The sequence below is a fragment of the Acidobacteriota bacterium genome (assembly GCA_033549365.1).
In the GTDB taxonomy this organism is placed as follows: domain Bacteria; phylum Acidobacteriota; class Aminicenantia; order Aminicenantales; family Saccharicenantaceae; genus JAWSUF01.
Genome location: JAWSUF010000006.1, coordinates 173,015 through 230,685 on the forward strand (window position 1 = coordinate 173,015; position 57,671 = coordinate 230,685).

At 59.2% G+C, this 57,671-nt stretch carries 52 protein-coding genes and 1 tRNA gene (2 of these 53 running past the window's edge); 32 read left to right on the forward strand and 21 right to left on the reverse strand.

Going from position 1 to position 57,671, the window contains the following annotated elements:
• Positions 1-267, reverse strand: partial view of a Glu/Leu/Phe/Val dehydrogenase gene (locus tag SCM96_10415; protein ID MDW7761036.1) — the 5' end (the start) only. Its footprint begins 1,020 nt before the window's first position; 267 of the gene's 1,287 nt are visible here — the first part of the coding sequence; its start codon is at positions 265-267; its stop codon lies off the left edge, out of view.
• A gap of 220 nt (positions 268-487) precedes the next feature.
• On the opposite strand from SCM96_10415, the gene SCM96_10420 reads away from it, so the two are divergent.
• Positions 488-2,113 carry a sulfatase-like hydrolase/transferase gene (locus SCM96_10420; GenBank protein ID MDW7761037.1) on the forward strand — a complete coding sequence of 542 codons (1,626 nt, stop codon included), beginning with the start codon at positions 488-490 and terminating at the stop codon, positions 2,111-2,113.
• A gap of 7 nt (positions 2,114-2,120) precedes the next feature.
• Here SCM96_10420 and SCM96_10425 read toward each other — a convergent pair whose 3' ends face one another.
• Genes SCM96_10425 through lpdA form a run of 3 tightly spaced genes read right to left on the reverse strand, consistent with a single transcriptional unit; the run spans position 2,121 to position 5,553 of the window.
• Positions 2,121-2,504 carry an SPASM domain-containing protein gene (locus SCM96_10425; GenBank protein MDW7761038.1) on the reverse strand — a complete coding sequence of 128 codons (384 nt, stop codon included), beginning with the start codon at positions 2,502-2,504 and terminating at the stop codon, positions 2,121-2,123.
• The gene (locus tag SCM96_10430) at positions 2,501-4,126 is read right to left on the reverse strand and encodes a radical SAM protein (GenBank protein ID MDW7761039.1); all 1,626 of its coding nucleotides are present in this window, start codon (positions 4,124-4,126) and stop codon (positions 2,501-2,503) included. The genes SCM96_10425 and SCM96_10430 overlap by 4 nt, the downstream gene beginning before the upstream one ends.
• A gap of 23 nt (positions 4,127-4,149) precedes the next feature.
• A complete protein-coding gene (gene lpdA / locus SCM96_10435; GenBank protein MDW7761040.1) occupies positions 4,150-5,553 on the reverse strand; it encodes a dihydrolipoyl dehydrogenase in 1,404 nt (467 codons plus the stop codon).
• Positions 5,554-6,048: 495 nt separating this feature from the next.
• Between lpdA and SCM96_10440 the strand changes: the two genes are divergently transcribed.
• Positions 6,049-8,823: a carboxypeptidase-like regulatory domain-containing protein gene (locus SCM96_10440; GenBank protein MDW7761041.1), complete on the forward strand. Its 2,775-nt coding sequence runs from the start codon at positions 6,049-6,051 to the stop codon at positions 8,821-8,823.
• Positions 8,813-9,631, forward strand: a complete 819-nt coding sequence (locus SCM96_10445) for a hypothetical protein (GenBank protein ID MDW7761042.1) — start codon at positions 8,813-8,815, stop codon at positions 9,629-9,631. The genes SCM96_10440 and SCM96_10445 overlap by 11 nt, the downstream gene beginning before the upstream one ends.
• A gap of 13 nt (positions 9,632-9,644) precedes the next feature.
• Here the strand turns inward: SCM96_10445 and SCM96_10450 are convergent, their stop codons facing one another.
• Positions 9,645-11,183 (reverse strand): M20/M25/M40 family metallo-hydrolase, encoded by a 1,539-nt coding sequence (locus SCM96_10450; GenBank protein ID MDW7761043.1) that lies wholly within the window; start codon positions 11,181-11,183, stop codon positions 9,645-9,647.
• A gap of 55 nt (positions 11,184-11,238) precedes the next feature.
• A complete protein-coding gene (locus tag SCM96_10455; GenBank protein ID MDW7761044.1) occupies positions 11,239-12,267 on the reverse strand; it encodes a GntG family PLP-dependent aldolase in 1,029 nt (342 codons plus the stop codon).
• A 149-nt stretch (positions 12,268-12,416) separates the two neighbouring features.
• On the opposite strand from SCM96_10455, the gene SCM96_10460 reads away from it, so the two are divergent.
• The 17 genes from SCM96_10460 (at position 12,417) to SCM96_10540 (ending at position 27,641) form a co-directional block, all read left to right on the forward strand.
• Positions 12,417-13,133, forward strand: coding sequence for a PASTA domain-containing protein (locus SCM96_10460; protein ID MDW7761045.1), 717 nt, complete (start codon positions 12,417-12,419; stop codon positions 13,131-13,133).
• On the forward strand, positions 13,133-13,810 hold the full coding sequence (gene rpe / locus SCM96_10465) for a ribulose-phosphate 3-epimerase (GenBank protein ID MDW7761046.1): 678 nt from the start codon (positions 13,133-13,135) through the stop codon (positions 13,808-13,810). The genes SCM96_10460 and rpe overlap by 1 nt, the downstream gene beginning before the upstream one ends.
• Positions 13,807-14,754, forward strand: coding sequence for an NAD-dependent epimerase/dehydratase family protein (locus SCM96_10470; GenBank protein ID MDW7761047.1), 948 nt, complete (start codon positions 13,807-13,809; stop codon positions 14,752-14,754). The genes rpe and SCM96_10470 overlap by 4 nt, the downstream gene beginning before the upstream one ends.
• A gap of 30 nt (positions 14,755-14,784) precedes the next feature.
• Positions 14,785-15,582: an outer membrane protein assembly factor BamD gene (gene bamD / locus SCM96_10475; protein MDW7761048.1), complete on the forward strand. Its 798-nt coding sequence runs from the start codon at positions 14,785-14,787 to the stop codon at positions 15,580-15,582.
• Positions 15,583-15,593: 11 nt separating this feature from the next.
• On the forward strand, positions 15,594-16,376 hold the full coding sequence (locus SCM96_10480; protein ID MDW7761049.1) for a hypothetical protein: 783 nt from the start codon (positions 15,594-15,596) through the stop codon (positions 16,374-16,376).
• Between the two features lie 24 nt (positions 16,377-16,400).
• Positions 16,401-17,783 (forward strand): S8 family peptidase, encoded by a 1,383-nt coding sequence (locus SCM96_10485; protein MDW7761050.1) that lies wholly within the window; start codon positions 16,401-16,403, stop codon positions 17,781-17,783.
• A 6-nt stretch (positions 17,784-17,789) separates the two neighbouring features.
• Positions 17,790-19,487, forward strand: a complete 1,698-nt coding sequence (gene recN / locus SCM96_10490) for a DNA repair protein RecN (protein ID MDW7761051.1) — start codon at positions 17,790-17,792, stop codon at positions 19,485-19,487.
• Entirely contained in the window at positions 19,484-19,948 is a 465-nt protein-coding gene (locus tag SCM96_10495; GenBank protein ID MDW7761052.1) for a C-GCAxxG-C-C family protein, read from the forward strand. The genes recN and SCM96_10495 overlap by 4 nt, the downstream gene beginning before the upstream one ends.
• A 27-nt stretch (positions 19,949-19,975) precedes the next feature.
• Positions 19,976-21,313 (forward strand): tRNA (N6-isopentenyl adenosine(37)-C2)-methylthiotransferase MiaB, encoded by a 1,338-nt coding sequence (gene miaB / locus SCM96_10500; protein ID MDW7761053.1) that lies wholly within the window; start codon positions 19,976-19,978, stop codon positions 21,311-21,313.
• Between the two features lie 278 nt (positions 21,314-21,591).
• Positions 21,592-22,635 carry a transcription termination factor NusA gene (nusA, locus tag SCM96_10505; protein MDW7761054.1) on the forward strand — a complete coding sequence of 348 codons (1,044 nt, stop codon included), beginning with the start codon at positions 21,592-21,594 and terminating at the stop codon, positions 22,633-22,635.
• Positions 22,628-24,448, forward strand: a complete 1,821-nt coding sequence (gene infB / locus SCM96_10510) for a translation initiation factor IF-2 (protein ID MDW7761055.1) — start codon at positions 22,628-22,630, stop codon at positions 24,446-24,448. The genes nusA and infB overlap by 8 nt, the downstream gene beginning before the upstream one ends.
• 15 nt (positions 24,449-24,463) lie before the next feature.
• Positions 24,464-24,745, forward strand: a complete 282-nt coding sequence (locus tag SCM96_10515; protein MDW7761056.1) for a DUF503 domain-containing protein — start codon at positions 24,464-24,466, stop codon at positions 24,743-24,745.
• Positions 24,746-24,760: 15 nt separating this feature from the next.
• Positions 24,761-25,120 carry a 30S ribosome-binding factor RbfA gene (gene rbfA / locus SCM96_10520; GenBank protein ID MDW7761057.1) on the forward strand — a complete coding sequence of 120 codons (360 nt, stop codon included), beginning with the start codon at positions 24,761-24,763 and terminating at the stop codon, positions 25,118-25,120.
• A complete protein-coding gene (locus tag SCM96_10525) occupies positions 25,110-26,102 on the forward strand; it encodes a bifunctional oligoribonuclease/PAP phosphatase NrnA (GenBank protein MDW7761058.1) in 993 nt (330 codons plus the stop codon). Before rbfA ends, SCM96_10525 begins: the two co-directional genes overlap by 11 nt.
• A gap of 21 nt (positions 26,103-26,123) precedes the next feature.
• Positions 26,124-27,041: a tRNA pseudouridine(55) synthase TruB gene (gene truB, locus SCM96_10530; protein MDW7761059.1), complete on the forward strand. Its 918-nt coding sequence runs from the start codon at positions 26,124-26,126 to the stop codon at positions 27,039-27,041.
• Positions 27,042-27,075: 34 nt separating this feature from the next.
• Positions 27,076-27,354, forward strand: a complete 279-nt coding sequence (locus SCM96_10535; GenBank protein MDW7761060.1) for a DUF507 family protein — start codon at positions 27,076-27,078, stop codon at positions 27,352-27,354.
• A complete protein-coding gene (locus SCM96_10540; protein MDW7761061.1) occupies positions 27,351-27,641 on the forward strand; it encodes a DUF507 family protein in 291 nt (96 codons plus the stop codon). The genes SCM96_10535 and SCM96_10540 overlap by 4 nt, the downstream gene beginning before the upstream one ends.
• Here SCM96_10540 and rfbD read toward each other — a convergent pair.
• The 3 genes from rfbD to SCM96_10555 form a co-directional block, all read right to left on the reverse strand.
• Positions 27,631-28,494: a dTDP-4-dehydrorhamnose reductase gene (gene rfbD, locus SCM96_10545; GenBank protein ID MDW7761062.1), complete on the reverse strand. Its 864-nt coding sequence runs from the start codon at positions 28,492-28,494 to the stop codon at positions 27,631-27,633. The genes SCM96_10540 and rfbD overlap by 11 nt on opposite strands.
• A gap of 76 nt (positions 28,495-28,570) precedes the next feature.
• Entirely contained in the window at positions 28,571-30,079 is a 1,509-nt protein-coding gene (locus tag SCM96_10550; GenBank protein MDW7761063.1) for a PKD domain-containing protein, read from the reverse strand.
• A gap of 74 nt (positions 30,080-30,153) precedes the next feature.
• Positions 30,154-30,870, reverse strand: a complete 717-nt coding sequence (locus tag SCM96_10555) for a hypothetical protein (protein MDW7761064.1) — start codon at positions 30,868-30,870, stop codon at positions 30,154-30,156.
• Positions 30,871-30,982: 112 nt separating this feature from the next.
• Between SCM96_10555 and SCM96_10560 the strand changes: the two genes are divergently transcribed.
• The 3 genes from SCM96_10560 to SCM96_10570 all read left to right on the forward strand — a co-directional run bounded on the left by SCM96_10560 (position 30,983) and on the right by SCM96_10570 (position 32,915).
• A complete protein-coding gene (locus SCM96_10560) occupies positions 30,983-31,378 on the forward strand; it encodes an ACT domain-containing protein (GenBank protein MDW7761065.1) in 396 nt (131 codons plus the stop codon).
• 1 nt (position 31,379) lies between these two features.
• Positions 31,380-32,441, forward strand: coding sequence for a glycosyltransferase family 4 protein (locus SCM96_10565; protein MDW7761066.1), 1,062 nt, complete (start codon positions 31,380-31,382; stop codon positions 32,439-32,441).
• Between the two features lie 87 nt (positions 32,442-32,528).
• Complete coding sequence (locus SCM96_10570) at positions 32,529-32,915, forward strand: biopolymer transporter ExbD (protein ID MDW7761067.1); 387 nt, start codon at positions 32,529-32,531, stop codon at positions 32,913-32,915.
• 228 nt (positions 32,916-33,143) lie between these two features.
• Here SCM96_10570 and SCM96_10575 read toward each other — a convergent pair whose 3' ends face one another.
• The 7 genes from SCM96_10575 to SCM96_10605 are packed head-to-tail and all read right to left on the reverse strand — an operon-like array spanning position 33,144 to position 42,165.
• Positions 33,144-34,295, reverse strand: coding sequence for an acyl-CoA dehydrogenase family protein (locus SCM96_10575; protein MDW7761068.1), 1,152 nt, complete (start codon positions 34,293-34,295; stop codon positions 33,144-33,146).
• Between the two features lie 56 nt (positions 34,296-34,351).
• Positions 34,352-36,859: a TIGR03960 family B12-binding radical SAM protein gene (locus tag SCM96_10580; protein MDW7761069.1), complete on the reverse strand. Its 2,508-nt coding sequence runs from the start codon at positions 36,857-36,859 to the stop codon at positions 34,352-34,354.
• Positions 36,860-36,882: 23 nt separating this feature from the next.
• Positions 36,883-37,974 (reverse strand): rod shape-determining protein RodA, encoded by a 1,092-nt coding sequence (rodA, locus tag SCM96_10585; protein MDW7761070.1) that lies wholly within the window; start codon positions 37,972-37,974, stop codon positions 36,883-36,885.
• The gene (gene mrdA, locus SCM96_10590; GenBank protein MDW7761071.1) at positions 37,967-39,778 is read right to left on the reverse strand and encodes a penicillin-binding protein 2; all 1,812 of its coding nucleotides are present in this window, start codon (positions 39,776-39,778) and stop codon (positions 37,967-37,969) included. Before mrdA ends, rodA begins: the two co-directional genes overlap by 8 nt.
• 7 nt (positions 39,779-39,785) lie before the next feature.
• Positions 39,786-40,268: a rod shape-determining protein MreD gene (gene mreD / locus SCM96_10595; GenBank protein MDW7761072.1), complete on the reverse strand. Its 483-nt coding sequence runs from the start codon at positions 40,266-40,268 to the stop codon at positions 39,786-39,788.
• 13 nt (positions 40,269-40,281) lie between these two features.
• Positions 40,282-41,112: a rod shape-determining protein MreC gene (gene mreC, locus SCM96_10600; GenBank protein ID MDW7761073.1), complete on the reverse strand. Its 831-nt coding sequence runs from the start codon at positions 41,110-41,112 to the stop codon at positions 40,282-40,284.
• 21 nt (positions 41,113-41,133) lie between these two features.
• On the reverse strand, positions 41,134-42,165 hold the full coding sequence (locus tag SCM96_10605) for a rod shape-determining protein (protein MDW7761074.1): 1,032 nt from the start codon (positions 42,163-42,165) through the stop codon (positions 41,134-41,136).
• A 100-nt stretch (positions 42,166-42,265) separates the two neighbouring features.
• Between SCM96_10605 and SCM96_10610 the strand changes: the two genes are divergently transcribed.
• On the forward strand, positions 42,266-45,058 hold the full coding sequence (locus SCM96_10610; protein ID MDW7761075.1) for an SUMF1/EgtB/PvdO family nonheme iron enzyme: 2,793 nt from the start codon (positions 42,266-42,268) through the stop codon (positions 45,056-45,058).
• Here SCM96_10610 and SCM96_10615 read toward each other — a convergent pair.
• The 4 genes from SCM96_10615 to SCM96_10630 form a co-directional block, all read right to left on the reverse strand.
• Positions 45,055-46,560 (reverse strand): hypothetical protein, encoded by a 1,506-nt coding sequence (locus tag SCM96_10615; GenBank protein ID MDW7761076.1) that lies wholly within the window; start codon positions 46,558-46,560, stop codon positions 45,055-45,057. The two genes, SCM96_10610 and SCM96_10615, sit on opposite strands and share 4 nt — an antisense overlap.
• The gene (locus SCM96_10620; GenBank protein ID MDW7761077.1) at positions 46,544-47,533 is read right to left on the reverse strand and encodes a substrate-binding domain-containing protein; all 990 of its coding nucleotides are present in this window, start codon (positions 47,531-47,533) and stop codon (positions 46,544-46,546) included. The genes SCM96_10615 and SCM96_10620 overlap by 17 nt, the downstream gene beginning before the upstream one ends.
• A 72-nt stretch (positions 47,534-47,605) precedes the next feature.
• Positions 47,606-48,580, reverse strand: a complete 975-nt coding sequence (locus SCM96_10625; GenBank protein MDW7761078.1) for an ABC transporter permease — start codon at positions 48,578-48,580, stop codon at positions 47,606-47,608.
• 2 nt (positions 48,581-48,582) lie between these two features.
• Positions 48,583-50,085: a sugar ABC transporter ATP-binding protein gene (locus tag SCM96_10630; protein MDW7761079.1), complete on the reverse strand. Its 1,503-nt coding sequence runs from the start codon at positions 50,083-50,085 to the stop codon at positions 48,583-48,585.
• A 71-nt stretch (positions 50,086-50,156) separates the two neighbouring features.
• Between SCM96_10630 and SCM96_10635 the strand changes: the two genes are divergently transcribed.
• From SCM96_10635 to SCM96_10655, 5 genes are all read left to right on the forward strand, one after another.
• Positions 50,157-51,470, forward strand: coding sequence for a C4-dicarboxylate ABC transporter (locus SCM96_10635; protein ID MDW7761080.1), 1,314 nt, complete (start codon positions 50,157-50,159; stop codon positions 51,468-51,470).
• Between the two features lie 28 nt (positions 51,471-51,498).
• The gene (locus tag SCM96_10640) at positions 51,499-51,654 is read left to right on the forward strand and encodes a hypothetical protein (GenBank protein MDW7761081.1); all 156 of its coding nucleotides are present in this window, start codon (positions 51,499-51,501) and stop codon (positions 51,652-51,654) included.
• A gap of 13 nt (positions 51,655-51,667) precedes the next feature.
• The gene (locus SCM96_10645) at positions 51,668-52,831 is read left to right on the forward strand and encodes a succinylglutamate desuccinylase (GenBank protein MDW7761082.1); all 1,164 of its coding nucleotides are present in this window, start codon (positions 51,668-51,670) and stop codon (positions 52,829-52,831) included.
• Positions 52,832-52,908: 77 nt separating this feature from the next.
• The gene (locus SCM96_10650) at positions 52,909-54,651 is read left to right on the forward strand and encodes a C69 family dipeptidase (GenBank protein ID MDW7761083.1); all 1,743 of its coding nucleotides are present in this window, start codon (positions 52,909-52,911) and stop codon (positions 54,649-54,651) included.
• Between the two features lie 49 nt (positions 54,652-54,700).
• Positions 54,701-55,384, forward strand: a complete 684-nt coding sequence (locus SCM96_10655; protein MDW7761084.1) for a DUF6305 family protein — start codon at positions 54,701-54,703, stop codon at positions 55,382-55,384.
• A 112-nt stretch (positions 55,385-55,496) separates the two neighbouring features.
• Here the strand turns inward: SCM96_10655 and SCM96_10660 are convergent.
• Positions 55,497-55,582 (reverse strand) — tRNA-Leu (locus tag SCM96_10660).
• Positions 55,583-55,683: 101 nt separating this feature from the next.
• On the opposite strand from SCM96_10660, the gene SCM96_10665 reads away from it, so the two are divergent.
• The 3 genes in view from SCM96_10665 to SCM96_10675 are tightly spaced (each overlapping or abutting the next) and all read left to right on the forward strand, a layout consistent with a single transcriptional unit that may run on beyond the window.
• Entirely contained in the window at positions 55,684-56,685 is a 1,002-nt protein-coding gene (locus tag SCM96_10665; protein ID MDW7761085.1) for a PfkB family carbohydrate kinase, read from the forward strand.
• On the forward strand, positions 56,682-57,188 hold the full coding sequence (locus SCM96_10670) for an adenylyltransferase/cytidyltransferase family protein (protein ID MDW7761086.1): 507 nt from the start codon (positions 56,682-56,684) through the stop codon (positions 57,186-57,188). The genes SCM96_10665 and SCM96_10670 overlap by 4 nt, the downstream gene beginning before the upstream one ends.
• Positions 57,175-57,671, forward strand: partial view of a glycosyltransferase family 9 protein gene (locus tag SCM96_10675; protein MDW7761087.1) — the start only. 541 nt of this gene lie beyond the right edge of the window; 497 of the gene's 1,038 nt are visible here — the first part of the coding sequence; the start codon lies at positions 57,175-57,177; the stop codon falls past the right edge of the window. The genes SCM96_10670 and SCM96_10675 overlap by 14 nt, the downstream gene beginning before the upstream one ends.

The window sequence follows — 57,671 nt, forward strand, 5'->3', positions numbered from 1 at the left end:
GGAGAGGGCCCGGACGGTGTCGATGGTCTCCTGGGGATGGAAGCGGATGCCGCCCTTGCACGGCCCGCGGGCGTCGTTGTGCTGGCAGCGATAGCCGCGGAAGACGCGCGTACTGCCGTCGTCCATGCGCACCGGGATGCTGAAATGGTATTCGCGCAGCGGCCAGCTCAACAGGTCGCGGGCGGCTTGATCGAGTTCGAGAAGGTCGGCCACGGCGAAGAATTGCTTCTGCGCCATCTCGAACGGATTGAAGGACTTATCGGCCATGAGAACACTCCCTTTCGCCGGCCGGACCGGATAGCCCGACGGTTTTCGATTCGTCTCTTTCCGATCGTTCCGGCTTCTTATGATATGTTGGAAAGAGAATGATAATGGATGTGGGATTCCGGAGTCAAGTTCGTCCGCGGTTCGGATTTTTTGACACGCCGGACAAGTTCGTTCATAATGATTTTCCCGATATTTTTTCCCGAGGTAAACCGTGACGAACATGAAAGACCCGGAGCCGTTTTTCAGCCGGATGCGTCCGGCGATCTTTCTCGGCGCTTTGTGCTGCCTTTTTCTGTGGGGCTGCAAGATCGGAAAAAAGCCCGAGAACTTCCTGCTCATCACTCTGGACACGCAACGGGCCGATACGATCGGCGCCTACAATCCGGGATCCGCGCACACCCCGGCCCTCGACGGTCTGGCCGCCGAAGGGATGCTTTTCGAGGACTGCTGGAGTCTCATCCCCATCACACTTCCCTCCCATGCGTCCCTCTTTTTCTCCGAGCCTCCCCACAAGGTCAAAAACTACAACAACGGCCAGGTGATCCGAAAACACCGCTCCAGGCCTTCGGTCGTCAATCTATTCCGTAAAAACGGTCTGTTGACGGCCGGTTTCGTTTCTTTGGGCGTCATGGGCCGCCAGTTCGGTCTCGACGAGGGTTTCGATGTCTATGAGGATCAGTTTCCCCAAGGGCGCTGGTACCTGACGGCCGGAGAAGTGAACGAGCGCGTCATCCCCTGGCTTCGCGAAAACGGCCGGCGCAATTTCTTCCTGTGGGTGCACTATTCCGATCCCCACGATCCCTACGCTCCTCCCGATACCCCTGACGATCTGAGGGTTTTCCTGAACGGCGAACCTGTCGGGTCCTACTGTCTCAGCAAATACATCACCTATGATCTCGATCTCCCTTTGCGGAAAGGCCGGAATGAAATCATTTTCGAAGTTGACAATCCCTGGGAACCGAATCCCGACAGGTTTTCCGCCCGGCTGGACAGGATGCTCTTCGATCCCGATCCCGAGAGCGGAGAGATCGCTCTGGATTACTTCCGCGGCTGGTTCATCCGCCGCGATGAGGGGGTCTTTTTCTTCAAGGACCGCTCCGTCCTGTTCGTCGACTCCGCGGACAAACCCCGCGACATGACGCTCACGATCCGGGGCAAGCTCCTGTTACCCATCGAAGGCGTCCGCGATCTTTACCGAAGGGAAGTCGAATACATGGACAGCGAAATCGGCCGCCTTTTCGATACCCTGGAGGATCTCGGGCTTAAGGAAAAAACCGCCGTTCTTGTTGTCGGCGATCACGGCGAAGGACTCGGTGAACGCCACAACACTTTCGGAGATCCTCATATCGGGCATATCCATTATCTCAATCCAATTTACCAGAAAGTCCCCCTCATTCTGCGCGTGCCCGGATCATCGAAACGCGGCGTCCACATCGCGGAGACGGTCACCCTGCTGGATGTGGCCCCGACCATGGCCGCCATGATGGGATATAAAGGGCTGCCTCATTTCATGGGCCGGAATCTTCTCGATCTGAAGCCCGGCCGGCCGACCGATGTCTTTCTCGAAACCTACAAACCGGAAGCCGTTGCGGACAGGTTTTCGCTTTATCGATTTCCCTGGCAACTCATTTATGCACCCGAACCGAATACTTATGAGCTCTACAATATTCTGGAGGATCCCGACCAGCGTCTGAACCGTTTCGGCGACGCCGATGTGCCCGACGACATCCGCGCTCTGACGGATGTTCTCAATGCGGCGGTCCGGGATATCCTCAGACACAAAGAAGACATTCCCGTCGATTCCAAGGAAGAAGAGATGTTGAGGGCACTCGGCTATATCCGCTGAGCGCAGATCAGCGCCCGCGTTCGCGGCGGACGGCCAGATAGAGGCGTTTCGGCAGACCGAAAAGCATGCGATTGATCATCCGGATGACAGCCGGACGGTTGGGAAGAAAGGGCGAAGGCTCCCCTTCCCTGCGTTTTTTTTCCAGAATTCTCTGCACGATCGGACACCCCAGGCTCTCCAGGCAATAGGGGCTGAGTTCTCCACGGGCCAGGTAAGCCCGGATCTCCTGCAATCGGCTCGAATTCCAGGATTCCGCATAGTCCGACATCGGAGCCAGGATGGGATTTCCGTAACAACAGGGCAAAATGCCCCGACGCAGAATGTAATAACTCTCCCAGGGTTCACGGCAGAGAGGGAATTTCGAAGCGCCGAGATCGTCCGGTCGATTCATTTTTCGATCTTTCCAAAATTGAACTGATTGGCCACGGGAACGCCGTACTTCCGCGAGAAGGCCTCGCAATCCCGGAAGACGTCTTCGAGATCTTCTCGGCCGAGAAGCTCGTCGGCGTAGTTGAAATGATAGCCTCCCCTGTCGGCCTGAATGTCGGGATTGACAAGATACAGCAGCGGCCGCAGGACGAGAGCGTCGGCATCGATGCGGCGGCACAAACGGAAGTACGCCTCGAGATCGCCCCGGTTGACGCGCATGGGCATGAAGACCATATAAATCTTCGGCAGATTCCCGGCCTTTTTTCTGGCTTCATTCAAACGAATGAGATGGGGCAGAACCCGGTCCCATCGGTCATTGCGGATCTTGGCGTAGGTCTCGGCGGTGGCCGCATCGAGCGAGACGTAGAGAAACACCGGTTTGCCCGCCAGGGCGGCGATGGTTCTTTCGGTGAAGGCCTGTCCATTCGTCGACAACTCGACGATTTTCCGGTTCCTCCCGCAGAATTCCAGGATATCGCCGATTCCGGGATGAAGCAGGGGCTCGCCGAAGGAACAGTTGACAAGCGTCCGGGCCGCCCGGAAAAACGGGCCGTAACCCTCCAGAGCCGCCTTGTCGACCACGGCGTCGATATCGGCACCCTCGAGAACCTTCATTTTGTCCCAAAGGCAATAGACGCAGGGCGGATGGATGTTGCATTTGGCATAGAGATCGATGCCCAGGGTGAGCGGAAAGGATCGCAACTCGGTTCGGCCTTCGATCATTTCCCGGTAATTGAGGAGGGCGTTGCCGTGGAAAAAACGGAACGTTTCATGCCAGGCGGCATCGTCGTGCAGGACGATCGGTCCGATCCGGGCTCCGATTTCCCGGCCGGTTTCCCCGTGATGCCCGGGAGGCAAAACCTTGGAGAGAGTCAAGACGAGCTCTCGGGGATGGTCTCCCGGGCCGGTTCCGGCGTCGCCGGACACAGCCGTCTCGTCCGGCCATGTCGCGATATAAGGCGGTTCCCCCGGATCCAACGAAAAAGAATAATAGTTCCATTTGTTGAGGAGCGCCGCCCGGCCCAGAAGACGCCCTCCGAGCCGAAGTTCCAGGTTTTGGCTGAGATCGAGGTATTCCGAAAACACCGACAGCGAAAGAAGAGACGGCACACCCGGTTTATGGGGAGGAAGGATCACCCGGGCTTCGTGAGTCATCCATCGGAACGGCAGAAATTCATCGACTTCAAGGTCGTGCCAGCCTTCGCCGTAAAAGACCTCGTCCAGCTCGTCGGGAACGAGAAGACAAGGGTCGCTGATCATGACCCCCAGCCGCCGGGTATCGCCGTCGATGAGACGGTCTCCGTCAAGTTCGAAAACGATGGAGCTGTCCGGCCTGATATCGACGGGGATGACATAGCGCCTGAAAGCACCCTCGATATTTCGTGCTCCGGCTTTTCGGTCGTCGACACGGATTTCAAGTTCAGGCCGGGGCGGCTCGGCAAAGGGGTGCCCGGCTTCCATGAGCAGAAAAGCCCGGCCGGCAGGAAGATCCGCATCCATCCGGCATTCCGCCCGGCGGGTCATCCAGCGGAACGGACGCACCCCGTCATGCTCTTCGCCGTGCCAGCCGGCGCCGCATGTCAAGGGGTGATTCCGCACAACCGAACTCATGTGTTGAGGATGTGGAGGGCCTCGCCCTTAGCTTTGAGAGCGGCCTCGCCGAGGCATTCGGATATCGTCGGATGGATATAGATGAGGTCGGCCAGATCGTGGATTTTCAAGCCCCGGGCGACCGCCAGGGTTAAAACCGGAATCATTTCTCCGGCCGCAGAGGCAATGACATGGCCGCCCAGAACGCGGTCCTCGCCGTCGGCCACGATTTTGATCATCCCGTCGGTCCCATCCATGGTCATGGCCCTTCCGGAAGCCTGCAGAGGAAAGATCCCGGTTTGCGTTTTGACGCCCTTTTCGTCCGACTCTTCCGAAGTCATCCCGACCGAGGCGAATTCGGGTTCGGTGAAAACAGCCATGGGGAGCGCGGTATAATCCGTCCGGCGGGCCGCCCCGAAGGCGTTGTCCACGGCGACCAGCGCATCGTGATAGGCTTTGTGGGCCAGGAGCTTGCCGCCGATGAGATCCCCGATGGCGTAGACGCCCGGGACGCCCGTTTCGAGGCCGGACCCGACCCGGACGGCACCGGCGCGATCCGTCTCGATTCCGAGGGCGGCATCGGCCAAGCCGTCCGAGTTCGGCTTCCGGCCGGCGGCCAGAAGAATTTTTTCCGCTTCCATCTCGAAGGCCGCACCGGTTTCCATGTTGACGCCCTTGACAACCGCCTTGCCGCCGGCGACATCGGCCTGTTCGATCTTCATTTGGGTCATGATTTTCAAACCCTGTTTTTTCAGAATGCGTTCGAGACGGCGGGCCGATTCCCTGTCGGCACCCGGCATGATGTCGGGCAGGATTTCGAGAACCGTGACTTCGGCGCCGGCCCTCCGATAGATTGATCCCATCTCGAGTCCGATGGCGCCCGCGCCGACGACGATGAGGGATTTCGGGATGTCCTCGAACTCCAACGCTTCGCGGCTTGTGACGGCGGTTTTCCCGTCGGCGGAGAGAAACGGCAGATCGGCCGCCCGTCCGCCGGCGGCCAGAATGATCTTTTCGGCTTGATAAGTCTTTTCTCCGTCCGGGCTTTGGACGAGGATCGTCCGGTCCCCTTTTATAACGGCTCGGGCCCGGACGATCTCGACCTTGCCTTTTTTCAGAAGAAACTCAAGACCGGCGACGAGACGGTCGACGACCGTCCGGCGGCCTTTCATGACCTCCGGCCAGTTGAGGCCGATGTCCGCGGTCGGACCCGAAAGGCGCGGATTGTTCCGCACGTCCTTGAGGATTTTCGTCTGGTGAAGAAGAAATTTTGTCGGAATGCACCCCCAATTGATGCAGGTGCCTCCAACGCGATCCTCCTCGAACAGCACGACGGATCGGCCGAGCTGGGCGCCCCTCAAGGCGGCGAGATATCCTCCAGGCCCGCCGCCGATAATGGCCAGGTCTCTTGTTTCGGTCATAATACGCTCCTTGACGGACCCGATTATAACCTGAATGAACCACGAGTCAAACCCGCGCTCAGTCTCGGCACCTCGACTGTGCGTGAAAACGCCCGCATTTCTTTTTTCTCCCAAATTGGGCGTTTTCACTCTTCGGGCGTGCCGATCTCACCATTCCGGCTGCATTGCTCCTTAATCTGGCCCGCAAGGAGGCTGCCGCGGGGCGCAGGGGGGATCCCGGAGCAAGCCGTCGGAGGGTCGAGCGGGCACGGATCCGAGGCTGCAAGCCGAGGAGAGCGAGACCCGGAGCCGGAGTGGACGGAACTCGCCGGGGACCGGACACGTCTTGTGAAGGGATTCCCCCGAGCCCGAAAAGCGGAAGCCGACGCAGCGTACGGCAATCTCGACCCGCGCACAGTCTCGGCTCCTCGATTGTGCGTGGGAACAAGGCCGTTGACAGGAGTGGATCAAAAAGGTTAAGAAGGTTAAGACTTTTTGCGGAGAATGGTTCTACCTATGAGGAAAATACATCTTATGATCGTCCCGGCTTTGATCGCCGCCACCTTGGCGGCTTTCCCGTGCGTCGCGGCCGCTCAGGAAACCGGGCTTCTCCGGGGACGCGTTCTGGATGCCGCGGACCGGCCGGCGGCCGGCTTGACGGTCATTCTTGCCTCCCGAACTCACATCTTGCGTTTTCAGACGGAGAGCGATCCCTCCGGCCGTTTCACCTGGGCCGGACTTCCCTCGGGAGCCTATCACATCTCCGTCCAAACACCCGGCGGAACTTTGACGGCGGCCCAACCGCTGGATATCGAAGCTCCCGAAGCCGTTTTCGCCGTTTTACGCCTGTCTCCGGATGCGGACAACCCGACCGCAGCCGCTCTCGAACCCGCTTTTCCCGGATTCTCCGATTTTTCGTCCGCCACGTTCACTCATGCTTCACAAATTCACAACCTCCCGACGGGCAACACCGTTTGGAATATCATCGAAAATCAGGATTTTTCGGCCACGACGAACAGAATCGATGTCGGCGGACTGTGGAATACGACACCGGCCGTGTTCAGTCCGCGCGGCGCCGTCTCCTGGACCCAGGTCGCCTACCGGTTGAACGGGATGGATGTCACCGACCCCTATTTCGGCGGGATGCCGCTCTTTCATCCCGATGTGTGGAGTCTGTCCTCCATGCGACTCGAAAACGGCGCTTTTCCGGCCGGATCGTTCTCGCCCGGCGGTTCACTGGACATCGCCACCTTCGAAGGCTCGGACGATTTCCGGGGCGGAGTCACATCCTTCTATCTGGACCGCAGCTATACAACGACCAACATCACTCCGGCTCTTCAGGAGGAAGGTCTCTTCGCCACCCATGCCTTTCGCGGCCTTTTTGAGGGCAATCTCCGCCTGTCCGGTCCCCTGGTTCCCGGAAAAGTTCACTTCGCCTCGTCTTTTTCGGCCCGCCGCATCGCCCGGAATACCGCCGAATTCGAAGGCGACGAAGAGGACCGCGTGCTGTCCGGGCTGACGTCGATCTCCTGGCTCCGGGATCGAAGCCGTTGGAAGTTTCTCTGGACCGGCCAGACCGTCGACCGCTCGGCTTTCGGCGCCGGCCGGCGGATTCCCTCGACCTCGACTCTGGACAGAAAAGATTATCACAATATTTTTCAAATCCTGGGGACTCTGCAGCTCGAAGACAACCATGTGCTCAAGGCGGGTCTGAGTTATGCCCGAACCGATATTCACGCCGGATTTCAGGAGGGCGCAGAGGGACCTCACGGACTCGAGATATTCCGAACTCCCCTGTTCGGACCGGCGGCCCGTTCTTACCGGGACGGGCGCGACAACCTCTCTTTTCTCCTTAAGGGGGAATGGGCTTCGGCCGGCGGCGACAACAGTTTGAACAGATTGATTTACGGCGTCCGTTTCCGTGCCGCAGCCTCTTCGTCCCGGAAGGACATCCGCGAAAACCATCATCTCCGGTTTTTTGAGGGCCGCCCCCTCGAAGTCGCTTTCTTCGACGGTCCCTTCAATCACCGGGAGTCCTCGTTGGAAACCGGGGTTTTCGCCTCAAACACTTGGACGCTCGACCGGTTTCTGTCCCTGCATGCCGCCTTCCACCTGGATTGGACACAGGGCCGGATCCCCGGATCCTCGGGGGATGCCCCGAGCATCGACTGGATTCATCTCTCCTCCCGACTGGGCGCCAGTCTGCCCTTATCCGCAAACGGCCGGTCTCAGCTCAGGATCCACCTCGGACGATATTTTTATTCCCTTCCGCTTTCCTTTCTCACCTGGGGAAATCCCGGGGCGCCCGGAAGCCGGATTTATGCCTGGAACGACTCCGACGGCGACGGTCGCTTCAGTGCCGGAGAGTCCGGAACTCTTCTCAGGCGCGAAGGCCCGCTCTTCGCCGCCATCGACCCGGAACTCAAGCGTCCCCGCGTCGACGAACTGTCCATCGGCTTCATGCGCAGGAGTCTCACCGGCTGGCATATCAGCGTTACGGGTTTTCTCCGGGAAACAAGAAATCTCCCGGCCGCTTTGAACATCGGCGTCCCCTTTTCCGCCTATGACCCGCACACCCTCTATGACATCGGCGACGACAGGATTCCGGGATCTCATGACGATCTGATTTTCACGGTTTATGAGAGGCGGCCGGAATACCTGGGACGCGATTTCTTCCTGCTGACCGCGAACCTTCCGGACAAACGGGGTTCGAGCTACCAGGGTCTGGACGTCGCCTTTTATAAAAGAACCAGCGACAAATTGTTCATTTATATGACTTTTACGGCCACCCAAGCAGCCGGAGAATCCAACCCGGGGAACACCGAGTGGGAAAACGACGACGGGATCGCCGGCACCCTCTACTCCGATCCCAACTCCCTGATCAACGCCAGGGGACGACTGCGGTTCGACCGCGCCTATACGGCCCGGATCGGTTTTCAGCTTGACCTCCCCTGGAACATCCGCCTGGGCTCGGTGACCAAATATTATGACGGTCAGCCCTTCGCCCGCTGGATCGTGGTTTCCGGCATGAATCAGGGTCCGTACATCATTCAGGCTCATCCGCGCGGAAAAGCCCGCTATGAGTTCAACATGAACGTCGACCTTCGTCTGGAGAAAATCTTCGATCTCGGCGGCTCCCGACTCCGCATCATCCTCGACGGGTTCAACCTGACCAATTTCAACCTGGCCACGGAGGAAAGCCCGTGGACGGGTGACGCCTTCCCTCTCCGTTACGCAACGGAAATCCAGCCGCCGCGGGTCGTCCGCCTGGGGTTGTCCTATGAATTTTAAAAAAAGAACGGCCGTTTTCGTGTTCGCGGCGGTCGCCGCCGCAACCCTGACACCCGGCCTCTCGGCCTATCAGATGTTCATCTTCCGGCCGGCCGGCCTGGACTTGCCGTCCGCTCGTCCCGGCGGCATCGCCGTGCACGGCGAGTTTTTCGGCTGGCGTCTCGAACCCTCCACGTTTCCCAGCTACAACGACCACAGAGGACCCGTCGACCGCTGGAATTTCGGTTTTCAAAACCGCGTCCGCCTGACCCCGACCACGGTCGTCTTCGCCCAACTCCTGACCCACGACGACGGCGAGCGAAGGACCAAGTTCGATTGGCACTTCCATCTGCGCCAGCAGATCATCGACAACGTCGTCGTCATCATCGGCCACGACAGCGACCATGACTCCGACAACCTGAGCCGCCTCAACGGAAAATCCTTTTTCACGAACAGGAATTATGTCGGCGTCGGATTTCCCGTCGAAGGCGAGACATATTATTTTGAACCCTTTACCTGGTTCTTCCATCACACGAACCAGAGAGCCCACCTGGACCTGTCCGGTGAAATCCTCAAGCAGGAATTCGGCCTCCGCTTCGGGGCCGTCATCCGGAGCGCTCTGAGCGTGCACATTCAGGTTTTTACGCAGACCGACACGCTTTTCAATATCGGGCAGGCCTGGATCGGCGATACCATCGTCCGCTTCGCGCTTGCGCCCTGGCTTGAATTATCGGCCGGTTTCGGCTTCTGGAAAGACATCGTCGATTCCCCCGCAGGAACCCGGCAGAGCTTCCACAAGCTTCACTGGGGAATCGCCGTACCTTTTTAGGCCGGGCATTCCATCATTTTCCCGGCCGAAAATCGAGCTCGGGCCGGGCGGCCATATCCATGACGGCCATGAACAGGAGTCGGGCGATGTCCTCCATGATTTCAGGCGTGACCAAGTCGATCGTGTCCTTGGTGTTGTGATAGGTGGGATATGGAGTGGGTTTGCCGTAGGCGCCGAATGTCAGTGAGGGAACGCCTTTCCAGAAAAACCAGGCCGAATCCTGGCGGGGCCGGCCGGGATAGGCCGCCGGCCGCGTCGACAGGGTTCGATGGATATATTTCGCATTGGCTTTTTCGATAAAGGCCCAGAAATCGGGATACGTCGTTCCTCCCGAGGCGGAAATCTTGTCTCCGACGCCGGGGCCTTCCATATTGATGAACACCAGAGTCTTTTCCAGAGGATAGATGGGATTTTCCGTATAGAATTTGGACCCGGCCACACCTTGTTCCTCGCTTCCGAAAAAGTTGAACAGGATGGTCCGCTTGGGCTTGATTTCACATTTCATCATGGCTTCGGCGATGCCCAGACCGACGGCCACCGCCGTAGCGTTGTCATTGGCGCCGGGCATGAGCTCCCACATCCGCCCGAGATGGTCGAGATGTCCGCCGATCAGAATGACCTCGTCCTTGAGTGCGGGATCGCTGCCCGGAATGACGCCGACGACGTTGACGCCGACACCGTCGGGGTGGTGCTCCGTCACGTTTTTCAAGGTCATGATTTTTCCCGTGGCGAAGGAACGCGGCTTGAGCTCCCTGCGGATGTCCGCAAGAATCTCCTTATGGGTCCGGCCCGTTCCGGCGAAAATGTCCGCAACGACCACCGCCCCGACATGATGGTAGATGAAATCCTTGTTGTAGGCGTTGTTGGGATTGCCGATGGGGCCGTAGTTGTAAATCATCCCCCGGGCCCCATGGGACACGGCGTTTTCCAATTTATACTGGTGGAAGGAATAGGGGCGCCACTTCAGGAACAGGTCCATGGTTTTGCCCGTCGGCGGCACCGGGACCTCGGGTTCCATGAGAACGATTTTCCCGCGGACATCGACTCCGGCATAATCGTCGTATCCCAACTCAGGCGCCGTGATTCCGTAACCGACGTAGATGACCTCGGCCGTAATCTCCCCCGAACCGGACGTTCCCCCGGGAATGAATTCCTCGTCAAAAGAATAGGATTTCCGGATCACATCACCGTTCGCCGGAAGATGCAGGACACATTCCCCGCCCGGAAAAACGAGCGTGTAGGGATTGGGGAAGGATTGTAGATATGTGCCGTTGTCGCCGGCGGGTTGAACGCCCCAGGATTCGAGAAGAGAGACGACCCATTCGACACTGGCCGTGTATTCGGGAGTTCCGGTCAGGCGGCCGCCGAATTTCTCCGATGTCAACTCTTTGACATAATCATAAAGGACGTTGCTGGAGATAAGATGCATGGCCTCGACGAGTTTCTGCTCGTCGGTCCGCTGGGGTGCGGCCGGCTGTTGGGCGGAAACGGGGAAGACAAGCGTTCCGATCAGAAGACAGAGGAAAAACGTTTTCTTGAAGTGCGTCATCATGACCTCCTGTGACGGAATAAGCCTATTATTGCGAAACCCGGGCGGAAGGCAAGCCCTAATTCAGGATATCCCGGAACGCTTCGAGCGCCCGGTCGACATCGGCGTCGCCGACATCCTTGTGGGTGACGAAACGGACACCGGCGAAGACGGCCAGCGCCAAAACGCCCCGTTCCTTCAATTTTTCGAGAAACGCCGGCGCGGAAAGCCGGGGATGGCTGAAGCGGAAGAGGACGATATTTGTTTGAACGGACTCGGGATCGAGCTCGATGCCCGGAAGCCCGGCGATCCCATGGGCCAGCCGGGAAGCCCGGGCATGGTCCTCGGCCAACCGGGCCGGCATCTCCTCGAGCGCGATGATGGCCGGGGCGGCCAGGACACCGACCTGTCTCATCCCGCCGCCGAGGGCCTTTCGCAACCTCCGGCCGTATTCGATTGAGCTTCGGTCGGCCACAAGCAGCGATCCGACCGGCGCCGAAAGTCCTTTCGACAGGCAGAAAATCAAGGAATCCACGCGCGCGGCATAGTCTTTGACGGGAACGCCGGATGCCTGAGAGGCGTTGAAAATCCTGGCGCCGTCCATATGGACCTTCAGACCGTGCTCGTCGGCCAGGCCGCGCAAGGCCTCCAGATTTTCCAGGGGAAGAACAGCGCCGCCCCAACTGTTGTGAGTGTTCTCCACACAGATAAGCGATGTCCGCGGGATATGAACGGACGGCTTCCGGATATTGTTTCGCACGTCGCCGGGATCCATGACACCGCGGTTTGAGCGAAGGGGCCGGGGCGTGACCCTGGAGATCAGCGTCATATGGGTCGATTCCATGTTGTAGATATGGGACTTTTCCTCGACGATGACCTCGTCCAGCTCCTGTGTCCACATCTTGACGGCGATGGAATTTCCCATGGTTCCCGAGGGGACGTAGAGAGCGGCGTCTTTGCCCATGATCCGGGCCGCCCGGGCCTCGAGATCCTGAACCGTCGGGTCGTCGCCGAGAACATCGTCGCCGACCACGGCTTCGGCCATGGCCCGGCGCATCGCGTCCGAAGGCCGGGTGACGGTATCGCTGCGGAAATCCGAAAAAGTCATGATAAGTCCTCCTGATAAATCTGAACGACCCTCATTATAGGCGGCGCTCCATCGGGTGACAAGGGGCGATGCCCGGCAACGCCCGGGCTGTTTACAGAGTTCGGAATATATGTTAGTAATGAACAAGGCGCGTGCGCGCGAAGATGCCCATGATCAAAAAGAGACTGATTGACGTATGCCTCGGGGCCCTCGTCTTTTTCAATATTTTTTTTCTGAGCGCCGTGATCTTTTCCCAGGTTATCCTTACGGGAGAAAGTGTTTCTCTCCCCGACCTGAGCGGAAAAACCGTGGACGAGGCCCGGACCGAGCTTGCCAGAAAAGACCTTGTCGTTATTCAGAAAGGCTGGGTCTTCCACGATCTCTATGACCGCGGCCGGATCGTCCAACAGGATCCGGCGCCGGGATCCAAGCTTCAAGTGACAAAAACCGTTCAGGTTCTGGTCAGCGCCGGAAGCGAGCTTGTCTCTGTTCCCGCATTCGAGGGACGGAGCCTTGAGGCCGTCACGCCGGCCATCCGCCAGTCCGGTCTCGTCCGAGGACCCCTGTCGCAAATTCACACGCCCCGCTATCCGGCCGGACGCATCATCGCCCAATCGCCGCCGCCGGGGACGACCATCGATCGCAACAGCGCCGTCGGTTTTCTCATCAGCCAGGGCGAACGTGAACAGCGCTTTCTGATGCCGGATCTCATCGGCCGCAAGGCCGACCGCGTCATCGAGCGTCTCCGAAGGTTGGATTTCAAGGTCGGTGATATCCGGTATTCCTATTATCCGGGCCGGGAAGCCGGCGTGATCATCGGACAATATCCGCCGCACGGATTTCGAATCCAGAAAAGAAATCTGATCACTCTGGAGGTCAGCCGCTGATGGTTCACATTGCTCCTTCCCTTCTTTCCGCAAATTTCGCCCGATTGGGCGAAGCCGTCCGCATGGCCGAAGACGGCGGCGCCGACGTCATCCACTTCGATGTCATGGACGGCCGCTTCGTCCCGAACATCACCTTCGGACCGCTGGTCGTTGAAGCGCTCCGGCCCCTGACCTCGCTTCCGTTTTATGTTCATCTCATGATCGAGAACCCCGGAAAATTCATCCCCGCCTTTCGCCAGGCCGGCGCCGATTGGATTTCGTTTCACATCGAGGCCTCGACCCATCTCCACAAGGATATCTCCCTGATCCGCGAATCCAGCGCCCAACCCGGTCTCTCTCTCAATCCGGCCACCCCTCTGCATCTTCTCGAAGAGATCCTGCCCGAACTCCACCATGTCCTTCTGATGTCGGTGAATCCCGGTTGGGGCGGCCAGACGTTCATTCCATCATCCCGGGCCAAGATCCGGAAGCTCCGGGAGTGGATTCGGCGCGAAGGTCTGTCAACCCTCATCGCCGCGGACGGAGGGATCGACCATCAAAACGCCGAGTCTCTTGTTCAGGACGGACTGGACATCGTCATCGCCGGATCGGCCGTCTACGGCGACCCCGACCCGGTTGCGGCAACGGCCCGCCTGAAACAAATGGCCGAGCGCATCAACGCCGAGGGCCGGTCATGAAAAGCCTGGTCACAGGGGTGGCGGGTTTCATCGGATCCCATGTCGCCTCCCGGCTCCTGGACCTGGGTCACGAGGTCACGGGTGTCGATATTTTCACCGATACCTATCCCCGATGGATCAAGGAAAGAAACCTGGCCCGCCTGTCGGGCCGGCCCGGCTTTCATTTTCTCGAGACCGACTTGGAGACCCCGGCTCTCCCCGAAATCCTTCGCGGGGTCGAGACTGTGTTTCATCTGGCGGCCCAGGCCGGCGTGCGGGCCAGTTGGGGGCGGAGTTTTTCGGAATATATCAAGAACAACATCCAGGCAACGCAAAACCTTCTCGAAACCTGCCTCGGGCTTCCGGATCTCCGGCGTTTCGTCTACGCCTCGTCCTCATCGGTCTACGGGCTCACATCCGATCTGCCCATGAAGGAAACGAGCCCCGTGCGGCCCCTGTCCCCCTACGGCGTAACCAAGCTTTCGGCCGAACAGCTCTGTTTCCTGTATTTTAAAAACTATGGAGTTCCGACCGTATCCCTGCGCTTTTTCACGGTGTACGGCCCCGGCCAAAGACCCGACATGGCGTTTCACAAATTTTTCAAGGCCCTGGGCCGGGAAGAAGCCATTCCGGTTTTCGGCGACGGGCGGCAGACCCGGGACTTCACCTTCATCGACGACATTGTCGCCGCCAACCTGGCCGCCGTCGAGCGCGGACGCCCGGGAGAAACCTACAATATCGGCGGCGGACATCGGGAAACCCTGGCCGATGTCATCGCTCTTCTGGAAGACGTTTGCGGAAAAAACGCCCGTCTGGACAGTCAACCGGTTCAGAAAGGAGACGTCCCCGACACCTGGGCTGACATCGACAAGGCCGGGCGGGACCTGGGATACGCCCCGGCGACCGACCTCCGCCTGGGACTCGAACAAGAATGGAAATGGATTCGGGGGCTCTACGCTTTTTAACATCCCCCGATCCGGAAAAAGGACATGCTCATGCCGAAAACGCAACGATTCAAGGCCGGCGCGGCCATGCTCGCCGTCATGCTGATCGCCTGCGCCGCCGCCGGCTGCAAAAAAACCACGGTCGAAATCACCCCGGAGGTGGCCTCTTCGGACGAAGCCCTTTTCAAGATGGGAGAATCCTTCATCAAGAAAGATCCGGAAAAAGGGCTCATTTATCTCCGCCAGGTCATCGATTCCTTTCCGAAAAGCTTCTACGCCCAGAGAGCCAAGCTCCTGATCGCGGATTCCTACTTCGACAAAGGCGACGAGGGCAGCATGATTCTGGCCGCGGCGGAATACCGGGAATTCATCAATCTCTATCCCTACAGTCCCTCAGCGGCCTATTGTCAATACCGTATCGCCATGACGTTCTACGCCAAGGCGCTGAAACCCGGACGCGACCCAACCCGCACCCGGCAGGCGCTGGCCGAATTCCGCAGGGTCGTCGCCAATTACCCGTTGAGCGAATATGCCGCCCAGGCCGAGGAAAAGATCCGGGATTGCGAGGAGCGGCTGGCCGAACACACCATGACCATCGCCCGGCATTATCACCGGGCCCGCGCCTACCGGGCGGCCACTAGCCGCCTGACCGAGCTTCTCACCGCCTATCCGATGTATTCCAAAATGGACGAGGTCTATTTTCTTCTCGGCGATTCCTTTTTTCTCTGGGGTCAGATGGATCAGGCTCAACCCTTCCTGACAAAACTCCTGACGGACTTTCCGGAAAGTTCCTATGCCTCCCGGGCCGAGTCCCGGCTCAGGGAAATCGAAAACAGGGCCAAGAACTGAGAGACACCACCATGAAAACACGACTCCCTTTTCTGGTTGCAGCCGTCCTGGGCGTAATCCTCGTCCCCGCCTCGGCGGACGGGGCGGACATGACCTGGGGTCCGGCCTCAGGAGAGAGTTTCCGCATCGGTCCGGGCTTGGGGGTGATATCACGGGTGATTTCCTGGGATGACGGCACGGAGTTATCCAACCTGACCGCAACCTCTTTCTCCCTCAATGCCGAATTCGATCTGAAATGGGGCCTCAGTCTCGGCATCCGGGCGGGTTTTTCGTTGTCGGACTATGCCGGAATGTTTTTCAGAAATCTCCCCTTTTCCCTGGAATACGCCTCGGGAGGCGCCGAGGGGGTGTTCGGAGGCGTTTCACTGAAAAAAAATTTATTTTCCGCCGGAGATTTCGAGATTGGCATGCGGGGTGAATTCGTCTATAACATCGGGCTCAAGAAAACCTGGGCTCTCGAAGGACTCGCGGTTGAAGGGCAAGCCGTCGGTGAACCCCGTTGGATGGCGGGATGGGCGGGTCCGACCGTGATGTACAGGGGATTCGAGAAATTCGTCCCTCGCCTCACCGTTGCCGCCGAATGGTTTTCCGGGGAGTTTCTTGTGCAGCAGACCGTGGGCGACTTGAAAAGGAGCGAGACCAAGGAATTTCAAGGCGCCGGTTTGATCCGCGTGCTTCTGGGCGCCGATTATCGGATCGGCCCCAGGTTAACCTTGACCGGAGAAGCCCTGATGATCCCCTGCAAAGATGGGATTTCGACCGGAGCATCCGCCGGACTTCTCATTCACTTCTAGCCCACCGATGCCGAGGAGGATTCGATGATGATGACGACAAAACGCGGCAAAACGGCCGGCCGCATTTCGATCTTCGGCGCCGTCCTGGCCGCCGCCGCGCTGGCTTCGGCCGCCCTCTCCGTTGAAACCGATCGCCGTATCCGCCGCAATCTCTCGGGAGAGGCTCCGGTCATCCAAACAAGCCCTGAAGTCCGGGACCGATCCGGCGACGGAGCCCGTTATGCGGAGAACCGGGTTCTCATCCGTTTCAAGCCCGGCATCACCATCCAGGGCGCGCAGGCGCTTCTGAAAGCCTACGGAACGGCTCCTTTGGAAAGGATCCCCCACGTCGGCGTTCACATTGTCCCGATCCCGGACGGCGTTTCCGTCAAGGAATTCCTTGGCGCACTGAAAAGGAATCCCGATGTTCTCTATGCCGAGCCCGATTTCTCGACCCGGCTGGCCCTCACACCGAACGACGAATTTTTCTGGCGCCAGTACGCCCTGTCCAATACCGGGAATAATCTTCGTGGTGTCCCCGGCGCCCCCACCGGAAAGAGAAGCGCCGACATCAAGGCGACGGCCGCTTGGGAAGAAACCCAGGGCGACCCCGATGTCATCATCGCCGTCCTGGACACCGGCGTGGACATGAATCATCCGGATCTCATCAACAAACTCGTATCCCGCGGACGGGATTTCGTCAATGACGACAATGACGCCTCCGACGACCATTGGCACGGCACCCATGTCGCCGGAATCGCCGGAGCCGAAACCAACAACACCCAGGGCATCGCCGGCGTGGCCTGGAAATGTCCCATTCTTCCCGTGAAGGTTGTGGACAATAAGGGAGTCGGCTATTACAGTTGGCTGATCCAGGGCATCATCTATGCCGTACAGAACGGCGCCCAGGTGATCAACATCAGCCTGGGAGGCGATGACGTATCGGATTCCCTGCGTGACACGCTGAAGTTCGCCTACGAAGAGAACATCGTCATTGTCGCCGCAGCCGGAAACGAAGCCGGGCCCGTTCTCTATCCTGCGGCCTATACGGACTATGCCCTGGCCGTCGCGGCCACGGATTCCGAAGATCAACGGACCGCCTGGTCGAATACCGGCGCCGAAGTGGACGTGGCCGCCCCGGGCGACCTGATTCTCAGTCTTGTCCCGACGTGGTATTTCGGCCCGCAGTTTCCCCCCTACGCCTATGCCTCGGGGACGTCCATGGCCGCTCCGCATGTCGCGGGGATGGCCGCGCTTGTCCGGAGTCTCAAACCCTGGTTGAAAGCCGGAGACGTCATGAACATCATCCGGTACTCGGCCGAAGACGTCAACGCGGATGAACACCCCGGACGCGACGATCACATCGGATACGGACGCATCAACATGGAAAAGGCCATCGTTCCGCTCAAGCTCAAAACAAAATTCTGAGGGACGATGCTCAAGTCTCTCCGCATCCGGAACCTGGCCACCATCGAGGACCTCCAGCTCGACTTCGAAGCCGGCTTCACCGTCATGACCGGGGAAACCGGGGCCGGAAAATCCGTCATCATTGATTCCATCCGCCTGATTCTGGGTGAGAAAGCCTCTTCCGACATGGTTCGGACCGGGAAAGCGGAGGCGGCCGTGGAGGCCGTCTTCGAACCCCTCTCTCCTCCTCCGCCCGGCCTGGAAGATCTCGCCGCCGGAGACGAGGATCTTCTTATCCAGAGAACGATCGCCGAACAGGGATCGGGCAAATGCTACATCAACGGCGTGCTCGTTCCCCTGCGCAAGCTGCGCGAAATCGCCCCCCGTCTTGTGGACATCTACGGCCAAAACGACCATGTGTTTTTGCTCGAGCTGCAGAATCATCTTCTCTATCTGGACGCGTTTCTGGACGCCTCCGAACTCAAGGACAAGACCGCCGCCGCCGCCGCCCGCATCAAGGAACTTCTCCGCCGAAAAAAAGAACTTGAAGAAAAAAAAGCAGGACGCGAGGCGCGCCTGGACATTCTTGATTATCAAATCCGCGAGATCGAAGCCGTGCGCCCGGATCCCGGAGAAGAGGCGGCCCTGCTCCAGGAAAGGGACATTCTCAAAAACGCCGAAAAGATCGCCGTGGCCGTCGATTCGGCCCTGAACCTGGCTTATGAAAACGAGAATGCCCTCCTGTCCGCATTGGAAAAGCTGCTGGCCGATCTCCGCGATCTCAGGCCCTTTCTTCCCGCCCTCAGGGACTTCGAAAAACCCCTGGAGGACTTCGGGATTCAGCTTCGGGAACTCGCGGACACGCTGATTCGATTCCGTGACGGACAACCTTCCCCGGAAAACCTGGAGGCCGTCGAGGAAAGACTGGATCTTCTGGAAAAACTCAAAAGAAAATACGGCGGATCCATCGCCGCCGTCTGCGATTACGCCGACAGGGCCCGGGAGGAATACCGGGACCTGCTCGAAAACCGGGAGACCCTTGAGGATATTGCATCTTCCCTGGCCGGCGCTTTCGAGGATTATATCCGGACGGCCGGGGAACTCAGCCGCCGCAGATCCCAAGCGGCCGAAGAACTCGGCGGAATCATCGAAAGGGAAATCGCTCTTCTGGGCATGAAAAAGGCACGATTCGAACCCCGTCTTTCGTCCCGGGCCCCCGACCTCGCCGATCCCTCAACCTTGAGGGAGAGCGGAACGGACGACGTGGAATTTCTCATTTCTCCGAATCCCGGTGAGGAACTTCGCCCGTTGAGACGGATTGCATCCGGCGGCGAGCTGTCCCGGATCATGCTGGCCCTGAAATCGGCCGGCCGGGAATCCGAAGAGATCAAAACCCTGATTTTCGACGAGATCGATTCCGGAATCGGCGGCCGGACGGCCGAGTTTATCGCCGAAAAGCTTCGGACGCTGGCCTCGCGACACCAGGTTCTCTGCATCACGCATTTGCCGAAAATCGCCTCTTCGGCGGCCCGCCATGTCCGCATCGAAAAAAAGGTGGCCGAAGAGAGAACCTTCACCTCGGCTTTCGCCGTCAACGGCGAGGATCGCGTCATGGAAATTGCGCGACTGGTCGCCGGGAGCCGCATCTCCGAAGCCTCGCTCGAGACCGCACGGGAGATGCTTGGCATCGGAGCGGGGATCCGACCTGAAAAGGAGAGAACATGATGACAAGGATTGATGCCGCCGTTGAGGATTTCCGAAAGGGTTTCAGCTGTTCGCAGGCCGTTTTGGCGGCCTTTGGACCGGATTTCGGTCTGGACCGGGAGACGGCGTTAAAGATCTCCCAGGTTTTCGGCGGCGGCCTGGCCCGTTCGGCGGGAACCTGCGGCGCCGCGGCCGGGGCCCTTCTCGTCATCAGCCTGAAACACGGCCGGACACGCCCGGAGGATACGGCCGCGCGCGAAACGACCTATGCCCTGACCCGGGAATTTTTGCACACATTCCGGAAGCGGCACGATAAGCTGGACTGCCGGGACCTTCTCGGCTGCGACATCAGCACCGCGGACGGGTCACAAAAAGCCTCCGAATTGAAACTTCACGAAACCTTATGTCCGGAATTCATCAGGACAGCGGTCGAAATCCTGGAAGAGCTTCTCGATCAGCCTCCGGCGCAGCCGGAAGCTTAAGCGGAACACGGAGGAACGGAGACGGGCATGGCCGGCGGACTTCAAGGGCGGCGCTTCCACATCCGGACTTTCGGCTGTCAAATGAACGTCAGCGATTCCGAGCATATGGCCGGACATCTTGTCCGTGAGGGAGCGCTGCCGGCCCCCGTGCCGGAATCCTGCGATATTCTGATCGTCAACACCTGCGCCGTCCGGGCCAAGTCCGAGGAGAAACTCCTATCCTTTCTCGGCCGAATGGCCAAAATCAAAGCCGCGCGCGGAATGACCATCATCGTGGCCGGATGCGTGGCCGAGATCCGGAGTTCGGAGATGCGGACCTCCCGGCCCTTCATCGACGGTTTTCTCGGTCCCGGACGCATCCATGAGCTGCCCGATCTCCTGAGGGATGTCGCTTTCTCTCCAGGCATCAGGACGGGAACGCCGGCGGAATGGATCGAACCCCCCGAAAGCCCGGTCCTCCGCGAGAGCCCGTTCTCGGCCTTTGTCACCGTCATGGAGGGCTGCGACAACTTCTGCGCCTATTGCATCGTCCCCTTCAGCCGGGGACGGGAACGTTTTCGACCCATGTCATCCATTCTTCACGAAGTCGAGGCCTTGGGAAGGGAGCGGTTGGCGGAGATTCAGCTTCTCGGGCAAAACGTCAACTCCTATCGCGATCCCGAAACGCGGATCGGGTTTTCCGGACTTCTCCGGGCCGTCGCCGGATCTGCGGACATCCCCTGGATCCGATTTCTCACCTCTCATCCGAAAAACTTCACCCGCGACATTGCGGAAACCATGGCCGCGGAGCCCCGGATCTGCCGCCACATCCATCTTCCTCTCCAGTCGGGCTCGACCCCCGTCCTGAAACGCATGAAACGGGGATACACCCGCGAGGATTTTCTATCTCTCGCGGCCCTTCTTCGCGACCTCATGCCCGGACTGGAATTGAGCACCGACATCATTGTCGGTTTTCCCGAAGAAAGCGATGCCGAGTTCTCCGAAACCCTGGATGTCATCCGCGATCTCCGCTTTGTCAATATCTTTTCCTTCCGATATTCACCGCGACCCGGAACCGCAGCCGCCCGATTGAAGGACGATGTGCCCGCCGAAGTCAAAAAGAACCGGCTTCTCGAGCTCCAGGCCGAACAAAAGCGGATTCAACTCGAAAAAAATGCAGGATTGGTCGGACGGACCGTCCGGGTCCTGGTCGAAGGCCCGAGTCGACGCGGCCCGCACGATGTCTCCGGCCGGACGGAAGCTCATCAGGTCGTCAATTTCCCCGCCGGAAAAACCACGGCCGGACGGTTCGTCAACATCGCCGTCACGTCGGCCGGACCCTACAGCCTCCGCGGCAAGATCGTCGGCCCACCCGCCGGGTCTTAACACCAAACGCACAACCCCGGCTGAAGGGGTTGTGCGCGGGTCGAGATTGCTGTTCCAACAAGGCAGCGGCTCACGAAGGCGTAGTCAGTCTACGTCGAGTGAGCTGCAACGCAGTTGGAATAGTGAGATCGGCACGCCCGTAGGGTTAAAAGAGCCGGAAATAAGAGAGAAAGATAATCCCCCGGCTCTTTTAGCGCACAACCTCAGCTGAAGGGCGTTGCACATTGGTGAGGTTTCGGCTATAATCATCAGCTAACGAATCCACGAAATCACCAAAAATGAAAGTCAACGTCTGGAATACGATTCTTCAGCTCAGCAAGGAGCGTGATGTCGAACCCCGCATCATCATCCAGGCCATCGAGGAATCGCTCAAGGTTGCCGCAGCCCAGCATTTCACATCCCAAGAAGACATCCAAGTGCTTTTCCGGCCCGAAAAAGGCGAGCTCCGCGTTTTCGTAGAAAAAACCGTCGTCCCCGGGAAACCCGTCGACGAAAGCCGGGAAATCTCGCTGGAAGCGGCTCGAACCGGCCATCCCGAAGCGCGGACGGGCTCAACCATCGAAATTGACCTTCCCTCCGAAACATTGGGGCGGATCGCCGCCCAGGCCGCAAAGCAGGTCATCTTTCAAAAAGTCCGAAACGCGGAACAGGAAAAGATCTACGGCCAGTACGCCCATCGCATGGGGGAAATCGTCAGTGGAATCGTCCGAAGATCGGAACCTCACGGAACCATCCTTGAAGTCAGTCGAACCGAAGCCCTCCTTCCCCATAGGGACAAACTCCCTCAGGATGCCTTCAAAAGAGGCGAACATATCAAGGCCATCATCATCCAGGTCCTCAAGGGTTCCGCAAAAGGATCCCAGATCGTCGTCTCCCGGACGAACTCCCATTTTCTGGCCCGTCTTCTTGAGCTCGAAATCCCCGAGATCGCCAACCGGACCATAGAAATCATGGATGTCGTGAGGCAGCCCGGAGAAAGAGCCAAGGTCGCCGTCCGCACCCACGAGCGGGATATCGATCCCATCGGCGCCTGCATCGGCGTCAAGGGCAACCGGATCCTGGCCATTTCCAAGGAACTCGGAGGAGAAAAGATCGACATCATTTCTTGGTCTCCCAATCCCGCCTCTTATGCCAAGGCGGCCCTCAGCCCGGCCAAAGTCGACAAACTTGTCATCACCAGCAAGGCCGACAAGGAAATCCGGGCCCTTGTTCAGCCCGGGCAGTTGTCTTTGGCCATAGGCAAAAAGGGAATCAATGTCAAACTCGCTTCCAGACTCGTGGGCTGGAAAATCTCCATCCAAGAAGAACAAACCGATGACTAAGCCAACACCCAAGAAAACCGCTCCCAAGAAACCCGTCAAAGACGCCGCGGCGGCGGCTCCGCCGAAACCCCTGCCCAAGCTTATCCTGAGCGAAGGCATGACGATCAAGGACGCCGCCGACGCCGCAGGAATCAAGCCCAAGCCTCTTCTTGACAGAATGTCCTCGGCCGGACTGGAGATGGGGACAAACGATCTTCTCGATGAATCCTCGATTGCGTCTTTCGCCAAGGCTGCGAAACGCGAAGTCGAATACATCAAATTGGAACAGGCCGTCCGCAATCTCGCCGAAAGCGATGAGAAGGCTCTGATCACCCGTCCTCCCGTGGTGACCATCATGGGCCACGTCGATCACGGCAAAACAACGCTGCTGGACAACATTCGATCATCCCGTCTCGTCGACAAGGAATTCGGCGGCATCACCCAGCACATCGGCGCCTACCGCGTGCGCCATAAAAACCGGAACATCACGTTCATCGACACTCCGGGTCACGAGGCCTTCACCCAATTGCGGGCCCGGGGCGCCGGAGTCACCGATATCGTCGTCCTGGTGGTCGCCGCCGACGACGGCATCATGCCTCAGACAAAAGAAGCCATCAATCATGCCCGGGCGGCGGATGTGCCGATCATTGTCGCCATCAACAAAATCGACAAGCCCGAGGCCAATGTCGACCGCGTCAAGCAGCAGCTGTCCAAAGAGGATCTCCTCGTCGAAGACTGGGGCGGAAAGACCATTTCCGTCGAGATCTCGGCCACGGAAGGGAAAAACATCGAGGATCTTCTGGAAATGATCCTGCTTTTGGGCGACATTCAGGACTTGAAAACCAACCCCAAGGTGCCCGCTCAAGGCGTCGTCCTCGAATCCAAAATGGATCCCAAGAAGGGACCCGTCGGATCGGTTTTGATTCGTCACGGCATTCTGGAGCAGGGACAGGCCTTCCTGTCGGGAACGTCTTTCGGCCGGGCTCGGGCCTTGTTCGATGAGAAGGGCCAGTCCATGAAGGCCGCGGCGGCCGGTGTTCCGGTCGAGGTCATGGGATTCCAGACCGTCCCCCAGGCCGGAGACCTGTTTCAGGTCGTATCCGACCTCCCCACCGCCAAGAAGATCGCCGAACATCGCGTTCTTCAGGATCGCAAACCGGAACCGGTCGTTCAGGAACGGGCGACCCTGGATGAACTCTTCAAGAAAATCGAGGACGGTCAGCCCAAAGAACTCAACCTGATCGTGAAAGCGGACGTTCATGGATCCGTTGAGGTTCTGGCCGATCTTCTGCCCTCTCTGGCCACTGAGAAAGTCCTGATCAAGGTCGTTCATGCGGCGACCGGTCCCATATCCGAAGCCGACGTTCTCCTGGCTTCCGCATCCCGGGCGGTCATCATCGGGTACAATGCCCGCGTGCTGCCGAAGATCGCGGATCTGGCCGCCCGCGAGAATGTCGAAATCCGCCTTTATACGATCATCTACCAGCTCACCGACGATATCAAGAAAGCGGTCATCGGACTTCTCGACCCCGTCATCCGGGAGACCGTCATCGGCCACGCCGAAATCCGGAAGGTCTTTCAGATCCCCAAGATCGGCCTCGTGGCCGGCTGCTACGTGACCGACGGCCGGATCGCCCGAAATGCGGAAATCCGGATTTTGCGCAACCGCGAAATCATTCATCAGGGACGGATTTCCTCTCTCAAGCACGTCAAGGAAAACGTCAACGAGGTCAAAAAAGACTATGAATGCGGGATCGGCCTGGACCGGTTCAAGGACATCCAGCCTCGCGATGTCATCGAGGCCTTCATCCGGGAGAAGGTTCGGCCCGCATAGACCCTCGGAGGCCGCATGATCATCGGCGTCCTGCTTTTGGAGGTCCATTTTCCCGGCGCCCGATCTCTCAAGGACAAGCGCAAGTCGCTCAGCGGATTTCGCGACAGGGTGCGGGGACGGCATAACGCCGCCGTGGCGGAGCTCGACTTTCAGGATAAATGGCAGAGGGCCCGGATCGGCGTCGTCACAATCAATTCCAACCGTTGTGTGGTGGAAAATGTTTTGGCCCGGGTCCTGTCCGAGGCCGACATGTTCCTGGACGGAGAGGTCGTCGGGCATGAGGTTCAGGTCTTCTGACATCGAGGAGGGATCATGGCACGAAACCCGGGAAACCGCAGCCGGAGAATTTCGGAACTGATCCGGGAAGCCCTCAGCCGAATCCTGATTGAAAACGTCCAGAATCCGGAAACCGGACTGCTGACGGTGACCCGCGTCGAGATGAGCGCCGATCTTCTCACGGCCCGGATCCACATCCGTTCCATCGGGCAGACGGTCTCCGGCCCGGACATCGCGGAGATTCTCGATGCTCGGAAAGACCACATCCGCCGCCGTCTTGCCTCCCGCCTGAATTTGAAGTATAATCCGCAACTTGTTTTTGCCTGGGACCCGAGCCCTGAACTCGAGGAAAAGATTGACGCCATTATGGATGCAGAGAAAATCGATGACGACTGATTCCCCTCCCGACCTGATCGCCGCAAAAATCCGCGAATCGCGGCGAATCGCCGTGACCTCCCATCTCCGGCCGGATGGGGATTCGATCTGCACGTCTTTGGCTCTGACTCTCATGGGCGAGGCTCTCGGCAAAACGGTCGATATCGTCAACACGGACAAAACGCCCTTCCCTTTCTGCCACTTGGCCGACGCCGCCCGCATCCGCACGGGGCCCATCGATCCCTCCCTGTATGACGCCATCATTTTCCTGGAATGCGCCGACGTCTCCCGGTCCGGGCATACCGGCCTCGACGACGGATTCAAAATCAATATCGACCACCACTATTCGAATTTTTTTTACGGGGCGATCAATTGGGTCGAACCCAAGGCCCCGGCCGTCGGAGAGATGGTCTTCCGGCTGGCCGGACATCTCGGTGTGACTCTTCCCCCGAAGGCCGCCGAACATCTCTATTGCGCCATTGTATCCGACACGGGATCCTTTCAGTTTTCAAACACGACCACCTGCGCTTTCGAGGCCTGCGCCCGGCTGACCGAACTCGGGGCCAGTCCCATCCGTGTCTCCGAATTTCTTTTCAACAATACCATCCCGGAAAAAGTCATTCTGCTCGGCCGGGTCCTGTCCCGGCTGCGTTTGAATTCCCGGGGCAACATCGCGACGATCAGCATGTTCCGAAGCGACCTGGATAGCCTCAATCTCAGGGAAATCGACGTCGAGGACATCACAACCGTAGCCCGTTCCATCCGGAACCTCGAAATGGTCATGTTCTTCAAGGAAATCGCGCCGGAGACGTTCCGGGTCAGCCTAAGATCCAAAGGGGGAGCCAACGCGGCGCTTGCGGCCGAGCATTTCGGAGGCGGAGGACACGTCCACGCCTCGGGATTCACGGCTCATGGTCCCCACGACGAACTGATCCGAACCATTCCGGCCGCCATCGAAAAACTGCTCGATGAGGCGCGTTCCGGAAGCCGGCCGGCAACCTGAGCCCCGAGGTCACCCGGCGCCATGGACGGGCTGATCGCCATCGACAAACATCGGGGGCCGACATCCCATGATATCGTCGCCGCCGTTCGAAAGCTGCTCCACATCCGAAAAGCGGGCCACTGCGGCACCCTCGACCCCGATGCCTCCGGCGTGCTTCTTGTCGCCCTCGGCCGGGCCACACGCCTGTCTTCATTTCTCACAGGTCACGAGAAGTCTTACACCGGAACGATCCGGCTCGGCTTTTCCACGGATACCTATGACGCTTCGGGGCGGCCGACGTCCGATCCGTGCCGAACCCTTCCGGACCGTCAGGACATCGAGCGGGCCATGCGGAAGGTTGAGGGTGAAATACTGCAGGCCCCTCCGCCCTTTTCGGCGAAAAAAGTCGCCGGCATTCGTCTTTACAAACTCGCCCGAGCCGGACATCGTGTCGATCCGAAGCCCTCGACCGTCACCGTCGCGGTCTTCCGCCTTCTCGATGACTCCCCTCCTTTGATCCGTTTTGAAACCCGGTGTTCGGCGGGAACCTTTGTGAGGTCGCTGGCTCACGATCTCGGCATCCGGCTCGGCTGCGGCGCGCATCTCACCGAGCTCACCCGGACCGTCTCGGGACCCTTCATCCTGTCCGAATGCGTCTCCCTGGACCGGCTTCGGGAAGCAACGGAGAGCGGGAAGGCCGAAAGTCTTCTCATCCCCATCGAAGATCTGCTTCCCGAATTCCCGGCCGTGTCTCTCCATGCGGAAGAGGCCGCCAGAGTCGCCCACGGTGCAGGGATTCCCCTTCCCGGAGACGCCGGGGTCTCCGAATCCGGTCCGGACGTGCCCCTGAAGCTGATCGGTCCGGACGGTCTTCTGATCGCCCTGGCCCGCCGTACGGCGGACGGCGGCTCTCTTCAGCCTTTTCTGGTCCTCCGTCCTCATTCGCGGACAATTTCTTGAATTTTTGGCGGATCTATTGTATGGTATTGGGATTATGAGGCTGAATAAGAACCAGATCGAACACTTGGCGTCGATGATACTCCGCGGCCTGACCCGTGAAGAAAAGATCATCGTGGAGGATAAATCCGTCCTTTTGGAAAACATCACCCAACTCATCTTTGAGGAATTTCATAAAGAAGATCAGCTCGACCAGGAAGTCCGGGAAATCCTGAGCCAACACATGGAAAAAATCCGCAAGGACAATATCGAATATCAGACCATGTTCCGCATGATCAAGACAAAAATCGCCAGGGAAAGGAATATCGTGCTGTGAGCAACCGCCTGTCACGGGAAAAGATCAACTTCCTGTCGCGCCAGATCCTCAACCTTCTGGCCAAAGACGACAAGGTGGAATTCCTTGACGATCCCAATGAAATCCGCCTGGTCATCGTCAAATCGATCGAACAGGAGATGAAGCTCTACGAATCCCTGGACCGCAAAGCCATCGACAAAATCCAGTCCCAGAAAAAATCGATCGAAGAAGGCAGCCGGGAGTGGGAAATCCTCTATCGCAAGTATTACAACGACGAGCTCAACAAGCTCGGCAAACTCAGCGAATAACCCTTTTCAGTTTCAGATACTGATTCAGGGCGTCATTCCAAAGGGACATTTTCGCCAAGCCGGATTTTTCAGCCCGGCCGGCATCCAGAATCGAATAGCCGGGCCGCAGGGCCGGCGCCGCCAGTTCCTGGGTCGTGATGGGGACCAGGTCGGGCTTCCGTCCCAGGGCATCAAATATGGCTCGGGCAAACTCATACCACGTGCATTGCCCGCGGCTGGTCAGATGGTAGAGGCCATAGCCGTCGGTATCGAGAAGAGCGGACGTCCGGTCGGCAAGCTCAAGAGTCGATGTCGGAGCGACGGTCTGATCGTCGACGACCCGGATGGGCTTCCCCGAATCCGCCAGGGCGATCATGGATTCGACGAAATTGCGGCCTTTTTCCCGGCATCCGGCCCGGCCGAACAGGCCGCATGTCCTGATGACGAAATGACGCGGGGCGATGTTTCGGACGAAATATTCCCCCGCCAGCTTGGACACCGCATAGACGCTCTGGGGATTCGGAGGATCGTCTTCGGTATAGGGAGTCTTTTTCCGGCCGTCAAAGACGTAATCGGTGCTGAAGTGAACCAGCACGGCCTCGATGTCCCGGCACACCCGGGCGAGATCCCGGACGGCAAAGGCGTTGACGCGAAATGCCTCCAGAGGCCGGGATTCGCATTCATCAACACGGTGAAAGGCGGACGTGTTGATGACGATTCCGGGAGAGATCTCACGGAGAACCCGGCCCGATTCTTCCGGATGCGTGACATCGAATTCCGGGTAATAAAGCGGGTGAACATCCTCTCCCGAGAGGGTTTCAAGCAGGTCGGAACCCAGCTGTCCGTCCGCACCGATCAGGGCGATTCTCTTCATCAGCCGTGTTTTTCAGGTTGAATGAAAGAGGCCGAAGGCGATGCCTTCGGCCTCTTTGTTGAATGTCGGATGGTTATCAGAATACAAGCCTGAAACCCAGAGCAAATTTGTGATGGGTATCGAAGGCCCGGTCGCCGCCCAGCGGGGAGCGGAATTCAAAGAACAGCGAACCCACGCTGGTGTAGCGATTGAAGAGTTCGACGCCCACGTTGCCGACGGCGTCAAGACCCGACTTGTGATCGTAATACAGGTTCCCGTCCGCATCCAGCCTGGTGGCATCGTAATCCTGGGCCTTGGTGCTGTAGCCCAATCCGGCGCCGAAATACACCGGTCCGGCGTGGACGTTGGCCAGGGCATTGGCCAGGAACATGAATTTCCAGGGCGACCCCACGCTGGGAATCGCGCCTCCGGCTGAAAGAACGACACTGAACTGATCGGGACTCAACCAGGCAAAGAGACCGCCTCTCAGGAATCCGTAAGTCGTATAGGTCCCTTTCGCCAGGAGCGGCCCGGCCTCGACCAGCCAGAAGAGTTTCTTCCGGGTCACACGGAACGACGTCCGGCATGTTTCGGAAGGAGCGGAAGCGGCGCCGTCATTGTCGAAAACGGTGACATCGATCGTGTAATTGCCTTCCCTTGTAAAGACCCGTTCCCAGATGAACGGAGGCTGGGAGGCGACATAACTGTCAACCACGGTCCCCGAGGCATCCAGAAGCTCAAAGGAGGCCCGGACGACGGTTCCATCGGGATCCGTCGATCTCGAGGCGTCAAATAGGATCGGACGGCCGACGTAATCCTCGCAGACCTGACACGTCATGTCCAAAACACAGATCGGCGGGGCGTTGACATAGACCTTGGCTTCACAGGGATTGGTTGAAACCACTCCGGCGGCGTTGGTCGCGCTGCCCTTGAATTCATATTCGCCCGGCTTGTCGAACGTCGTCTGCCATTTGGCGTTCGCCGGCGTCAGTTTCTGGGAAGCGACCTTGTTTCCCTGAGCGTCGAAGATATCCACGGTCATGGATTGGGCATGTTGCGTGGCGCTCATGTCGACGGTGACCGGATCGCCGATATTGACCCGGTTCGGAGAAACGGCCAAAGCGCAAACCGGCGGGGGGACCGCGTCCGTAATCTTTCTCAGGGCAATGTTGCCGCAAGGTTTTGGGATGACAAACTCGTAGGTTTTGTAATCCTTGTCGACCTTGATGGCGAAGACCTCAAGGGGTGCGCGGCCGGCCCACTCGATATTCCGGGCCACTTTGACCTTGCCCTGGGATCGGAAAAGCATCCAGGGCATGACATCGCCCACGGGAACGGCGGTGTCTTCGAATCGGGTTTTTTGGAGCTGTTCCATAAAGGGCACATAGAGTTCACCGTATCCGGCCAGATCGAATCCAACCTTGATGTCCCCGGCATAACGATCGACCAGGGTTTTCATGACTTCGGCCGTGGGGATATCCCCGCGAACTCTGGCGAATGTGTAGACGCCGATTCTCTGAAGTTTTGTCGTCTGGGCCAAAGCCCCGGCGGCCAACAAGAAAAGGAGCGCAATTGTCAGAATGGGAAGGGTGCTTTTTTTAATCATACCATCCTCCTTGCAGGAAATTTTAAAATAATTTCCTTTTAATGACTTATTTAATCCACAATCGCCGCAATTTGTCAAGAGAAATCCATAGCCGCTGCAGATTTTTCGGCCTTTAAAAAGTCCGCGACGATGCGTGCGGCCAGTCCGGAATCCCGGGACTCGCTCTTCAGGGCCTCCGCCATCCGGTCGGCGCCCGCAAAGCCCTTGCGGATCAGGTCAGCCAACAATCGGCGTCCTTGCCGGGGATTGATTTCCGGGTGGATTTGAAGGCCCAGGATTCGTCCATCCCGCGATTGAAACGCCTGAATCCGGCAAAAATCGGTCTCGGCCAGAACTTCAAATCGCGAGTCCATCTCCACCGCCTCATCGAAATGAAGGCTGAAGGAATAAGCCGGCCCCGGATCGCCGAGCGGACCTCCCGGCGCGACGACCCGGATCGGAATCCAGCCGATCTCCGGACGGGCGCATCGGCGGACATGATCGGGCCCGGACAGGACATAGGCCAGGAGCTGATGGCCCCAACAGCTTCCCAGAAAGGCCAATCCCCTGTCCAGGCCTTTCCGAATCCATTCGGCTTCCTCCAGAGCCCAGGGATCCATCTCCAGAATCGAGGCCTCCGACCCCGTCAGAATCACATGCGTAAACCCGTCGGTCCATCGGGGAAATTTGTGATCCCGGGCCGTAAAAGATTCCCAGACACAGTTCAGGAAAGGGCTCCAGTGTTCAACGGGCCGGTAAACGTCAGGATCAATCGAATTGTCGATCAGCGCAACTTTGGCGGTTTTGCTCATGCGATGTATTATATCCGCTCCGCTCTTCCGGATAAAGAGTAGCATCGGACCGCGGCTTTTTGATATAATGCCTTGCTTATTGCCAGGACATATAAGGAAGAAGGAGAGTTCCGTGCATACCGTTAATGTGGAAACCGAACTCCATGTCACGACTCCCGATGAGCCCGGGATTTATGGCCGGGTACTGGGAACTCTGGCCAATGCGGGCATCAACCTCAGGGCATTGAACGTCGCCTCCGTCGGCGATGAGGGGCACTTCCGGCTCATCACTTCCGACAACGCCAAGGCTCAGAAAGCCCTCAAATCCCTGGGATACAAAGTCAAGACCCACAAAGTCGTTACGGTCCTGATCAGCGACCGCATCGGCGCCGGGTCCGAAATCGGAGCCCTTCTGGGCAACGCCGTCATCCATATCAGTTCCTCGTACGGGACCTCGGCGGGCGCCGGCAAAACCCTGCTCGTTTTCCAGACCAACCATAACACCAAGGCCGTCAAGACCTTGAAATGACATGCCCTCCGCCTTGAAACGCGTCCTCGTCGTCACGTCCGACGTCCCCTTTGTCACGGGCGGGCACTTGGTGATCGCCCGCAGCACCGTGAGGGCCCTCCGGGAGTGCGGCCACGAAGCCGACCTTGTTCTGACCCCGCAGAACAGATTCGGCCGTCAATTCAGCGCCTATCTGGCCAATCGTTTCACGGATGTCGGTATGGACGGTCTGGGCCGGACGATCGACCACGTCATTTCATTCCGTTTTCCGAGTTTCGCCGTCCGCCACCCCAGCCATGTCTGCTGGCTGAACCACAGGCTTCGCGAATACTATGACTTGTGGCCCATGCTCCGCGATCAACTGGGTTTCCGAGGCAAAGTGAAGGAGGAAATCCGGCGGCGCATTCTTCGGATCGTCGACACGCACCTCCTCAAAAGGAGTGTCAGGAAAGTCTATGCCCAGTCGGGTACCATTCAGGCCCGTCTTCAGAAATGGGGAAGCATTCCCTCGGAAATCCTCTATCCTCCCCCGCCTCAGCGACGTTACCGGACCGAAAGTTACGGGAATTTCATCCTGGCCGTTTCCCGGCTTCAGAAACTCAAGAGAATCGATCTTCTTGTGGACGCCTTCCGGTTCGTCGACAATACCGGTCTGCGCGCCGTCATTGTCGGAGACGGTCCGGAACGGACCGCGCTTGAGATCCGAGTCCGGGAGGCCGGTTTGGAACACCGCATCGACTTTCCGGGGGAACTTGATGATGAGGGGATTCTCGATCTATACGCGCGATGCCGAGCGGTTTTTTTCTGCCCCTATAACGAGGACTACGGCCTAGTGACCCCCGAAGCCTTCGCTTCACGCAAGGCTGTCGTCACGGCGACGGACAGCGGAGGCCCCGCCGAACTCGTCCGCGACGGGATCAACGGATTCGTCACCGACCCCAACCCGAAGGACATCGCCCGCCGCCTGAACGAGCTGGGCGGAGACACGGCCCTCGCGGAACGCCTGGGCGACCGGGCCGCCGAAACCGTCTCCGATATGACATGGGAAAAGGCCGTCTCCCGCCTCCTTCTTCTCCCCGGCTGATCCTTCAAAGCCGCAACATTTTTCATTGACATCCACCCTGTTTTCTCCTAAAATGAATGTCCTGAGTCGAGATTCAAGGAGGACATAATGGCAAAAGCCGAACCCAATGTCGTTCCCCTGTGCGACGTTTTGCTCGTTCTGCTCATCATTTTCATGGTCATCACGCCCATGGTTCAAAGAGGAATCGATGTCAAGCTTCCCGAAACGCAGGCCGATGCCGGCGGCGGCCAGCAGGCGGGTCTGATCGTCGTTACGGTTAAAAAGGACATGACCATCGAGATCAATAATGCGCCCACGGAAAAGCGCACCCTCCTCGAGGAATTGAGACGGTATTACGCCACCCGGCAGGATAAGACCATTTTTATCCGGGCGGAGGCAACCGTTCCTTTCCGGAATGTCATGGAAATCATCGACATCGCCAAGGGAGCGGGTGTCGATGTCCTGGCCCTCATCCCCGAGTTTTTCGAGGAATAAGCGGCCGGACCGGACCGGGAAACCATTCCCGGCCGGCTCAAACGAATCGTCGTTTCATAGCCGCGGCTGATCGGAATTCGGCCGCGGCTTTTTCTTTTTCTTGCCTTCCTCAAACTTGCGACTCGTTGCGGGGGTTCCCCTTGCGCCCCCGCAGAGCCAATTTGGGATTTTTAGAGTGCAACACACAGCAGATGAGGCCGGATCGCGGCCCGCCCGGAGTGTAGCGACTTATCCTTTGATGGGGCCGATCACATCCCGGGAAATGATCAGCCTCTGGATTTCGTTGGTCCCCTCGTAGATCTGAAGAAGCTTGGCGTCCCGGACCAGTTTTTCGATGGGATAGTCCTTCATGTATCCGTATCCGCCGAAGATCTGGAGGGCCTCGAGGGCGACGTCCATTCCGGCATCGGATCCAGCACACTTGGCCATGGCCGATTCCCTGCCGCAGGGCCGGTTCTGTTCCATGAGCCAGGCGGCATGCCAGACAAGATGACGGGCCGCCTGGATCTTCATGGCCATGTCGGCAAGTTTGAAGGCGACGGATTGGAAGTGGGCGATCGGTTTATCGAACTGGATGCGGGTTTTGGCATACTGAACGGCATATTCGAGCGCCGCTCGCCCGACGCCGACTCCGGCGGCGCCTACGGCGGCCCGCGTCCTGTCAAACGTCCTCATGGCAATGAGAAAACCCGCGCCCTCGCGGCCGATACGGTTCCCCTCGGGAACACGGACATCCTCAAAGAAAAGCTCGGTCGTGTTTGAGGCCCGATGACCCATCTTGTCTTCGACCTTGCCCACCGTCACGCCCGGGGTTTTTCGGGGAACAATGAAGGCGCTGATGCCTCTCGCCCCCTTCTCCGGGGCCGAGTTGGCGAAAACAACATAAAGATCGGCCACGCCGCCGTTCGTGATGAAGCATTTCGAGCCGTTGATGACATAGTCCGTCCCGACTTTTCGAGCCGTCGTCTTGATGGCCGTCGTGTCGGACCCGGCCTCGCGCTCGGTCAGACAATACGAGGCGAATCCCATCTCCCGGCAGAACGGCGCGAGGAACGTCTTTTTCTGCTCCTCGTTTCCGGCGAGGATAATCGGGGCAAAGGCGAGGGAATTGGCCATCATGGTCGTGTACATTCCGGCACACCCCCAGGACAGTTCTTCCGTCAGGACGACGGTATCCACATCGCCGATGCCGCCTCCGCCGTATTCGACGGGAATCGTGCAGGTCAGGAACCCGACATCAAAGGCCTTGCGCATCACATCTTCGGGGAATTCATGACCCTGATCGTATTTGGCGGCGACGGGACGCATTTCATTTTCGGCAAATTCCCGGGCCATATCCCGGAGAGCTTCCTGCTCCTCAGACAACTTAAATTCGAGCATGGTCTTCTCCTTCCGACAAACTGGTCCGCATGTTATACCGGATTGGGGTCCTTCTGTCAATTTCTCTGAACGACGACCTCATCTCGACGCAGAAGATACACGGCATGGGGAATATCCAGCAGAGCCGCGGCGATATCCTGGGCCCGGCCCCCTTTTCCCGGTTCGGTCGGAGTCCGCAAGACCATCTGCTGATTTTTCTCATCGATCTCGACCTTGGCTGCCGGCCAATCTGCACGCATTTCCGCAACACGCCGGGCCGTGCGCTCCGATGCTCCGGGCGGCACGTCCTCTCCGGTCAAATCCAGGGTATACCGCAGTTCTTGGATCGAGGCACCGAGCGAAGGGGAGCCGTCCGCCACCGTTTCGAGACCGCTGAAGCGGATGCCTTCCGGCAGAGACAGGTTGACCCGGGATAAGAATTCCTCTTCCGTCAGACTGCACGGCGACCGGAATTCCAGAACTTCCCGGGCCGCCTCCATGCCCAGGGGAAGCGCCGGACCGTAGACCATGCGGGGCTTGGGATGAAAGCCCTTGGTCTGCTCGAGCACGATACCCGCTCGTCGGAAACCGCGATGAATGATGTGGATGAGATCGATATGCGAGAGGAACCGGGCCCGGCCGGTTTTTCCATAAAAGGCCCGATACCGGATGGAAGAATCGGTCGGAATTCCGGACGGGGTCTCCTCCGGCATCCCCTTTCCGGGCGGTCCGGAACAGACCTGTGAGGGAAGGCTGTGCTTATCATCCGGGAAGCGGCATCCCCGGCAATCGGCACACGATCTGTCCCGGCAGGCCGGGGTCCGCCGTTCCGCAAGGGCCTGATCGAGTTCGTTGAGGAGATGGGACTTGTGAATCCCCGTATCGATGATATCCCACGGGAGTTCGGCATCCCGCGGCAGAGCCTCCAGATAACGCTCGCGGGAAACCCCCGTCTCCCGAAAGGCGTCTTCCCAGGCCCGCGCATTGAACCGGTCTCCCCAACCGTCGAAACGCGCGCCTTTTCTCCAGGCCGCGATAAGAACCGGCGTCAGCCTCCGGTCTCCCCTGGAAAACACGGCTTCCAAAACCGAAGTTTCCAGGGCATGATCCTTGAACTCAACGCTTTTCAATCCCCGGGTCAAAGATTTGATGGTTTGGATTTTTCCGGCCAGGGTCGAGGCCTCATCCATAGGCAGCCACTGGAAAGGCGTGTGCGGCTTGGGAATGAAGGAGGACAGGCTGACATGGAACCGCGGTGACGATTTGAGGAGAGATCGGCCCAACGCGACACCTTCCCGGATCAGGTCCGCAATTCCCTGAAGATCCTCCTCTCTTTCTCCCGGAAGTCCGACCATGAAGTAAAGCTTGACCAGGTTCCAGCCTCGGCGGAAGGCATAAGTCAGGGCATCCCGAATGTCCTCTTCCCGAAGATCCTTGTTGATCACCCGGCGGAGCCTGTCCGTTCCGGCCTCGGGGACAAGCGTGAAACCCGTCTTGCGGACCTTGACGATGTTTTCGACGATTCCATCGGACAGGGCTTGGGGACGTAGCGAGGACAGGGACAAAGAGACGCCTTTGTCCTCGAGTTCGGTCATCAGGATTCGAACCGTCTCTTCGAGAGAGGGATAATCGCCGATGGAGAGCGCCGAAAGAGAACTCGATTCATATCCCGTCCTTCTTACGCTTTCGAGAAGCGTTTCGACCAGATAAGACGGATCTTTCGATCTGAAGGGAGAGTAAAGAACCGAAGCCTGGCAAAACCGGCAGGATTGAGGGCAGCCGCGGGCCGCCTCAAGAGCGACGCGGTCAAATACGGTTCGGATGTTGGGAACGATGATCGACCGGGGAAAGTAGGATTTTTGAAAATCGCGTAGAACACGTTTTTCCACCTTCGCGGGCGCTCCGTCCACGGGTCGCGGCACGAGATGAAACGAAGTTCGGGACGGCATTGCACGGTAATGGGACGGAACATAGACTCCGGGAATTCCCCCCAGAGTCTTGAGCAAAGCGCTTTTTCCGTCTTTCCGCTTCTTCCCGGTCCTGACGACATCGATGATTTCAAGGATCCCCTCTTCTCCGTCTCCGATCAAAAAAAGATCGAAAATGTCGGCCAGAGGTTCGGGGTTGAAACAGGCCGGGCCGCCGCCGAGGACCAGGGGCTGATCGCCGGATCTCTCCGCACTCATCAAGGACAGCCCCCCGAGATCGAGCATGGTCAATATGTTCGTGGAGTTGAGTTCATAAAGGAGTGAAAAACCCAGGATATCGAACTCAACCAGAGGGGTCCTGTTTTCCAGGCTGAAAAGCGGCAGGCCCGCCTCCCGGAGGCCGCGTTCGAAATCCGGCCAAGGGGCGAAAACTCTCTCCGCCGCAATGTGAGGCTGGGCATTGAGCAGACCGTAAAGAATCTTCTGGCCGAGATGAGACATTCCGATCTCGTAGGCATCGGGATAGGCAAGCGCCACCCGGACCTCGGCGGTCGCCGGATTCTTGGCCGAGGCGTTCCATTCGCCGCCCGTGTATCGGCCCGGCTTTTCAACGGTCCGGAGGACCCGGTCCAGCTTTTTTTGCGGAATCGAAGGCATGATTTTCTCCGGTGGTTTCGGTCTTAGACGTTGGCGAACCGCCTCATCCGGACATTGAGAACAAGACCGCAGGCCAGTCCGTTGGCAACGAGTGAGGATCCTCCGTAGCTGATAAACGGCAGAGGAATTCCGGTCACGGGAAAGAAACCGATGACCATGAGGATGTTGATGAAAAATTGGAAAGCGATCATCACCCCGGCCATGAACACGATATAGACGCCCATTCTGTCACGGGACATCGCCGCCGCCGCAAAGATTCTCCTGAAGAACAGCCCGAAAAGCATCATGACTGACGCCACTCCGAGAAATCCGAACTCTTCGCCGATCACGGAAAAGACAAAATCCGTGTGCCGGGCCGGAAGAAATCTCAACTGGATCTGCGATCCGGAGGCAAATCCCTTGCCCGTCAGACCGCCCGAGCCCACCGCGATCTTCGACTGCAAAATCTGGTATCCCGCGCCTCTTGGGTCCTGGGAGGGATTGATCAGCGTCGTCAGACGTTTCTTCTGGTAGTCCTTGAGAAAAACACCCCATCCCAGAAGGCCGAGAGCCACAGCGACAATCAGGAAAACGGCGACGGCTTTCCGGTTCAGTCCGGCCAGGAGGAAAGCCGCGAGCATGATGGGGAAAAAAACCGCGGCCGTGCCGAGGTCCGGTTGGAGCATCACCAGAACCGCCGGAATCAGCGTCAGGGCAAAACCGAGCCCGGCCACGGGGGCCGACAAAGTTCTCTTTTTATACTCGCTGAAGATCGAAGCCAGGACAAGGATGAGAACGACTTTGGCCAATTCCGAGGGTTGGAACCCGATGCCGCCGATCCGAAACCACCGCCCTGTTCCGGCGATGATCCGACCGAACAGCAGCAGTCCGACGAGAAGGAGGTTCACGGCCAAATAAAGCCCGAGGGCGTAGGAGGCCAGAATTTTGTAGTCCAGGGAGGCCGCAAGGAACATGGCCGTCAGGCCGGCAAGGACCCAGAGCGCCTGCCGGAGATGGATGTCACCCGATATGACGTTGGCGGAGCTTGCCGCAACCACCACCCCGACTCCGCAAAGCAGAAGAATGACAAAGACAAGTCTCCAATCCAGTTCGCTGAAAACCCGGCGGTCAATCATACTTGTCCCTGAAAAGGCGGATCAATTCCCGGGCCACCGGGGCCGCGGTTTCTCCGCCCATGCCCCCATGCTCGACCAGGACGGCGACGGCGATCCTCGGATTGCGGCGCGGAGCAAAGCCGGAAAACCAGGAATGTGTTTTGACAATCCGGCCGCGGCGGGCCAGGATCTCCGCTCTTTCCCGGCTGATGACCTGAGTCGAGCCGGTTTTGCCGCAGACATCGAACCCCTCAACCGCGGCGCCCCGGCCGGTTCCCTGGGCATTGACGGACCGCCACATGCCCTCCACGATCTTTTCAAAGGTTGTCCGCTTGATGTCGAGAACAACGACATCTTCGAGGTCCGCAGCAGGGCGCCCCCGCGATTCATCTCCGTCGGAAAGCTTGATCCGCGGCCGGACTTTTCTTCCCCTGTTGGCGATAACAGCCGTCATGGCGGCCATCTGGACGGGAGTCACCAGCAGAGGACCCTGGCCGATGGATACCGAAATCGTCTCGCCGGGATACCAGGGCGCCCCGGACGTGCGCTTTTTCCATTCGACCGTGGGAACGAGGCCTTCCTTCTCCCCCGGAAGATCGATCCCTGTCAACCGGCCGAGTCCCAGAAGTCCGGCAAATCGGGCGATGTCGTCGACATCCATCCTGCGTCCGATGTGATAAAAGTAGACATTGCAGGACTGCCGGATGGCTTCGGCCAGATTGAGGGCGCCGTGCCCGGGCCGAAACCAGCAATGGAAAACATTTCCGTAAAGTTGGATCGAGCCCGCACAGGCATAAGTCATGGTCTCGTTGATCAAACCCGATTCCAGGCCGGCCGCGGCCATGACCAGCTTGAAGATCGAGCCCGGAGCGTAAAGGCCGCGGATCGCCCTGTTCTCCAGGGGAAAAGACGGATCTTCCATGAGTTCCGACCATTCCTCCGGAGAAAAACGGCTGATGAAACGGTTTGGATCGAAGGTGGGAAAGCTGGCCAGGCACAAAATATCTCCAGTTTCGACGTCCATAACCACGGCCGATCCTTCCCGCCCTTCGAGAAGCTGTTCCGCTTTTCTTTGGAGATCGATGTCCAGACTGAGACGGATATTCGTTCCCTTGATCGGTTCATCCTTCTCCATGATTTCGCGGCTTCGGCCATGGCTGTCCACGACATGGAGGGCTTTTCCATCCCGTCCGGCCAGCAGGTCCTGGTAATGACGTTCGATCCCCGTCCGGCCGACCATGTCTCCCAGCCGCCTTCTGCCGGACGGGGAATTCCGGATTTCGCCTTCCGTGATCTCCTGCAGATATCCAAGAACATGGGCCCCGGCCGGCCCGAAGGGATAGGATCTGCGGGCTTCAATTTCGACCAGAAGCTCGGGAAATTCTTTCTGCCGGCTTTCGATCCGAGCCACCTCTTCCAGAGTCAGGTTGTCCTTGATGACGCCGGGTTCGAAGGACGGCCGTCCGCTGAATTTTTCCATGCGGTCGAGAAGGACCTCCTCGTCCATTTCGAGAAGCCGGCTGACGCTTTTTACGGAAACGTCCCGCTCGGCCATGTTCTCCCGAATCAGCGAAACCCGGAAACCGGCCGTGTTTTCAGCCAGAATCACGCCGTTGCGATCCAGGATCAATCCGCGCGACGAGGGAATCGCCCGCTCCCGGAGACGATTGCTCTCGGCCAAACGGTGAAATTTCGCATGATCGACGATCTGGAGCTTCCAGTAGGCAAACAGCACGGCGAAAAATAGAACGGCGAGAGCCGCGACCGCGATCCGCACTCTTTTTCGGACAAGCGACAGATCTTCGTAGAATTTTTCTTCAGTCATGCGAAGCTCACGATTTCCTCCGGGCCTTGAACCAACCCGGAATATGGAAGGCCAGGCTGACCGCCAGAGCGACGGCCGGAGGCTGCAGCAGAATCCATTCACTTCCGAAAGACGCGCGCCCGGCCGAAAGCAGTCGGCCGAGGCCCGTCCAGAGCGCCAATTCCCCCGCGCTCAGCAGAAACACGAAAAGAAACCTGCGCGAAAACGGCGCAATGTTGATCTTGCGGGAAATCGAACCGGCCAGAAACCCCATGAGTGTCTTCGTGAGACCGGTATGGCCGAAAACGCCCATGGAAAAAGCGTCCTGAACAAGACCACAGGCCGTTCCGGCCGAGGCGCCGAACATCTCTCCCTTGACAATGGCCAGATAAATGACGGCCAGGGCAAAAGGATTGATGACAAGAACCAGAGAGGGATGGATCAAAACCAGGATCGAAAAAAGAAAAATGGAGGCCAGAACCGCGGCCGCGACTTCATAAAAGTTTTTCATGACGGCGTCGCTCTCACTCCGTCTTCGTTCCCAGGACGGCCACAACATCCAGGGCGCTCATTTTGAAAAAAGGCCGGACATCCACGGTTTTGAACAGAACCCCGCCCGAATCAACGGACTCGATGACACCGACCCGAATTCCCGGCGGGAAAATGCCGTCATGTCCCGTGGTTAAAAGAACCTGACCCTTTTCGCCCCGGGGATCCGTGGCCAGGATATATTTCAGGCGGCATGTGCCGGTTCGGGAATCCCCCGACAGAATCCCGGATGCGCCGCCTCCCTCGACGATGACGGCGACGCCGCTGTCGTCGTCGGTGATGAGTTGGACACGGCTTTCCCGCCGGGAAATCGGCTCGATCGTCCGTCCGATGAGGAAACCGTTTCTATCGCAAACGGCCAGATTGGGAACGACGCCGTCATGGCGTCCCTTATTGATTGTCACGGAACTGAAGACGTTGGCGGCGTCGACTCCAATGACCCGGCCCGTGATGAGATGTCTGCGAAAGCCCTCCAGTGCGGCCCGGGCCTTGTCTTGGCTGCGCGCGGCGGCAAGTTCCGCGAGAAGAAAGGCATTTTTCTGGCTCAGGAAAAACAGGTCTTTTTTCAGACGCTGGTTTTCCGCCCGGGCCCGCCTCAAACCAATGTTGTTCCGCCAGGCATCGGAAAAGCCTCCCGCCGCAGCGGAAAAGAGCCTTTGGAAAGGGGAAAAAACGGTGAAGGCGGCCCTTTCGAAAAGCGTGCGCTCCGCCCCGAAAGGCACTTGAACGGAGATGAGGACCAGATGCAAGGCCAGAAGCAACCCGAGAACGAGAAAGCTTTTTCTTTCCTTTAACGACAGCGGCATGCCGACTCTTGAGCTCCCGGACTAGATCAGGGAGATTTTTTTGAGCAGCTCGATATCGTCCAACATCTTGCCGGCGCCGAGAACGACCGTGGTCAGGGGGTTTTCGGTGATGAACACGGGAAGCTGCGTTTCCTCACGGATGCGTTTGTCCAGGTTCTTCAGTAGCGCGCCACCTCCCGTCAGAATGATGCCCCGGTCAATGATGTCCGCCGAAAGTTCTGGAGGCGTTCTTTCCAGAGCGATGCGCACGGCGTTGACGATGGAGCCGACGACATCCTCGATGCCCTCGCGGATCTCCTGGTCGTCGACGACGATGGTCTTGGGGATGCCCTCGCGGAGATCGCGGCCCTTGATCTCCATGGTCACGGGATTGTCCAGGGGATAGGCGGAACCGATCTGCATCTTGACCATTTCGGCCGTCTTTTCGCCGATGAGGAGATTGTACTTCTTCTTGAGGTAATTGATGATGGCCTCGTCCATCTCGTTTCCGGCCGTGCGGATGGAGTGGTTGAAGACGACGCCGTTCAGGGAGATCACGGCGATATCCGTGGTGCCGCCGCCGATGTCGACGACCATGTTGCCCATGGGTTCGGAAATCGGCAAATCGGCGCCGATCGCGGCCGACATGGGCTGTTCGATCAGATAGACCTCCGAAGCTCTCGACCGCATGGCCACGTCCTTGACGGCCCGTCTTTCGACCTGGGTGATGCCGGTCGGGATGCCGATGATGATCCGCGGCCGGAGAAGAAATCCCCGGTTGTTCATGGCCCGCTTGATAAAGAAATCGAGCATTTTTTCCGCCACTTCGAAATCGGCGATGACCCCGTCCCGCATCGGACGAATGGCGATGACGGAGGCGGGCGTCTTTCCCAGCATCTCCTTGGCTTTGATCCCGACGGCCTCGACTTTTCCGTTGGCCTTGTTGATCACGACTATGGAAGGTTCCTGGACGATGATGCCCTTTCCTTTGAGAAAGACGAGGGTGTTGGCGGTGCCCAGATCGATGGCCAGATCGCAAAACAGCCTTTCCTTGATCCAACTGATAACGCTCATGTTCGACTCTCGCTCGCGCACTTCACGGATATGCTTGTGTGTACCATATTTCGCCGGAGTAATCAACGGCACGGGCGGACTTTTATGCTAAAATGGCCGCATGACATCCCGAAAAACAACACGCGCTCTGTTCCTGGCGGCTGTCTTATGCGCCGCAGGCCCGATGAGAGGGGATCCGGCCCCCGAGCTCCGAAACCTCGTTTTATCCGGCGGCCCGGCCGGACGGGAAACGGCGATCACGGGATTGGTTTTTGACAATGGAACAACCCTTCGCCTCGAAAAGGCTTTCCCCCTGTTCACTCTTCTCCTCGACGACAAACCGTCCTCGTCCGACGGACTTCCCCTCGGCATTTCGCTCGAAATCGAACGCGATGAAGTCTTCCGTCCCGGATTCCGGCTGTCCGTCGTCTTTCGGAACACCTCCGAAAACACCATCAAGATCGAAAACCTCGTGCCGCTCGGCGAAGGCGGCGACCGCGCCTTCATAACGGCCGGTCTGCCCTACGTGCGGCCCCATTACTTAAGCCGGACCCTTCTTTATCGGCCGGGGTTGAATCCGCTCGGCGTCGTTCTTCCCGACAACGCCTGGCATCTGGGGTTCTGTTCGGTCGATATTGCGGACGGCCCTTCGCTGACGGCCCTGGCCCGTCGCAGGGCCCACGAAAAGGCGGAGATTCGGCGTTGGGCGGCCGTTCTCGAACCCGGAGGCCGCCTGGAATACAGCCTCTGGTTCGAGACTCATCCCGGGGGCTGGCGCCGCGGTCTGGAGATCATGTTCCGTGAAAGATATCTTCATGACCTGGACGACTTCGACGATACTCTCTTCCGGAGGCCCGATCTCCACTGGATCCGGAAAGCCTATCTCATGCTTCTCCAGTTCGCCTGGGACCACGGCTACTACGACCGCGAGGCCGGGCGATACGCCTTCGACGAGACGCTCACGGCCTGGGACCGCTTTCTCGGCGGGTTCGACATCTACACCATCTGGCCGACCTGGCCCCGTCTCGGCCTCGACTCCCGAAATCAGTGGGACATGTACCGGGAACTTCCGGGCGGTCTCGCCGAGCTTCGACGCCAGGTCGATCTCGCCCACAGTCTGGGGAAAAAGTATTTCATCTCCTACAATCCCTGGGACGAGAGCACACGTCACGAGGATCACCTGGCCGGCATGGAATCCATGCTTCGCACCCTCGACGCCGACGGCATCGTCCTCGATACACGCGGCGACTCCAGCCGCGAGCTTCAGGAAACGGCCGACCGGGTCAAACCCGGCATCATCATGTACAGCGAGGGAATGGCCGTGCCGAAGGACATGCCGGGAATTGTCTCCGGGCGCGTCCACGACGCCCTCTACATACCGCCGCCGCTGAACCTCAACAAGTTCATCAAGCCGGATTTTGCGATCTTCCGCGTTCTCCAACTGGCCGAGGGTCCGCTCCGCCGGGAATCTTCCGTGGCGCTTTTCAACGGGTATGGCGTCGAGATCAACACCATGCGGCCCGGCCGCCCGGAATGGATCGAGGAGGAACTTCGCCATCTCGGCCGGACAACGAAGATCCTCCGCGAAAACTCCGATGTCTTCGTCGACCTGTCGTGGCAGCCTCTCATTCCGACGATGATCGACGATGTTTGGGTCAACCGGTGGACCGCTGAGGGCAAGACGGTTTTTACCGTGTTCAGCCTGAAACCCGACGGGTTTAAGGGGGCGCTCTTCGAAGCTGAAAAGCGCGAAGGACTCCGCCTTGTCAGCCTCTGGAACCATGAGGAGTTGGACTGGGTCGAGCAGGACGATCGTTTTTACGTCCCGGTTGATGTTGGGGCTTTCAGCCGGGCTGATCTCGGCACAAGGCTTGAAGGCGGCGTCGATTGTGTGGCCGTTTTGCCGAAGATTCTCTTGGCCGAACCGGACCGGGGATTCCTGACAATGGAAGCGCCGGAGGCGCCGCCGGGAAGCCGGATCGTCGTCACGGCGGGAAATCCGACTTACGAGGCGCATTCGGTCTCATTCGACACCGAACGACGGACGATCGTTCTCCACGAGCATCTCGGCTTCCACGAGGAAAAAATCGTCGTCCAGTTATTCGACGGCGGCGGCGCGCTTCTCGACCAGCGGGTCTTTCGTCTGCCGCTCGGACATCCCCGGCTCATTTCAAAGATCGAGAAGACCCCGGCCGCCTCCCGAGCGCCCGAAGGCATGGTCGAAATCCCGGCCGGAACGTTTATCTTTGCCACGGCCGGAAACCCCGACGACGCCAACCCCGTCATCCCCTATCCCGACACCAAGCGGCCGCAGAACCTGAATATGCCCCGATTCTACATGGACCGCTATCCCGTGACCAATGCTCAATTTCAGGATTTTCTCAAGGCTTCAAAATACCGGCCTCAAGACGCATCCAATTTCCTGAAACACTGGGAGAACGGCAAGCCTCCGGCGGGACGGGAGAATCACCCCGTCGTCTGGATTTGCCCTGAGGATGCCCGGGCCTATGCCGCATGGGCCGGGAAACGCCTGCCGACCGAAGCCGAATGGCAATATGCCTCCCAGGGAACGGACGGCCGCAAGTTTCCCTGGGGAAACGAGACGGAACCGGATCGCTGCAACGACCGGCTGAACCGGACGACTCCCGTGGATGCCTATCCCGCAGGCGCAAGCCCCTTTGGGGTCATGGACCTCGTTGGAAACGTCTGGCAACTTACGGGCGACCTCTACGACAACGGCGTCTATGCCTACACGATCATCCGGGGCGGCAGCCACTATGCCCCGGAAACGAGCGTCTGGTACGTCAAGAGCGGCCCGCTGGCCGTCGATCGCGTCCAGATCCATCTGCTCATCGCGCCCGGCCTCGACCGCTCGGCCACGGTCGGCTTCCGCTGCGTCAAGGACGCTTTTTAAAGTTCCTCCGGCCTCATGTGGTCGTAACATTCGAAGGGGATTCCGATCTCCGCGGCCAGGGCTTTCAGGGCTCCCAGATGATCCCCGAGGACCGTGATGGGGTGGTTGGAGTTGATAAAGTGTTCGATCCTGCCGCACATCTTGATGTACCAATGAGGCCATTCGGGATTGCAGTTGCCGGAACGGACTTTCCAGGTTTCCTCGGACGGGACGTCCGTCACCCCTCGTCCGGCGCAGAGATAGAGGCCGTGATCGCGGTAGGAGATCCGGGCCCATGTCACGACGCCCGGGGCGCGGACCACAACGGAACAGGTTCCCCCGCCTTTCCCGAAATACATGGGTGTCTGCCGCTCCGACCAGGCTCCCTCGAGCCTGTCATGGCTTCCCTTGGCGAAGAACGGGGCCAGGGCGCCGGAATTGACGAGCCAGTAGATGCCCTTGGAATTCCAGTATCGCAGATCGTTGAATCCGACGGGCTCGCCGCCGGAAAGAAGCTTCAGGATCTGCATGGTCAGAGCGGCGCCGTCGTCGGCCTCGGTCGATGCCACAACGGTTTCCCCATCGCCGCTGGGACGCAGCCTGTTGTTCAGAAGGCCGAGCGTCAGGTCGGTCGCGGGATAGTGCTCGATCCAGTCGAGTTGGTCCTGGACGCCCAGGAAATCCAGACCGAACTGTTTTTTCAGTTCGAGAAGCGCGTAGTAGACTTTCATTTGGAAAAGGACCATGTCATGAGTCAGCGACACAGACGGATCCTGACCCAGCTTGAACGCCATTCCCTTCCTTTGCAGGAAATCGTAAGCCCCGAGGGCTTTGGAGTCGGGGACTTTCTCCGCCATTTTCGCGAGACGCAGACCGTCGAACCCCTCTCGCACGACACCGAAATGCTTCAGGAAGTCGGCTTCTGAAATCTTGTTCCACATCTCCATGGAGCGGGGTCCGACGGCACCGTAGATGGAGCCTGCCAGCGCCGCGACAACGGAACGGGCTTTCGCGGCATCTCTCTCCATGACCGGCACTTCTATCGAATCCGGCAACTCCGGAGCATAGCGTCCCTTGTCAAGAAACGCAGCCATGGCGGCCGCGTAGGATTCATGATCGGAAAAATCCTCGACGAACAGGCGGCTTGTCCGGATGCCCATGTGTTCGGTTCCGGCGGCCGCCGCCAGCAATCCGACGGCTCCGGGGAAATCCGCAAGGGCACTGCCGAGCAGAAGCTTCGGGATATCGGCGGGGAGCCGCCACATCGGACTGACGGAAAAATCCGGATAAGCCCATCCGGACATGAGATTGATGAAACGGTCGCCTTTCGCCGCCCGGATGATCCGCATCCCCTCGGCCACGGATGAGACGGGCTTGTCCGGGGTGAGAACCTGAGGCTCCCAACCGCATTTCCGAATCACCGCCGCAAGCCCATCGAGCTGTTTAAGGGCGACCGGCCAGACTTCGGCGTTCGCGCTGTCCCGGCTGTCGAGGGGAAGATAGATGTCAACGATCTTGTTCAAGGGTGTCTCCTTCACTTGTGATCCATTCGCCTCCCGCATCGATGTTCTTTGTCGTGAAAACCCGGGAGGGCAGAACAATTTCCTTATCGACGCTCCGGCCCTTCAGAATGTCGAGAACCGCAAGCACCGCCTCTTTGCCTCCCGTCGGGTATTCAAAACTGGCCTCCAGGATGCCCTGGCGCACATAGGCCTGACCTTCATAAGGAAGGGCGTCAATCCCGACGAAAATCATGCTCTTTTCCCGGTTCGCGGCCCGGGCGGCGAGGTAGGCGCCGCGGGCGCCGGGATCGTTGTGGGCATAGACGAGATCGATCCTGTCGAATCGGGCCAGGGCCGATTCCATTTCCTTGCGGGCATCGGGCTCCAGCCATTTCATGTCGGCCTCGAAGACGATTTCGATTTCGCTTCCCCGGATGCCTTCACGGAAGCCGGTGTGCCGGTCCTGGCCGGGAGTCGAGGTCATCAGGCCCTTGAGTTCAACGACACGGCCCTTCCCGCCCAAACGCCCGACGATCCATTCGCCGGCCGCCCGGCCGATGGACTTGTTGTCCGCTCCGATGAAACAGGTGTAGCGGTCGCCGAGGACCCGGCGGTCGAGAACGATGACCGGAATGCCCCGTTCGTAGGCCGCCGCGATCGGAGGAGTCAGAGGGGCCGCTTCCTTGGGAGAGACGATGATGGCATCCACTCCGGCACTGACGTATTCTTCGATATGAGATCTCTGCCGCAGCGAATCGTTCTGGGCGTCCTTGAAAATCACGCGGATTTCCGGATGAAGATCGGCTTCCGTTCTGATATCCTGGTTCATCTGCACACGCCAAGGCTCGCCGAGGTTGCATTGGCTCATGCCGATAGTCAGGATTTTTTCCGGGCGGCCTTTCTCTTCAAATTCCGATGTCGTCTTCCCGGCATCGCGGCAGGCGGCCGCGGAGGCGACGGAGGCAATAAGGACGAGACTCAGGAATCTCTTCATTGACGGCTCCTCTCAACCTTATGATTTTATTTTCCCTTTATACCAAATGTCCTCATGAATATCATCCTGCCGTTATTTCCGGTATTTCTGAAAAAGGACGGCCCCGACGATGATGGCGCCCGTCAGCATCAATCGTCCGGCTTCGCCGACGGCGTTGATGCTGAGGATTTTTTCCAGGTAGCCGATGGTCATCGCTCCGATGAATGTCAGCCCGATGCCGCCTCGCCCTCCCATCAGATTCGTGCCTCCGATGACGACAATGGCAATGGCCGTCAGTTCGTAACTGATCCCCGTTTCGGGATCTCCCTGAAGTTCCTGGGCCGCCTGACAAAGCCCGGCCACGGCGCAGAAAAATCCGCTCAGCCCGTAGGCCAGAATCTTGGTTGCCGCAACGGGCACGCCGGACAACCGGGCCGCCTCTTCGTTGCCGCCGACGGCATAGATGTAACGCCCCCAGCGAAGGCGGGACAAAATAATCCAACAGACCAGGATGCAGAGCAGAAAAATCAATGTGACGACGGCAATGTTTTGCCCCAGGATCTTGGAATTCAGAAAAGCAAAGACGCCCGGAACGTCGGCGTAATGATATGTTCCGTCAGGCCGCAGAATCGCCGTAGTGATTTTCTGCCCTCCGGAGATCGATTTGGCCATTCCCCGGGCGAAGACCATCATGGCCAGAGTGGCGATAAAAGGCTGGATGCGGAATTTGGCGATCAGGCCTCCCGAAACGCACCCGCACAACGCGCCGGCGGCCAGGCAGGCGGGCACGGCCAGCCAGGCGGACAATTCCAGGCGAAGAGACAGCAGGGCGAAAAGAACCGCCGTGAAACCCAATAGACTTCCCACGGAGAGGTCGATTCCGGCGGTGATGATGACCAGGGTCAAGCCGCAGGCCAGAATGCCGAAAACCGAGATATGCCGGAGCATGTCTCGGTGGGTGTCCCACTTGAAAAAGGCGCCCTCGGCGTTGAACAGGGCGCCCAGGGCCAGAACGAAGATCAGGGCGATCAAGGCCCGCACGGCGGACGAGCGGAGATGAATCGTCATGTTCATGTTTCTCCCATCGCCGCCCGAATGACCTCTTCCCGGGCGGCCTCTCCCTTCCGGAATTCCGCCGTGATCCGTCCACGATGGAGAACGAGAATCCGGTCGGACATGGCCAGAAGTTCCTCGATTTCCGACGTCACAAGCAGAACGGCCAGACCTTCCGATGTCCAGACGTTCATCAGTTCGTAGATGTCATGCTTGGCCCCGACATCCACTCCGGCCGTCGGCTCGTCCAGGAGCAGGACCCGGGGCCGGGTTTCCAGCCACTTGGCGATTGCGACTTTCTGCTGATTTCCGCCGGACAACGTTTGAACTTCCTGATCGATCGAACGCGTTTTAATGCCCAGGGAGTCGACGTGACGGGCCGCGGCCCGGGTTTCCCGCTCGAGTCGCATCCAGCCTCCCGGCGAAAATCGGTCGGTTGATGCCAGGGTGATATTGCGTGCCAGGCTCATCGGGGCAACGAGCCCGGTGGATTTACGGTCATGGGTCAGAAGGGCGATGCCGGCGCGAATGGAGTCTTTCGGCGAGCGGATCATGAACGGCCGGTCGTCGATCCGTACCGAACCCGCCGCCGGACGACCGTATGTCCCGAACAGGCCGTTCAGCAGCTCGCTTTTGCCCGAGCCCTGAAGACCGGCCAGGCCGAGAATCTCCCCTTTGTGAAGATCGAAATCAGCGTCCCGAATGGCCCATTTTCCTGTTCTCGACCGATCGGCCAGCCGAAAACCCCGGACTTCAAGAGCCGTCCCGGACGGATGAGCCGCCCGGGGCGGAAACTGTCCGGACATTTCCCGGCCGACCATCCAGCTCACGAGCTTCTGCTGCGGAAGTTCGGAGGCCGGGGCCGTGCCGACGGCGCGGCCGTCGCGGAGGACGCTGATGCGATCGCCGATATGGTAGATCTCTTCCATACGGTGGGAGATATAGATGATTCCGCAACCTCTTTCTTTCAGATTCCGGATCAGCTTGAATAATGTCCCGGCCTCGACATCGTTGAGTGCGCTCGTCGGTTCGTCCATGATGAAGATCTTCGCTTCGAAAACGAGCGCCTTGGCGATTTCTATCATTTGGCGGACGGCGACGGGATAGTCTCCCGTTTCCCGATCGAGATCGACATCGATGGCCAGGTTCTCCAGGAGAGCCGCCGCACGCTTCGATTCGGTCCGGAAATCCATCCATCCGCCGGAGGCTTTTTCCCGTCCCAGAAAAATGTTGTCCCGGACACTCATGGACAAAACCAGAGACATCTCCTGATGGATGGCCGAGATGCCGGCGATCGAGGCATCATGGGGGGATTTGAAACGGACGGGCCGGCCCTCGATCCGGATTTCTCCCGCGTGATCGGTATGAACTCCGGCCAGAATCTTCATCAGAGTCGTTTTCCCGGCCCCGTTTTCTCCCGCCAAAATGTGAACCTCGCCGGCTTTGAGCTCAAAGGAGACATCATGGAGAACGGGGACTCCCGAGAAAGCCTTGGAGATTCCGGACATTTCCAGAAGCATCGTTTTTTGAATTCTAGCATAAAATTGACTTCTCACGGATGCCGGAGTTAGAATGCCCGCGGGAGGATTCCATGGAGTTGCAAATCGTCCTCATCCTGGCCGTCATGGCCGCGGCCTACGCCGTGGCGCATTTCCGGAAGCTGTCGGTCGAACTCAGCATGCTGGCGGCGGCCGTCGCCGGAGGCCTGGCCGGCGCCTTCATCAAGACGCCCCCGCTCGGCGAGCTGGCCCGCCACCTCGTTGAGGGGTCCTTCACCTACCTGGACGTCATCCTGGTTTTCGTGACGGCCACGCTTTTCATGGCCGTCATTTCGGAATCCGGAGGCGTGATCTACGCCGTCCGGGGCACGGTCCGCGCCTTTGTCAATATGCGGGTGATCGCACTTCTCGTGCTTATGATCATCATTCTCATTCCCGGCGCCCTGACGGGAGCCGGGAGCGTCTCGCTCCTTGTCGTCGGTGCTCCCGTGGCCATGGCCCTCTCCGCGCTCGGCGTTTCCGGAAAACGGACGGCGGCCATCCTCTTCATCACGGCCGGATTGAGCGCGGCCGCTCCCCCGGTCAACATCTGGGCCATGATCCTTTCCGCCGGAACGGCCATTCCCTATGTGGGGTTCGAACTGCCGCTCGGCATCCCGGTGCTGCTTCTCGGGACGTTCACGGTCCTGACCCTGGGCCTCAGAAAAGAAAATCCCGTCAGCCGGGAAACGGCCCTCGCCGCCATCCCCGAGGTGCCGGCGGGCATGACCTGGTGGCGCGTCATTCTGCCGTTTCTGATCTTTTTCGGCCTGGTGATCGCCGCACGCATGTGGCCTTTCGCGCTGCCCATCATGGGCCTCCCTCTTCAGTTCACGATCGCCGGCCTCGTCGCCTGGCTGGTCAGCCCGAAACGCCCTCATCTGATCCGTCTGGCCCGGACAACCGTCAAAAGACTCCTCCCTCTTCTCACGACCATGGTCGTCGTCGGCATGCTCCAGCAGATCATGACCACGACCGGGGTCCGCGGCCTACTGTCCTTTCTCGTCATCAGCACACCGTTCGTCCTTTTGATCATGCTGCTGGCCGTTGTCATCCCTGTTTCGGAGGGTGTTCTGACTTACGGAGGAGCCGCCGTCCTCGGCATCCCTCTCGTCTGGTTTTTCGACTCGATCGGCTTGCACGCCACCATGGTCATCGCCGGACTCAGCCTGCTCTGGCCGCTCGGCGACGGACTGCCGCCGACGGCTCTCATCGGCCGGCTGAGCATCATGGTCTCGGACTATAAGGGCACCTACGGAAGTTTCCTGCGAAGCACCTGGCTGCCCTGGCTGGTCATTACGGCCACAGGCCTTCTCATGATCGTCTACAGCGCCAAGCTGAGCTTTCTTGTGCGTTGGAGCATGTGACCGCGATGAAACACATAGGAGAATCGCCATGACCGTCATCATGGGACTGTACTACGCGATCAGCGCCGGAATTCTGGCCATCCTGATCCTGAATTTCATCGAAGAAAAGGACAGCACGCATGACGCGATCCATTATCTGATCGTCATGATTCCGCTTGTCCTGCGCCTCCTGCGGGTGAAGTAGAAGGAGTCCGTCGATGAAACATCCCTGGAAAATCAAAAGTGCGGGGCTCGCGGCGACGGCCGCGGTCCTCATCCTCGGCGGTTTTCAGCTCTACAGCCACCGCCATCACCGGCTGCCCATCGTGGCCGGCCCCGGCGTGACCCGCATCGCCTATCTGAGCGACTACGGCCCCGGGCTCAAAGGGACCATGGCCGACACGCCGGTCTTTTTCCTGGAGAGCGGGCATCCCGGCGGCAAGGCCCTCATCATGGGCAACACCCACGCCAACGAGCCCGACGGGATCCTCTCGGTGCTCATTCTGCTCGAAAACGCCGTCGTCGAAAGCGGCACGCTCATCGTCATTCCCCAATTCAACCACAGCGCCAGCCGGACGACACGGCCCGGCGACGGATATCCCCTGTTTTTCGAAATCGAAACGCCCTGGGGAGAAAAACGATTTCGCATGGGCAACCGGGACGCCTCCCCTCTCGATCAATGGCCCGATCCCGACGTCACCATCCACTATCCGAGCCGCCAGCTCCTCTCCTTCCTCGATATCCGCAACACCAACCGGACCTGGCCCGGACGCCCTGACGGCGCCCTGATGGAGCGGGTGACGTTTGCGGCCATGGAACTCATGCGCCGCGAAGCGGTCGACCTGGCCGTCGACATCCACGGCGCCGAGACCATGTTTCCGGTCACGAACTGCATTGTCGCTCCGGAAAAATCCATGCGGCTGGCCACCATGACCGCCCTGAACGTCAAAGCCCGGGAGGGATTCGATTCCCACGTCGAGCCCTCACCCTCAGGATTCCGCGGCCTGTCCCACAGGGAAATCGGAGACTATTCGGACACCCTGCCGTTTCTTCTTGAAGCCCCGATGCCTTTTCTCGACCAGCCGACCGGCCCCAAAACCGTTGAGCTCCTTCTCGACGGAAAGGATCCGTTCCTTCTTCGCCTCTCGGAAAAAGGCAAGCTTTTCGTCCCTTATGACGCCGACGGCTGGCCCATCGATAAGCGGGTGGGCCAGCACACCTCGACCGTCCTGGAGCTTCTCAACCAGTTTTCCCGGAGAACACCGGAACGGGCCGTCGTTTTGAGCGGAGTCCCCCGCTATGCGGACATCGTCGAGAACGGCATCGGATTCTATTTCCGGGATCCGGCAACGGTTCCTTCGGACCGCATCCACCTCTATTGACATTGAAATTCGCCGGAAAAACGGATATGGTATCGGCATACGAAAAAATGATGGATTTTCATCTTCGGAGGTATCTCATGACAAAAAGGACATTATGGCGGAATTCCGTCCTCGTCCTGGCCCTGATCTTCGCGGCCGGATCGTTTTCCGCGGCCGTCGACGACGCCCGGCCCGAAAGACAGTGGGGTCCCGAGGGCTGCACCGTCATCCTGGTCGGCAAGGACGCATCCACGGACGGCTCGGTCATCAGCACCCATACCGCCGACTGCGGCGTCTGCGACTGGACGTTCCGCTGGGTTCCGGGCGCCGAACACGCGGAGGGCGCAACCCGAAAAATCTACCGCATTTCCCAGTACCACACCTGGCCGCCCTCCCAGGGCCTGAAATGGGAGCGATATCGGGATGATTTCAGCGGCCTCGAAATCCCCCAGCCTTCCCGCACCTATGGGTACTACCACGGCATGTTCGGCTACATGAACGAAAACCAGGTGGCCATCTCCGAATCCACCACGGGAACCCATCGCCAACTCATCAATTCCACGCCGTCCGCCCAGATCGACCTGACCATGCTGACGCTCCTGGCCATGGAGCGGTCCAAGACCGCCCGCGACGCCATCCGCATCATGGGCGAGCTGGCCGAAACTTACGGCTACGGATTCCATGACGACGGCGAGATGCTGGCCGTCTCCGACCCCGACGAAATCTGGATCTTCGAAATCATGCCGGTCGGTCCGCTGTGGTCGCCCGATTCCGGAACACCGGGAGCCGTCTGGTGCGCCCAGCGTGTGCCGGACGATCACGTCAGCGTCTGCCCCAACGAGTCCCGGATCGGGGAAATCGACCTCACCAAGCCCGATTATTTCATGGCCTCGAAGCACGTCGTTTCTTTCGCCGTCGAGAAAAAGCTGTACAACCCCGACAGCGGAAAACCCTTCAGCTGGAAGCACGCCTATTCTCCGGCGGACACCAGCGCCACGGCCAGCGGCGGATCCCGAGCCCGGATGTGGCGGTTTTTCGATCTGGCCGCCCCTTCGAAGAAATTCAGTCCCGACACCCCGAATATGGATTTCCCGTTCTCGGTGAAACCCGACAAAAAGCTCTCGCTCCAGGACGTCATGAACATGACCCGGGACAAATACCAGGGAACGCCCTTCGACACCGGAGCCGGTCTCCGCGGCGGGCCGTTCAGCAATCCGAACTACCACCCACGCCCCGTTCGCGTCGGCGATCAGACCTATCCCACGCCCCGTCCCATCGGCGTCAACCGGGCCGAATACACGACCATCACCCAGGTCCGGAGAGGCCTGCCGAATGAGATCGGCGGCATCCTCTGGATCGCTTTCGGCGCGCAGGATACGGCCTGCTACATGCCGTTCTATCTCGGGGCGGCCGAAATCCCGCATTCCTTCGAGATCGGCGATCACTGGGAATTCGACCGCGGCTCGGCCCGCTGGGCCTTCGATTACGTCGACACCCTGGCCCAGGTGGCCTATTCGCACGCCATCAAGGATGTTCAGGCGGCCATCGAAGTCTGGGAGGGCGGCGCCATCGAGCGGACCCGCATGATCGACGACCTGGCCCTGCGCCTGCACAAGGAAGACCCGGCCAAGGCGGCCGACTTCCTCAACATGTACAGCATCCGGAATGCCGAAAGCGCGGTCAACGCCTGGTGGAAACTCGGCGACGACCTCATCGTCAAATACCGGGGCCTCAGCATCTACGACCCGGTGAAGCGCACACGGATCGACCTCCCCTATCCGGAAGAATGGCTGAAAGAGGTCATCCGTTACCACGGCATCGAGCCGACCAAGAAAAAATAACCTCCGACGTCCGGCTCGAACCGGATGCGGCGACAAAGGAGTTGAATTGATGAAAACATATCGCTTGCCCGTTTTTCTGGCGATTGCAGCCGGGATTCTTCTCACAGCCCCGTCGGGATGGACGTCCGGCGGCGACGTGCCCAAGGCCGAACTTCCGGTTCTGACGACATCGGCGGGCCAGAGCCCCGATATCACCACGCTGAACATCATCTGCGAGGAAGCCGGAATTCCCTATGATTATTGCGACGTCCCCACAGTCGAGATCATCGCGGCCGGTGTCGGGTTGGGCGGACAGACAACCCAGGAGGGCGGCGGGTTTTACGCCGAGGTCCACTCCGACCTCGACAAGCACCCCGAGGGCACGCCCTACAAGACCGTGATCTTCGCGATCGGCGCCAGCCTCAAGGGAATGGGCGCCTCCGGCCTGACCGTGGACGACGAAGTCAACCGCCTGAAAAAGATCGTCGACCATTGCAAGAGCCAAAAGATTTTCATGATCGCCGTCCACGTCGGGGGAACCTCCAAGCGGGGCGCTCCGGGCAGCGACAACGAGCGCATGATCGACGCCGTCGCCCCCTTTGCGGATTATCTCGTCGTCACCAAGGACGCCAACAAGGACGGCCGGTTCACGAAGATTTCCCAGGACAACGGCATTCCGCTCACGGAGATCGATTTCGCGCTCGGCCTGGTCGGCGTTCTCCAGCAGGCCTTCGGCATGTCAACAAAAACCTGAAAACGGCTTCGGGCTTCAGATCGTCTCGGATCCCGTCAATCAGATCGACGGAACAATGGACATCGACCGCAAGGAGGGAACGACGGTCACGATCCGGTTTTGAATTCTTGTATGCCGGAGGTGGGAATCGAACCCACACCCCTGTCGCCAGGGACTGGATTTTGAGTCCAGCGCGTCTGCCAGTTCCGCCACTCCGGCCCGTCCCATATGTAACAAATTCGAGGACACCGGTCAACAGGCCGCTGCGCCGGTTGATTTCCGATCGTCATGTGTGATAAAAAAAGCTTCACTTGAACCCCATGAAAACAGACACCGTCCGCCTTCTTGAAATCGCCGGGCGCCTGGCCGGACACCGGATCGCCGTCTGGGGCGACTTCATTCTGGACGAATACATTTATGGAACCACGCGCCGGATCTCCCGCGAAGCCCCGGTTCTGATCCTGTCTTACAGTGACCGGGAATTCACCCTGGGCGGGGCCGGGAACGCCCTCCAGAACCTCAAAGCCCTGGGGGCTCAGCCCGTCCCCGTCGGCGCCGTCGGCCTGGATGACGCCGGCCGCAAAATCCTGGCCATGCTGAAAAAAATGGGCATTGCCTCGGATCACATGCTTCAGGTTCCGGGCTATGCCACACCTCTCAAAACCCGCGTTCTGGCCGGCGAACACAACACCCGCAAGCAGCAGATCCTGCGCATCGACCGGGAAAGCCGGATTCCCGCCGCAGCCGACATAAAAAAGAGCTTCTCCTCGGCGCTCCGCGATCTGGTCCGGAATTGCGCCGGCCTTCTGGTTTCGGACTACAACTACGGAGCGGTCGATCCGGAAATCTTCAAATCCGCCTCTCCCGTCTTCCGCGGGAAACAAAGGTCCGTCACGCTGGATTCCCGTTTCCGCATTCTTGATTTTCCAGGCGGAACCACGGCCACACCGAACGAAACCGAAGTCCGGGATGCGTTGCAGCGGGATATCCGGGAAGAAGACCCGACGCTGCGGAAGGCCGGACGCGATCTTCTCCGCCGTCTCCGGTCGCCGGCCCTTCTGATTACGCGGGGGGCCCGCGGCATGATTCTCTTCGAAACCGGCCGCCCTCCCTATCACATTCCCGCCCACGGCCCTTCCGACATCGTGGACGTCACGGGGGCGGGCGATACGGTCATCAGTGTTTACACTCTCGCCCTGGCCGCCGGCGCATCCTTCCGCGAAGCCGCCCAACTGGCCAATCGGGCCGGAAGCGTCGTGGTCATGAAAAAAGGCGCAGCCGTCCTTTCGGGCGAAGAACTCCGGCAGGCGATTCTCTCGTGAAGCCGGACAAACTCAAATCCCTCTCCCGCCTATCCCGCATTGTCAGAGAAGAAAAGAGAAAGGGCCGAAAGGTTGTTTTGGCCAACGGCTGCTTCGATCTCATCCACGCCGGACACGTCCGTTATCTCCGCCACTGTCAATCGGCCGGCGATATTCTTATCGTCGCCCTCAACAGCGATGCTTCGACCCGGCGGCTCAAGGGACCCGGCCGCCCTCTTCTTCCCCAGGACGAGCGGGCCGAGATCCTCTGCGCCTTCGAATTCGTGGATTACGTCACGATCTTTGCCGAAGACAACGTCGAAAACATCCTCCGAACCCTCAAACCCGACGTCCACGCCAAAGGTTCGGATTATTCCGTCGACACCGTTCCGGAACGGGCGGTCGTCAGGGCCTACGGCGGAGAGATCTTCATCGCCGGAGGCCCGAAGATCCGCTCCACATCCGAAGTCATCCGGAATCTGACGGCGGCCCGGCGACAGGGGGGCGGACGTGGCGACCGCTGATTCCCGGTCTTCCGGCCGTCCGGATGAGTCCTTTCTTGTCATCCGTCTCAGTTCCCTGGGAGATATCATTCACACGTTGCCGGCCTTTGCGGCCCTGCGAAAGGCCTTTCCCGGCGCACGCATCTCCTGGCTGGTCGAGAAGGCGGGAAAAGACATTCTCGATCTCGTCCCGGGAATCGACGAGATCATTGTCGCCCGCTCGAAAGGCTGGTTGCGGCGGCTACGCGACCGGAACCGGACGGCGCTCGATTTTCAGGGATTGTTGAAGTCGGCCGCGGCGGCCCGCCTTTCCGGCGCCAGGCGAAGGATCGGCTTCGCCAAGGCCAACCTGCGGGAACCGGCGGCCGGAGTCTTCTACACCGAACGGGCCCGCGAAGCCGACGAGAATCGGCACGTCATCGCCAGGAATCTCGGGCTTCTTGAAAACCTCGGCATCATCGACGGCGGCTGGAACTTTCCCATCGAGATTCCCCCGAATCTTCG

Bases quoted from the DNA above. Each gene is read 5' to 3' on its own strand.
- SCM96_10420 (MDW7761037.1), top strand. From the start codon at position 488: ATGAAAGACCCGGAGCCGTTTTTCAGCCGGATGCGTCCGGCGATCTTT.
- SCM96_10425 (MDW7761038.1), bottom strand. From the start codon at position 2,504: ATGAATCGACCGGACGATCTCGGCGCTTCGAAATTCCCTCTCTGCCGT.
- lpdA (MDW7761040.1), bottom strand. From the start codon at position 5,553: ATGACCGAAACAAGAGACCTGGCCATTATCGGCGGCGGGCCTGGAGGA.
- SCM96_10440 (MDW7761041.1), top strand. From the start codon at position 6,049: ATGAGGAAAATACATCTTATGATCGTCCCGGCTTTGATCGCCGCCACC.
- SCM96_10445 (MDW7761042.1), top strand. From the start codon at position 8,813: ATGAATTTTAAAAAAAGAACGGCCGTTTTCGTGTTCGCGGCGGTCGCC.
- SCM96_10450 (MDW7761043.1), bottom strand. From the start codon at position 11,183: ATGATGACGCACTTCAAGAAAACGTTTTTCCTCTGTCTTCTGATCGGA.
- SCM96_10455 (MDW7761044.1), bottom strand. From the start codon at position 12,267: ATGACTTTTTCGGATTTCCGCAGCGATACCGTCACCCGGCCTTCGGAC.
- SCM96_10460 (MDW7761045.1), top strand. From the start codon at position 12,417: ATGATCAAAAAGAGACTGATTGACGTATGCCTCGGGGCCCTCGTCTTT.
- rpe (MDW7761046.1), top strand. From the start codon at position 13,133: ATGGTTCACATTGCTCCTTCCCTTCTTTCCGCAAATTTCGCCCGATTG.
- SCM96_10470 (MDW7761047.1), top strand. From the start codon at position 13,807: ATGAAAAGCCTGGTCACAGGGGTGGCGGGTTTCATCGGATCCCATGTC.
- bamD (MDW7761048.1), top strand. From the start codon at position 14,785: ATGCCGAAAACGCAACGATTCAAGGCCGGCGCGGCCATGCTCGCCGTC.
- SCM96_10480 (MDW7761049.1), top strand. From the start codon at position 15,594: ATGAAAACACGACTCCCTTTTCTGGTTGCAGCCGTCCTGGGCGTAATC.
- SCM96_10485 (MDW7761050.1), top strand. From the start codon at position 16,401: ATGATGATGACGACAAAACGCGGCAAAACGGCCGGCCGCATTTCGATC.
- recN (MDW7761051.1), top strand. From the start codon at position 17,790: ATGCTCAAGTCTCTCCGCATCCGGAACCTGGCCACCATCGAGGACCTC.
- SCM96_10495 (MDW7761052.1), top strand. From the start codon at position 19,484: ATGATGACAAGGATTGATGCCGCCGTTGAGGATTTCCGAAAGGGTTTC.
- miaB (MDW7761053.1), top strand. From the start codon at position 19,976: ATGGCCGGCGGACTTCAAGGGCGGCGCTTCCACATCCGGACTTTCGGC.
- nusA (MDW7761054.1), top strand. From the start codon at position 21,592: ATGAAAGTCAACGTCTGGAATACGATTCTTCAGCTCAGCAAGGAGCGT.
- infB (MDW7761055.1), top strand. From the start codon at position 22,628: ATGACTAAGCCAACACCCAAGAAAACCGCTCCCAAGAAACCCGTCAAA.
- SCM96_10515 (MDW7761056.1), top strand. From the start codon at position 24,464: ATGATCATCGGCGTCCTGCTTTTGGAGGTCCATTTTCCCGGCGCCCGA.
- rbfA (MDW7761057.1), top strand. From the start codon at position 24,761: ATGGCACGAAACCCGGGAAACCGCAGCCGGAGAATTTCGGAACTGATC.
- SCM96_10525 (MDW7761058.1), top strand. From the start codon at position 25,110: ATGACGACTGATTCCCCTCCCGACCTGATCGCCGCAAAAATCCGCGAA.
- truB (MDW7761059.1), top strand. From the start codon at position 26,124: ATGGACGGGCTGATCGCCATCGACAAACATCGGGGGCCGACATCCCAT.
- SCM96_10535 (MDW7761060.1), top strand. From the start codon at position 27,076: ATGAGGCTGAATAAGAACCAGATCGAACACTTGGCGTCGATGATACTC.
- rfbD (MDW7761062.1), bottom strand. From the start codon at position 28,494: ATGAAGAGAATCGCCCTGATCGGTGCGGACGGACAGCTGGGTTCCGAC.
- SCM96_10550 (MDW7761063.1), bottom strand. From the start codon at position 30,079: ATGATTAAAAAAAGCACCCTTCCCATTCTGACAATTGCGCTCCTTTTC.
- SCM96_10555 (MDW7761064.1), bottom strand. From the start codon at position 30,870: ATGAGCAAAACCGCCAAAGTTGCGCTGATCGACAATTCGATTGATCCT.
- SCM96_10565 (MDW7761066.1), top strand. From the start codon at position 31,380: ATGCCCTCCGCCTTGAAACGCGTCCTCGTCGTCACGTCCGACGTCCCC.
- SCM96_10570 (MDW7761067.1), top strand. From the start codon at position 32,529: ATGGCAAAAGCCGAACCCAATGTCGTTCCCCTGTGCGACGTTTTGCTC.
- SCM96_10575 (MDW7761068.1), bottom strand. From the start codon at position 34,295: ATGCTCGAATTTAAGTTGTCTGAGGAGCAGGAAGCTCTCCGGGATATG.
- SCM96_10580 (MDW7761069.1), bottom strand. From the start codon at position 36,859: ATGCCTTCGATTCCGCAAAAAAAGCTGGACCGGGTCCTCCGGACCGTT.
- rodA (MDW7761070.1), bottom strand. From the start codon at position 37,974: ATGATTGACCGCCGGGTTTTCAGCGAACTGGATTGGAGACTTGTCTTT.
- mrdA (MDW7761071.1), bottom strand. From the start codon at position 39,778: ATGACTGAAGAAAAATTCTACGAAGATCTGTCGCTTGTCCGAAAAAGA.
- mreD (MDW7761072.1), bottom strand. From the start codon at position 40,268: ATGAAAAACTTTTATGAAGTCGCGGCCGCGGTTCTGGCCTCCATTTTT.
- mreC (MDW7761073.1), bottom strand. From the start codon at position 41,112: ATGCCGCTGTCGTTAAAGGAAAGAAAAAGCTTTCTCGTTCTCGGGTTG.
- SCM96_10605 (MDW7761074.1), bottom strand. From the start codon at position 42,165: ATGAGCGTTATCAGTTGGATCAAGGAAAGGCTGTTTTGCGATCTGGCC.
- SCM96_10610 (MDW7761075.1), top strand. From the start codon at position 42,266: ATGACATCCCGAAAAACAACACGCGCTCTGTTCCTGGCGGCTGTCTTA.
- SCM96_10620 (MDW7761077.1), bottom strand. From the start codon at position 47,533: ATGAAGAGATTCCTGAGTCTCGTCCTTATTGCCTCCGTCGCCTCCGCG.
- SCM96_10625 (MDW7761078.1), bottom strand. From the start codon at position 48,580: ATGACGATTCATCTCCGCTCGTCCGCCGTGCGGGCCTTGATCGCCCTG.
- SCM96_10630 (MDW7761079.1), bottom strand. From the start codon at position 50,085: ATGCTTCTGGAAATGTCCGGAATCTCCAAGGCTTTCTCGGGAGTCCCC.
- SCM96_10635 (MDW7761080.1), top strand. From the start codon at position 50,157: ATGGAGTTGCAAATCGTCCTCATCCTGGCCGTCATGGCCGCGGCCTAC.
- SCM96_10640 (MDW7761081.1), top strand. From the start codon at position 51,499: ATGACCGTCATCATGGGACTGTACTACGCGATCAGCGCCGGAATTCTG.
- SCM96_10645 (MDW7761082.1), top strand. From the start codon at position 51,668: ATGAAACATCCCTGGAAAATCAAAAGTGCGGGGCTCGCGGCGACGGCC.
- SCM96_10650 (MDW7761083.1), top strand. From the start codon at position 52,909: ATGACAAAAAGGACATTATGGCGGAATTCCGTCCTCGTCCTGGCCCTG.
- SCM96_10655 (MDW7761084.1), top strand. From the start codon at position 54,701: ATGAAAACATATCGCTTGCCCGTTTTTCTGGCGATTGCAGCCGGGATT.
- SCM96_10665 (MDW7761085.1), top strand. From the start codon at position 55,684: ATGAAAACAGACACCGTCCGCCTTCTTGAAATCGCCGGGCGCCTGGCC.